Origin of the sequence: Candidatus Sysuiplasma jiujiangense (assembly GCA_019721075.1) — an archaeon.
GTDB classification, from domain to species: domain Archaea; phylum Thermoplasmatota; class Thermoplasmata; order Sysuiplasmatales; family Sysuiplasmataceae; genus Sysuiplasma; species Sysuiplasma jiujiangense.
The window spans coordinates 1-57,671 of record JAHEAD010000006.1 but is presented as its reverse complement, the minus strand read 5'-3'; the positions used below and the strand labels follow the sequence as shown (position 1 = coordinate 57,671).

Below are 57,671 nucleotides of genomic sequence, written 5' to 3'. Positions count from 1 at the left end.
AAACTCCAGGTAGGCGGCGCGTTGAGTATGAATGGCAGCATATAGCCACCGTTCAGTGTCTGCATCGACGACATGCTGCTACCGTATGCTATGTTGTAGAGACTTCCGTTGAAGTAGTAGTCATTGATTGGGTAGTTAGATGAAGGCTGGAATTCCAGCTGTGTGTATGTGGAATAGAAGTCTGTCCCGCTGTAGGCAATTGTTGCATTGAAATATTTAGTAACGCCCGATCCGAAATAGATTATCTGGAATGAGAGCGTGCTGTTCTGGTTGATGATTATACTGAGCGAGAGGGTGGAGTTCGGCTGTGCCTCGAAACCGTACTGGGGTGCCGGGTTGTTGGAGGAAAGGAAGTAGTGTGCTATACAGTTTGTGCCTTCAACGTACCACGGGGCGATGTGCATGTTCTGGTTGATATCAACTCCCAGCTGGAAGAAGCCGACACAGGATGATGTTGTTGTACCGTAGTAATTCATCGCATTTATCTGGAAACTCAATATATTATTTTCTGGAACATTCCAGCTGTTCAGTGTCATATTCGCATGGAGGATGGTAAATGCTGGCAGAAGACTTACGAGCAATCCGGAACCCTGTCCGTACCCTTCCATGGGATTGTACCCTGGCAGATATATCGGTATCTCATAAGTTGTGAAAACAATGTCGGTAAAATAAACGGCAGTATGTTTCTGATTGATGAGAGCGATTCCGGCATACTGGTAGGCGTTCGGCACAGAGAGATTCGCAAATACCGTATTTGAGCCGTCAACAAAGAGCTGCATTGTCCAGCTGAAGGTCTTCTGTGTGCTGCTGTTCATTACGTTCGCTGTTATGTACAGCCACCCGCCGGGATACACGGACTGCGACGGAGCGGTTCCCAGCAGTTTCAGATCCTGGGTGTTCGTGCCGCCGTAGACACTGCTGCCCATGACGCCCACTGTGGCAATGGGCTGGCTGTTGCCGTTCACAATAGCGAACATTGCCGTGCCTTTCCCGGCATTGACAGCAACCTGGAACGAAATGAACTGATCCCCCGTAATGACGCCGTTTGTGTTTATGAGTTCAGAATCGGAAACAGATAGTGACGGTTCGCCAAAATAGGCTGTACCCGCCGATATTGAGTCCCTTTTCCCGTTTCCGCTGTAGAGCTGCCATCCGTAACTGGCATAATTTCCGCCGGATGTGAAATATGAGGTAAGCGCGAAGGCACCCGTTGTCGATGATGCCGGTGCGTTCATTTCTTCCAATCGCTGCCCTGCTGCCTGGGTGGCACTAACATAGAGTGGAGCTACCGATAAAATCACAAAAACCACAACTGCGGCACTGAGAATCCCCCGAATTTTCTCCATGCTGGCTGATTCCGCTTTCTATATAATAACCATTACACCTTCCTGACCACGTAAATGCGCGTTAGGCCGTCATAACGCCGGTGACGCATGAAATACCTCCGAATAAAGAAACGGAACTCAATAAAACGCAATGCAACCTGCCTCCGCTCGCTGCAATTGACCGCCTGCGTCTGCCCAAAGGCACAATGGAAAGGCAAATCTTAGCATGATAACTTATGTGGAAGCAGAAAGATATGCTAACTGTTATTCGCAGACGATCATTTCCCTTTATGACTTTTCCTGCGCTTACCGGCGTGTTTTAAGACAGCAATATATTTAATTCAGTCCAATTTACTAATGTCAAAACATGGAGAATTTACTTGAGTATAAAAAGCAACAGGGAAAGGCAGCAGAGATTCGAAAGCAGGAGTGAAGCCATAGTCGAAGGGGAGGAAGGCACAGACAATTATATGCGCGTTCCTCTACCAAGAAAGAAGAATGGAGAGATGCTGGCGGTCGCGGATCAGCTGCTTGGCGGTTCCAGAATCAGGGTGCAGTGCGCCGACGGCAAGGCAAGGATGGGTAGGATTCCCGGCAAAATCAAAAAGAAGATGTGGATACGTGAGGGCGATCTCGTAATAGTCAAACCTTGGGATTTCCAGGAAGACAAGGCGGACATACTTTACAGGTACACGAAAACCCAGTCGTCATACCTCAGCAGAAGAAAGATGATTCCTTCAGGCATAAACATATTCACATGAATTTCAGCAGCGCCCTTAGGGTGCCGGAACAGTGCCAGTGCACGGGGGAATCCGCCCGGCGCCGGTATCCTGCCCATAAGCAGCCGATCGCTTCAGCAGTTTATCTTGCTGACCGAAATGTTCCTACCGGAGATGTATTATGACAGCTGGTTCATTGGCGTTTCAGGAGCATAAAAAGGAATGGCAGGAGTGAGGGAAGGGCATCTGGAGAGGCTCCTTGAGCCCTTCGAGAAGAGGATAAAGGGAGCGGAAGATCGAAAAGTATACGATCAGTTTTTTGACAACAGGACTCTTATGAATGTCTACGCGCTCATGAATTCAGGGGTTGTGGAAACAGTCGATTTTCCGGTCGCGACCGGAAAGGAGGGAGGCGTCTTCAAGTGCAGCTCTTCGGAAGGGGAGGCCGTAGCGATGAAAATATACAGAATATCCAATGCAACCTTCAAATCGCTCGCAAGATACACCGAAGGCGATATTCATTTCAGCGGCCTGAAAGGCAGCTTCTCGAAGACAATCTATGCGTGGGCCAAGAGGGAATTCCTGAATCTTGCCAGGCTCAGGGAGGCGGGCGCCTCTGTACCTTATCCCATTGCCTGCCGCGGAAACGTGATCGTAATGTCCTACCTCGGTACGGAGCGCGGGCCTGCACCGCTGATCAGGAATTGCGCACTCACCGAAAAGCAGGCGGAGGAGTACTACCGGCAGGTCATGCAATTTATAGACGTAGCATACAGAAAGGCAAATATTGTCCATGCCGATCTCAGCGAATACAACGTCATGGTCCATGAAAAGAAGGCTTATGTCATAGACTGCGGTCAGGCAGTTTCGTCCAGGCATCCCGGCGCTCAGGAGTATCTGCTGCGCGACCTGAGAAACGTCAGCCGATTCTTCAGATCCAGGGGTGCAACTGTGGACGAACCTTCTGCTGTGCTGAAAAAACTTACGGGAGAGAAAAAGCTTGCAGTATCTTAGAATACCCAGGGAGAGGATAGGCGTTATCCTGGGAAAGGACGGAACGCTTAAGAAGAAGGTCGAGGAGGAGACCGGCGTCTCGATTTCAGTCGACTCTTCCGAGGGATACGTGGAGGTGGACGGTAGGGTGTCACCTGACCCTGTCATGGAGCTGAAAGTGGCGTCTTATGTGAATGCCATTGCAAGAGGCTTTGCACCGGACAGGGCTGCCAGACTGCTGCGGGAAGACATTTTTCTTGAGGTGATAAACATCACCGATTATGTCGGGGGAAGGAAAAATCGTGTGCAGAGGATGCGCGGCAGGCTGATAGGAAGGCAGGGCAGGTCGAGGGAAACTATAGAGAATTTGACTGAAACGCTGATATCCATACAGGGAGACACAGTTGCTATAATAGGCGATCCCGTCGAGCTCGAACTTGCAAGGAGCGGAATCGACATGCTTCTCAGGGGGAGCGAGCATTCTGCCGTCTTCCACTTTCTTGAACGCAGGCAGAGGGAGCTGAAACTCCGCGAACTCGCCTATTACGGCCAGCCGGAATGGCGGGACAGTGATGTATGATGCCTGACGGAGGGCGTCCGGCATCGGCACCTCAGGCAGCGAAGACGGCGGGGATAGCGGCGGATTCGTATGCGGCTGCGGCAAGCCCTGCGATCTTATCAATATGCGAAAGGTGTTTTGACCGTCTCACAGGCGGCTCCGCCCTCCCGGGGCAGGCATTCAACAGGCTCAATATCATCGGGCGGGACAGTGGCGGATGTTACATATGCAGGGGCGTTTTCAATTCGCTTGACGCCGCCGCACTGCTCCCTGTGGAGGAACTGAAGAACTGGGAATACAGTACATTCTGGGCAGGCAGCAGACTTGAATTTGGAATGTTGGCAAGGGAGGAGGAAGTTGCGGCGCTCATGGATGTTGAAATCGGTCATTCAATAAAAGTGGAGATCAACAGGGAGCTCGGCCTCAGGATTGCATCGATTACCGGCAGGGAGGGCAAAATCAGTTCACCGGATATGCTGATAATAGTGGATTTGCCATTCATGACTTACCTCCTTGAGCCTTCTTCCATCTTCATCTACGGGCGATACAGGAAGTACGTCAGGGGAATACCGCAGACCAAATGGCCATGCAGAAAATGCCATGGCAAGGGCTGCAGCCACTGCGGCGGACTGGGGAAGATGTATGAAACGAGCGTTGAGGAGATCATCGCTGCACCGGTGATTAGGGAGACCGGCGGATCCTCTCACTATTTCCACGGCATGGGAAGAGAGGACATAGATGCAGTGATGCTCGGCGAAGGCCGCCCTTTCATACTCGAAATTTCAAGACCCAGAAGACGATACCTTGACCTTGAAGCACTGGAGGCGACAATCAATGCCGAATCGAAACCGCGCGTGGAGGTCAGTGCGCTCAGGTATTCATCCAAGACAGAGGTTGTTGGACTTAAGGCGGCAACACCGTCCAAGAGTTATGTTGTCCGTTTCCGGATTCTCGGCAAAATTAATAAAGAGAAACTTGTTGACCTCATCTCGGAATTCAGCGGAAAGATGATCGCACAGAGGACACCGCTGAGGGTTGTGCACAGAAGGGCCGATGTTGTCAGGGAAAGAAGGCTTATCGACTGCAGACTGCTTGAATTCGACGGCGATGAAGCTACTGTCCAGGTCACGGCCCAATCCGGCACATATATAAAGGAGTTTGTCACAGGGGATGAAGGCAGGACTGTGCCGAACATATCGGGTGCCCTCGGTCTGGAGTGCCGGATTGTTTCGCTCGATGTCCTGGAAGTTTCAACTGGAGCTGGTGAGCAATGGTAAAGGCATCTAAAGGACTTAGAAGACGTTCGAGAGGGATACTGAGCAAGAGCCCGAGAGAGAGGGGCATGCCGCCGGTCGCCAGGATTATACGCAGGTTCGAGGAAGGGGAAAGGGTATCCATCAAGATCGAGCCGAGCATTAGAGATGGGGCCCCGCATCTGCGATTCCAGGGAAGGACGGGTGTCGTCATAGGCATGCAGGGAAGAACTTACAGGGTAAGGATAGTCGACGGCGGAAAGGAGAAAGTTATATTATCGGATGCCGTTCACCTCATGAAAGCGAAGTGAGCCACGTGGCCGACACAAAGTACATCACGCTTGCAGAGGTAAAGCAACTTCTGACAAAGGAAGAGAAGCAGCGTGAGCTTTCATCCGAACATAAGGTCGCCCTGGAACACGCGCAGAAATTTGCAAAGCTGGATATTGAGAGCGTGAAGAAGCTTAGGAAAGAGCTGACTGAAATCGGCTTCGGCAGCGAACAGAATGCGGTCAAGATCATAGACCTGCTTCCGACGACGCCGGAAGATGTCAGGCTCATATTTTCCAAAGAACGCCTTACCCCTGAAAAGAAGCAGATTGAACAGATCATTGAGGCTGTTCGAAAATATATGTAGGCAGGTGTTTGCATTTGGAAGATTATGCCTACATACTTGATTACCTGCCACAGGGCTCCCCTTCTGAAAGGAGCTTCAAACATGAGCCCACGAGCTATGCCATAGGGTCTGAAGAGTTCAAGCTATTCGAACTTGTCCCCAGGCAGGGTGTGGTCATTTCGCCGGGCGAAAAGGTATACATAGGGAAGGAGATGAATCTCAGACAGCACATCATACATGTGAAGAGAAGGCTGTCGTATGACGAGCTCACATCCAACAGTCAGTCGGAACTGCCGCACACGCTCGAACAGATCGTGCTTGACAACGAAACAAGATTCGTCAGATTTTTCAACGAGGCACAGCCGATAACAACCCGTCTTCACACGCTTGAGCTTCTACCCGGCCTCGGTAACAAGACAATGTGGGCCATAATCGAAGAGAGAAAGAAGGAGAAATTCAGGAGCCTGGCAGATCTGGAAAAAAGGGTTCCCACACTGCACAATCCGGCCAAGCTTATTGCCAGGCGCATTGTGGAGGAACTGTCAAACAGAGACCAGAAATACAGGCTTTTTGTGGCCCGATGAACGGGGGATGTTCTGCTGTCGGTTAGGACTGTCAGGCAGCTCCTGATGGAACTGGGAATTTACCCTTCGAAACGCTTCGGCCAGACATTCCTCATTGACGAAAGCATAGCCGACAGGGAGATTGAAAGCGCGCGGATAAGGTCCAAGGACACGGTGCTTGAGATCGGGCCAGGACTCGGCGTGCTGACAGAACGGATAGTGCAGAAGGCACGCAGGGTTGTTGCAATCGAAAACGACCAGAGACTGGCAATATATCTCAGGGAGAAGTTCGGCGATGCTGTGGAAGTGGTTGAAGGAGATGCAATGGACGCTAAACTGCCGAAGTTTGACGTTGCGATAGGGAATCTGCCGTATTCCGTTTCATCGCAGCTGATATTCAGGCTGGTCAATTCTGGAATGAAGAGGGGACTCTTCATGATACAGAAGGAGATGGCTCTGAGAGTGGTCGCGCCGCCTTTTACAGCCGAATATTCAAGGATGGCTGCCGTCCTCCAGCGCTCAAATCATATAGAACTGCTGTTCGATGTCGGCCACACGCATTTCTATCCGCAGCCCGACGTCGATTCCTCGGTCCTGCGTTTCGCTGCGATCAGGGGGGTGAAAAGATGGCCCGAATACGAGAGGGCTGCTGCCTTACTTTTCTCCCAGAGGAGAAAGACGATAGCCTCCATACTAAGGAAGACAGTCAGGGGTGGAGTCGATCTGGACGGAATTCCGTTCGGCACGCGCAGGATAGAGGAGCTCGACGTGAAGCAGATCGGGGAACTTGTGAAGTGGATGTCGGGCAATGAGCGCCTTGCCCCCCTCCTGCGAAATGAATAAGTGTTGACTGCTCTTCCGGTAGATTGCCATGCAGATAGGCATCGTAGGCAAGCCGAACGTCGGCAAAAGCACATTCTTCTCAGCAGCCACAATGGCATCCGTGGACATAGCACCATATCCGTTTACAACGATAAAGGCAAACAGGGGAGTCGGCTTTGTCAGGAGGCCCTGCCCGGAAACATTTTTCGGCGTCAGATGCAATCCGAACAATGCAAGATGCATAGACGGCACACGGTTCATTCCTGTGGAACTTCTCGATGTTGCCGGCCTTGTGCCTGACGCATGGCAGGGCAAGGGCCTAGGCAACGCCTTTCTCGATGAGCTCAGGCAGGCTGACGCGCTCATCCATGTCGTCGATGCGAGCGGCGGGACAGACGCAGACGGGAACCAGGTTCCTGTCGGCACAAGGGATCCGGTTGAGGATGTGCGGTTCCTCGAGCGCGAACTGACGATGTGGATAAAGAGCATTCTGGACAAGAACTTCCAGAAGACGGCGAAGAAGATCCATCTGGAGGGGCTCAAGGTGGAGGCTATGCTCCAGGAGAGACTGAGCGGACTGGGTGTGAGGCAGAGCGACATATCGGCGGCGCTGAGAATGAGCGGACTTGCCCAGGACCCGTCACTTTGGTCAGACAGCGATCTCTATTCGCTTTCCGACGCGATCAGGAAAATAAGCAAACCCGTACTCATAGCAGCCAACAAGTGCGACATTGCACCGGAGGAAAACCTGAAGAAACTACGCAGCCTGCAGGGATATACTGTCATCATGTGCTCGGCAGAGTATGAGCTCGCGTTGAGAAGGGCCGACAGGAGCGGTGTCATCTCCTACGTGCCCGGGCAGAGGGACTTCAGGCTGATTTCACAGTCGCTGAATGAAAGGCAATCAAAGGCGCTTGATAGAATACACTCTTTCCTCTCGGCAGCGGACACGGGGGTGCAAAGGGCAATCGAGGAGACTGCATTCGCGCTGCTCTCGCTCATTTCTGTCTATCCGGTTGAGGATGAAAACAGGCTGACGAACAAGGACGGCATGGTGCTGCCGGACGCTCTTCTCGTGCGGAAGGGCAGCGGACCGCAGGATCTTGCGTTTATGATTCACACCGAAATAGGCAAAAATTACATAACCGCAATAAACGCAAAGACAAAGAAACCCGTGGGCCACGACTATTTGCTTGCCGACGGAGACGTGATAAAGATAGTCGCACGAAGGAGCTGAGCTGCGTAGGTCGCACATAGTGCGTTGTTAGCCGGTTCGCAGAGTAACTGATGATAGAGGCGGACCTCTAAAGACATCGACGTGTCAACCATGAAATGCAAGAGGGCGCAGATGCCGGTGCCTGCCATGCGACGCTAAATTTATCCGGCAGCTGGCAGGTCAAAGATTATATGATATCGCTGCCTTGGATGTGACGATGCAATCCGAAGATGAATGGGACATCAGACTTCTGACCGCGACCTACAGGAGAGACTCGGGTGACGGCGTCACTGTAGAGTTATACGGCAAGACCAGGGACGGAAGGTCAGCGGCCGTGAGGTATTCCGGATTCAGGCCGTATTTCCAGATTTTGGGTGACGTGTCCCGCGCGAGGGAGGCACTCGCAACGAGGGACGATGTCATAGGCATCGAGCAGAGGGAATTCATGCACAGGGGGGAAAAGACGGGTGGTGCGATAGTTACTGTGAAATTCCCCTGGACGGTACCGGAATTCAGGGAAAGGCTGAAGGGGGTTGTAGAGGTTGCAGCAGCGGACATACCGTTCGCACACAGATTCATCTACGACAAGGACATAGCGGCCTGCTGCCGCGTGCACGGAAAAATGGCTGACGGTGCAACGGCCAGGCGATACACCTGCGATATCGTGATTGAAGGCGACAGGTTCGAGGACACGGAAGACTTCATGCCTGCACTTCGTGTTCTGAGCTTTGATATCGAAACAAGCATCAAGGAAGGCAATATCTGGTGCATATGCCTTGCATACAGGAAAGACGGCAGCATAATCAGGGAGAAGATATACAACGATGATGAGAAGAAGATGCTTGCCGAATTTTTCAGCGCTGTTTCAAGGATAGACCCCGACGTCATTACAGGTTACAATATCGACGGTTTTGACATACCGAAGATAAACGAGCGGTGCAGGCACAGGGGGATCGAGCGGAAGGCATGGGGGAGGGACGGGGACGACGTCAGGCAGGTAAGCAACAGGTTCTGGAGATGCAACGGCAGAATCATAGCTGATGCATGGTGGCACATGAAGAAGCAGTTCCACCCCAAGCAGGAAACGCTTAACGCCGTTGCAAGGGAACTACTCAACGAAGAGAAGATGGATGTAAACAGGCTGAGAATAGACGAGGAATGGAAAGAGAACAGGGAAAGGGTTCTCGACTACTGTGCGAAGGATGCGGAACTGGCACTGCGTATACTGGAGAAGACAAGAACACTGACCAGGGGAATGGACATGGCCACTGTTTCCAAACTTCCTCTCGACGACTCACTCAACAGCGGAGCTTCTCAGCTCGTCGACTCGCTGCTTATCAGGGCCGCCGACAGGGAGGGTATTGCAACACCTATGACATCCAGGTACATGGATTCAGAGGAGGACAGGATCGAAGGTGGATATGTCCACAGCATAGCTCCGGGGCTTTATCACTGGGTGGGCGTACTCGATTTCAAGAGCATGTATCCCTCCCTCATAATAGCGAAAAATATCTGTTTCACAACACTGAACAGCAGCGGCAGCATTGTCAGCCCGACGGGTGTACGCTTCCTCACGCCGGACGAGCGCAGGGGCGTCATTCCCTCACTGCTCGCACAGCTCATGCAGCAGAGGGACAGCATCAAGGAGAAGATGAAGAGAGCCTCCGGAAAGGACGAATACGAATATCTTGACGGGCTTCAGCAGGCGGTGAAGATACTGATGAATTCATTCTATGGCGTCCTTGCCTCCTCTTTCTACAGGTTCACCAATGTTTCGATAGGCGGGAGCATCACCGCATTTGCGAGGGAAACCACAAAAGGCGTGATAGAGCAGCTGGAGAAGGAGGGGACCTCTGTCATATACAGCGACACAGATTCTGTCTTTTTCAAGAGTCCTGCCGAGAACCTGGAAGGGACCATTGAATTCGGCAGGAAGATAAGCGAACGCTTTTCCAGGCAGGGCGCCACGCTTGAATTCGAGGAAGTTATAGAACCGCTATTTTCCCACGGAAAGAAGAAGAGGTATGTGGGCAGGCAGGTATGGCCCGAGGAGGGACTGATTGTCAGGGGATATGAAATACGCCGGACAGATTCCTTTGACTATCAGAGCGAGTGTCTTTCTGCTGTTTTTGAGGAGATACTTGGAGGCAACACGGAAGGGGCAGTGAAGCTGTCAAGGAAACTCGTTAACGATGTGCTGAGCGGAAATGTCCCAAAGGAGAAGCTCGTTATTTCACGGACATGCAGGCCCTTTGCCGAGTACAAGGACGAAAGCACACAGGTGCCCGTGCAGACGGCAAAGAAGCTTATGGCAATGGGAGAGGAATTCATTCCGGGCATGAAGGTTTCATGGATTGTAGTCAACAGCAGGAGGTCTCCGCAGCAGGTGGAACCTTTCATAGTTGGGAGGGAATTCAGCTTTACCCCGGATTATGCTTATTATGCGTCAAGGGTCGCCCAGACACTTTCCAGGGTTACGGAAGTGTTCGGAATGGATGAAGACAGCCTCCTTAGCGGTTCGAAGCAGTCCACACTTTTTGACGAACTGAAGACGGAAAAGACAATAGCGGGCAACAGGACAGCATCAAAGGTCAGGCTGGAGGATTTCTTCTGATCCTGCAGAAGGCTGTCCCGCGCTGTGCACGCTTCAGGCGAAACATGCCTGCGGCGGAACGGCTGTTGCCAAGTTATTTATAATACGGGAAATTTCAAACAGCATTTACAAGTCTTAAATCAATTCGGTGTCACAAATGGCAGACGACAAACTGGAATCCAAAAAGCAGAAGAAGACAGCCGGAACACGACGTTCACACAAATCATCCCAAACGGAGGAACCTGCCGGAGAGGCGAAGTCGAAAACAGCGGCGGCAGAGAAGAAGTCCAGGAAGGCAAAGAAGCAGGCGGCTGAAAAGGAAATCACTGCAGCTAAAACGGATGAAGTTACAGCGCAGACGGAAGAAACTGTTTACAGGGCAAAGACTCCGAAAAGGATTGCAGAGCAGCGGCACGGCAGGGATTCAGGAACGGCTGCCGGTAAGGAAAGGGAGCTCCCGCCGATTGTGAAACTCGAGTCCGGCAGGGGGAGGAGCATGTACGCGCATATCGGCTCTTTCAGGAAGAAATCCCTTTCAAAGGCGCTGGGCGACACGGAGTGGGAGAGACTCATAAGCTGGAGGAAGGAGGAGAACTACAGGCGCATTGATCATCCGACGAGACTCGACAAGGCACGCTCCATGGGCTACAAGGCAAAACAGGGTGTCACCCTCGTCAGGGTGAGGGTCAGAAGGGGAGGACTCAGGAAGAGACGTATCGCAAAGGGAAGAAGGGCGAAGAGGAAGGGTATACTCCGGATAACCATGAAGAAAAATATACAGAGGATGGCCGAAGAGAGAGTCCAGCGCCGCTATCCGAATATGGAGGTGCTCAATTCATATCAGGTTGGACAGGACGGCATGCACAAGTGGTATGAGGTAATACTTGTCGATCCGTACAACCCGTCCGTTCTAAGCGACAAGAATCTCAACTGGATATCCAACCAGGCCCATTCAGGAAGGGCATTCCGCGGGCTGACTTCCGCCGGCACGATGGGACGTGGCCTCAGATGGAAGGGAAAGGGCGTCGAGAAAGTTCGCCCGTCTATAAGGGCGAACGACAGAAAGGGCAAGTGATCAGGCAATTTTGCCCATCAGTTTTTTTATTTCGGAGCTGCTGAGTCCTGCAAGCGGATAGAATACGGCAAAACCGTGTTTTCCGCCCATGCCCTCAGGATAACTGCTTCCGTTTCCGGGAAGTGCAATGCCGCTGCACCCCTTTCCAGCAGCAAGGGCAAGAATGTCGCCCGGTCTTTCGAGTGTTTCCGCATCAATATCTGCGGACCATTTTGCCAGAGACGCAAGATCGACCTTGCCGGTGAGGCCGATCACTACATCGCATCCCCTTCTCATCATAAGCCAGGGGAGCGGCAGCTCGTCGCTTGAGCTGACGAGGCAGGCTACCTTCCCCTGCGTTCCGAGAGGCAGTCCGCCCGGACCACTCTCGGATTTGGTGAAAAGATAAGCGGCCTTTTCCCTCGCCTCCACGAATATTTCGACGTCCGGGTGCTCAAGGTCAACGGTTATTCCGAGATTGCCATGATCCTTCAGTATCCTTGAACCGCATTCCCTTGCAATGTCTACGCTTGTGAACTTCTGGCCGCCCGATCGCCTCGCCCGTATAGCAAAGGAATTCCCGCTCCTCAGGACCAGGGAGGCGTGTTCCGAGACCTTTTCCGAAATCTTCCGAAGATCCAGGGGCAGCTCAGTGACTTCACTGAAAGACACGATGCCGAATGTGTGGCTTATGATGTCCCTGGCCACTGAACCTTCATCCGACATGACGAAGACCCTGCCCCTGTCCGAGGTGACTATGCATTCGATGCCAGCCCGGATAAAACGGGTTTCGATGTTGTCTATCAGTTTGTTCAGGAATCTTTTCCTTACCCTGTCACTTTTGAGTCCGAGTTCGGCGTACCTGAGAAGATATAACGGCATCGGAAGGTGTATCTGTCGTGCAGTTATAAGTTTGGCATGGAAACGGAACGTGCGCCGGGCCGAAATTCGATTGCGCGACGCTTCCCCAAAGGACATGCTCCGCCACCGGATACGGCTGTCCGCAGCGCCTAACTGTGAGCCGGTGGAGGGCAACAAGAAATAAATAAAGGTGCATCCGTCACAGGACGCGGGATGGGTGCATGGACTCCATGTCACGGCAGTTCAGGTGGTTTTATTCATTTTTCATTACAAATATACCGAACGGCGGGACAGCTCCGCTGATTCCTCTGTTTGTCGTGATTGCATTCTACGGCAATGTTGTCCAGGTCGGACTTGTGACGGCCGCGACTTCAATTGCATCGATACCCGCTTACATCATATGGGGGAATCTATCGGATCACCTGCACCTCAGAAAGCTCTTCGTGATAGAGGGTTTTGCGGGCCTGGCAATTTCGCTGTTCGTCATGGCAATGAGCCTGAACTTTGCCACCTTCTTCGCCGCAAATTTCATACTCGGACTCCTGTACACTGCAAGCGCACCGGCAGGTACTGCGCTTCTCATAGAGCAGACGCCCAGGGGGATGTGGCCTTCCCTGATAGGAAAATTCAGCAAGCTTGGTGGTGCAGGATATCTGTCAGGACTGCTGCTGGGCGCGATCTGGTTCGATCTCCTTCCTCCAGGCGCCATGTACATGCGCATATTCTTCGCACTGGTCGGCGTGATGGCTTTTGCCGGGACAGTGCTTGCATCCTTCCTTATCAGGGAGGATGGAGCCAGGGAAAGGAAAAATCATGCGCATCAGCACAGGAATGCCATTGCGGACATACCGCTGCGTGCCAATGAGAGGGCGAAATACCTGCCCGCCAGGGTGAGTTCATTCGTCAGGCTCTCCACCCCCTCGCATGAGGAAAGGCTTGAGCTGGGAAGGAGGATGTGGTTCTATTTTCTGGTAACCATCCTCATAACGACTGGCTTCACCAGCTTCTATGTTGTCTTTCCAAACTATCTTGTGGATTTTCTTGGAAAACGCTTCCACATGACAGAGTCATACGTGTTCATCATATACATTGCAAGTTCGTTATCCTCAACGCTCACCTACGGCAGCGTCTCAAGGCTTTCCTGCAGGATAGGCGAAAAATGGCTGCAGGCGCTTGCCTGCTCCTCAAGAGTGGTGCTCATACCGCTTTTCTTCCTGATTCCTCTTTTCCTCTCAAATGGCATTGAAGTCCTGGCGGCGATGATAATACTGAACTCAATGATGGGTTTCTGCTGGGCAATAATCAGTGTCACAGGCCAGGCAATAGTCGCCGGGATGGCCGACCCGCATACAAGAGGGGAGGCCATCGGGCTCTACAATTCGTCGATGGGAGTAGGTTCGATACTTGGCTCGCTGCTTGCCGGACTGGTAACGGAAATATCCGGGTACATGAGTGATTTTCTCTTTTCATCGATATGGATCGTTTCCGGGATCCTTTTCCTGTCCGCGCTACACATAGAGGGCGCCAGGGTCAAAGAGGAGAGGTCGTCAGGCATGAGGAAAGGCAGGACTGCGGGCATATTCAGGTCCCTGCTCAAAATAGATTAGTCCGGGTCAGAATTTCCTGAAAATCCTTTCAAGACGTCCGTTCAGTACATCGAGCGACCACGAATCTTCGCTTATGCCGAGATCGGACAGAGCCTCCCTTAGCTCGTCCACGCTTTGATTCAAATCCTGTTCGGCTGATTTGAGGGCTGCCAGGTTCTTTTCGATCTCCTGCCCCAGGCTGGACTCCTCGTACAGCTGCTCTTCCCTCCCGTCAAGTTTTATCCTCATTTCCCTCAGCCTGTAGAGACTTTCGTTGAGTTCCTCCCTGCTTTCCCTTATCCTCAGAACCCTGTTGTAGTCCGTTATCGCTTCATTGTGCCTTATTATATAGTCAAGTGCTTCCTGCACCCTGTCAAAACCGATTGTCTTCAGCGGATCTTCCGTTTCAATGTTCTTGAAAAACCTGGGCAGGTTCTTAAGAGCGACCTCGACGTCCCAGGAGGTTATATCGCTCCCTCCCGACTTGACTACGTCGCTTGTCAAAGATCTGATACGCGGCAGTATCCTTACGATAGGATCGAGCAGCGTTCCGGCAGAATGCAGGAAGAGCTTCAGGTTGTTCATGGCCTCCAGCTCTTCTGCTTCCAGCTCATCAAGCCGTCTTTCCCTCTCGGCTATTTCACCGTCAAGCTCCCTCCGCCTTTCCATGATGCGCTGTTCGATGACCTTCACAACATCGAGTTCCCCTTCGGGTGAAGGGACCTTTGAAATCAGGCGTTTTCTTTTTTCCTCGAGATCGCCTATTTTCTTTGCAAGCTGCATTACTTCATCAATCCCTTTGTCAATTTCTTCCAGCTCCTCAAGCTGTTCAAGTTCCTTCTTCGAAAATTTCGACGAATTGAATATCTCTGCATCAAGCTCATTGACGGTCTCCTCAATCCTGTCGACAAGCGCAGTCAGCTGCTTTTTTCTCGACGCTTCACAGTCCAGGTGCTCAACCGGGCTTTTCAGCTTTTCAGCTATCTTCGCGGGCTTTATTCTGAGCGCATCCCTCAGCTCCGGAAAGCCGTTTGTCTTCAGAAAGGCGTGCATCTCCTTGAACTGCGTCGGTGAAAAGTCGCTCAGAAGATATTTGTAAAGCTGCTGCAATTGCATTACAGCTCTCTTTTGTAGCGTTGCAATATTGTCCCCGGATGAAACGCTGCCCTTTGTTTCACGAAGCTTGACCTCTATTCTCTTCTTCAGTTTTTCAAGTTCGCTGAGGCTTGAAGGCGGATTTACCTGCTGCATTGCGCATAAATATGATCTCATATGAAATTAAACTTTTGACCGTTTCCAGGCGCGATCCGGAAACGTCGATTCCACAATGCACTGCGGTTAAATCCCAGCTCAGGAGTAACCGTCAGTTTTTTAAGTGCATTCCTGTTTGGCAAACCGTTCCGAGCAGGGATAACCAAGCCTGGTCAAAGGTGCCAGATTCAGGGTCTGGTTGCGTAGGCATTCGGGGGTTCAAATCCTCCTCCCTGCATATCTCGTGGCTTTTTTCAGATGTGCCCTTTCCCTGTTATTGATTCCTGGTCGCAAAGGGATGTTTGCCACTGATACTGCAACGGATGGCAGGGCTTCCGAAGAAGGCGCCTGAAGCGGCATCACTAAAGAGACTGGAAGACTATTTGTGACCGCATGGCAATCCGCGGAAAATCAGATGTGCAAACATGAGAAGACGTTCAGATGGAAAACTGCTCCGGACGCTTGCGCGTTGCAGGAGACTGACTGAAAGGGACAATGCTGTTTCCATGAATGAGTGGATTGTAGAAAATAGCGGTAATCCGCGTCGCGGTGACTATCTGACATTCGTGAAAGGGAAAAGATCACATTTCGTATTGCTGCAAAACGGCAATATCGATACCGCCCCTTCGGGCAGGTTCAGGACGGGCATATGGTTCGGGGGCGAGCAGCATGTTTCATCCTTCAAATTCACAATCGGTGGGAAAAGGAGTTCCGACGTTTTCAAAAAACAGGTCAGAGCGCCCGGCTACACCTACAGGCAGTACCTGAATGTGGAACGCGTAGATTATGCGCCATTAAACAGGCCATGCATTGCGATTGTGTTCAAATGCACGAAACCGGAATCAGTCGTGATCAGGATGAAAATCAACCACTGCACGATGTGGCCCGAAAACAGGATTACAGATGCATACAGTCTGATACCGTTCGGAAGAAATGCTTTCGCTGTTCGCAGCTCACTTGCTGAAACATTCATAAAAGTGCGCGGAGCCGCCTGTACTTTCACCCTTGAGGGGAACGAACTCACGGTAGCCGTGCATGATCGAAGACCTTCACTCAGACCATTCCTGCTTTCGGTCGGAAAGGACAGATGCTACGCAAGTTTTTCCGATCTGTATGAAAATGAGCGGTACCATTCATGGGCTTCAAAAAACTGCGTGCTGCAGACACCCTCATTTGAAATGAACAAATGCTTTCTATGGGCCAAACACGATCTGCTTGATTTCTATTCGGAAAGCGACCAGGGAAGTGGATTTTATGCAGGGATGCCCGAATTTTCATGGTTTTTCGGCCGCGACGGCGAATGGATGAGCATGGCTGCAATTGAATGCGGCCTCTGGAAACTTGCGGACGCACATCTGAAAATGCTCCACTCCCATTCGGAGAACGGGCGCATCCCGCATGAAATACCGCTTGTATCCCCTAGCGGCAACCAGCGGCACAGCGTGGGCATGGATGACGTTCCGACAAGATTCATGTCCATTGACAGCACTCCGCTCTGGATTCTTACGGAGATGAAACTGAGGAGATGGCACAGTGCAGGGGCAGGAGATGGAATGCTGAAGGAGGCAATCCGTTTCTGTGCCTCTTGCGATACCGACGGGGACGGCCTCATAGAAAACAGTTTCAAAAAAGGCCTTATCGGCTGGCCGGAATCCTGGGCTTCGGGCAGGGACGGTGCCTGTATCGAAATCAATGCATGGTGGCTGAAGGCGCTGGAAGAGTACGCTGGAATTGAGCACTCTTTCAAGGAATTCGCCGAACGTGGGCTGAGAAACTTCTTTTCCACATTCTTCAGCCGTAACGATACAGGCGTCGCGGCTTTCGACTCTATTCACAACGGCACCCGCAGGAGTATAAGGACTCCTCTCGAAGCAGTCCCTGCGATGTACTGGTCCGGCGAACTCATGGAACTTCTTGTTGACTCGCTTGCCGCCGACGATCTTATTACACCCTGGGGTGTGCGCTCAATGTCGCTGGATGATCCGATGTATGACCGCGGATATCACACCGGCGAAGTCTGGCCGCTGATGTCAGGTTGGTTTTCTATTGCTGCATTCAGGAATGGTCGTCATGATGTTGCTTTAGATTTGCTGAAATCATTTCCAATGCTTGCATTTTCCAGCCCGGAGCCAGGAAGGATTAATGAGGTTTACAATCCAGAATATCTCCAGCCCATGGGTCAATTTGCACAGGGATGGTCCTCCTCCCTTTACATCCAATCGGTCATAGAGGGACTTTTCGGGATGGATCCTGACGGCCGCCCGGGCATCAGGGGAATAGCGGAAACGACACATCCGCATCTGCCCGATGAATGGCACCATATGAAGCTCAGCAGGGTTCTGTACAGAGGGGCATATTACGACATATCGGTTAACAGAAAAGGTTTCAGTGTGTTTCCGTCCCACAGCTCCGTCGACTGTGAAAGTTAATGAAATGCCCTGTGAGTTTCAGGGTTTATAATCTGTAGGGGGCAGGCTGTGTATTCCATATAAATTCAGACTGGAAAGGGTAGAAGGATCTGTATGAACTGGTCGTGACGAGCGTCTCCTTCAAGGGAATCCCCTGAAATTTCGCAGGAATCGCTGCACCCACAGGCATGAGCAGTATCTGAATCCTTGGGTATTTCGGCGGGTAGATTGCCTCTGTGTCGGTGTGGAAATAATACAAGTAAGGGCAGAGCCAGGACGCATACTTCCGCTTTTTCCTTGCGTTAATTCGGGATTTGTTCTCAAACATGTTAACGTTTTCATAGCATGAATGGAGGGCAGACTGCAATTCAACTGCATTCAGAGGTACTCCATCCACTTCGGCATGTATGTTGAATTGCGGGTCGAAGATGGCCCACTTCCCGAAACTTCTTAGAAAGCATTCAACTACGACATGGCCAGCCCCGAAGGGTCTTGTTTCAACGCCATGCGTCCTCAGGTAGAGAACGCGCGATTTGATATCACAGGAGTTGAGTGCGGCGTGCAGGACAATGCTGTATTCCACGCATCTGAATCTTTTGCCCAGTCTTGCCTCCCTGATTATCTCAATGGGATCCGCGACTGCGGTCTCATTCCGTCCACTGTGTCTCCACTGGCTGTGAACCCAATAGGTGATTGCACTGGCCATTTCATAGTCGGTGCCTGATTCCGGAAGTAAACAGCCTATATTCGTGAATTCCCTGAACATGTCAGCATAATCAGCACCGTATGCAAAGCAATTGAAAGCAGGTATGTGGCTGTCCTCTTTCTCCGTAAATTCTATTCTGCTGCATTCCTCTACCCCTTTCATGCACCTTCGATTTGTTTGAAACGAATATTTAGTATTTGCGTTGCCGCAGGATTCTCTCTCAGTTACGCCCACTTCATCTTAATGCAATTCGTCACCTCAGCGGATCTTTCACTCTTTGCTCCCCCTTTCCCCGTGAAGTATGGATTACAACGTTTTTAGGGAACAATCAGACAATGGCTTCAATCAGTTTTCTATCAGAAACATAGTGGAAACTGGAAACCTGTCAAGAGATGTGTTCCGAAACGAAGCTGAAAATCTCTGAACGCCGAACGGAATTATCAGACAGCTCGGCCGATCCTGCCTCTGGCTGCGGAATGCTTTTAGGAAAAGGTCGACCGTTTCCGTTAGATTCTTCCGGCGTGTCTTTCTCCAGTCTTGCCATGAGCAATGATGACATGTCTGGGGCAGTTGAACTGAAGGCATACAAGTGCCTGTGAATGGACTGTGCATTCTGTGGTATAATCATCCCTTGCGGCGGACTTGGCACTGATAAGCGTTTCCGGTGGATCGTGCATCTTCTTAGCCAGAAACAGACAGTTGCGAGCAGCACTGCGCATTGCAATCAAAACACGGTTAAAGCTACACAAATGCTATTAGACTGTCTTCCTATACATTTTCAGAAAGGAAGTTTCTATTTTAGGGATGCACCTTCAATTCGGGAAGAACCAAAATGGAAATCGAGATTATCACAACCTCTTTGGAGGCTGTTAAACGGTTGACCGTCAGCAAACAGTTTCTCGCAGGCAGAACACCTGAGGGTTCATTCAGCAATAAACTGAAAACAGTCGTCAGGAACATAGGTTACATTCAGTGGGATCCGGTTACTGTTGTTGCGCCATCGCATCTAATCTCCATCTGGAGCAGAATTGGCAAATTTGACTGGTCTGATTTGGACAAGATTATGTGGGAGAACAGGGAAGTTTTGTTCCTCTGGGTGCCAATCGCATGGATTGTGATTGCAGAGGACTACCCCATATTCAACAGCTTGATGAAACGTTATCCGGATTCTATGAGAAAGGGATGGGCTTCTCACGCCGAATTTGCAGGAAAATTTTTGCGATCCCATAATGAGCTGAAACAGAGATTAATAAAGAGGCTGAAAGAAGGCCCTGCGGAAACAGGAGAATTCAGGGATTATGGCAGAAGGATGAAAAGTCCCGATGGCTGGAGCTCAGGAAATGAAGCGGCACAGTTGCTTTTCCATCTTCAGATGTCCGGAGAAGTCATGGTTGCGGGTCATTCTGCAAACCAGAATATCTGGAGCCTGACCGAAGATTTTCTTCCTCAATTTGTTGAAAGGACAATTTTTCCTGCAGAGGAACTGGAAAGATACATGGCAGTTAGGGCAATGAGAGCACTTGGAGCCGCCACCGAGTACGACATTTACCGCTATTTTGTCAGAGGAAGATACGCAGATGTAAGGGGAAGCCTCAAGAGACTGGTCGAAGATGGAAAGGTGGTGAAAGTCGCAATCGAAGAGCTGCCCAAAGCAAAGCCATTTTACCTGTTGTCCGAAGACAGGAGAATGCTTGATTCCATCATGTCTGACAAGTGGGAACCCAGGCTGAACCTGATTTCCCCATTCGACAATATGATTACACTGAGAGACAGGGTTCAAAAAATCTTCCATTTTGATTACATTCTCGAACAGTTTGTTCCAAAGGAGAAGAGGAAATTTGGAACCTACGTGCTTCCCATTCTTTGGGACAGCAACCTTGTCGGGAGGATAGATGCAAGATTTGACAAAAACAAGAAGATCCTCCATATCAACGGTATGTTTGCAGAATCCGAATACGGGAAGGATGCGGCCATTGGAAGCAGACTCGGGGAAAGGGTGGAAGAATTCGCAGAATTTTTAGACGCAGAGAAAGTCATGTATGGTAAAATGAAGCCGGAAAAGTGGGCAAAATATCTAAGTTAAAACATTCAATCTGTATAAATGTAACAAAAGTCAAGGTAAACGTGTTATAATTGACTATCGGTTTATATATTGAGCCTGAGTTCTTTTCTGCAAATCAGTAACGTCTAATTACAAATGCAAGTGCGATGTATTATTTTGAGCATCAAAGCTAAGCTCTTACAACTTAAAGTGACAAAGTAAATTTTTACCTGATTGATTTTCAAATTGCAGACACATTTCGTCCCTGGCAAAGAGATGTGATCAGCAATCCTTTTCAAAGAAATCCCTGCGAAAGATATGAGGTGAGAATACTAATCATATGCCGAAACTGTTGACTCTGTCATATAGCAGTCTAAGCCCGTCTTCCACAAGGAACCATACGAAAGCATATGCTATAACCAGAAGAGCTATCAGATTTCCAATGGGCACAACTAAGAGTCCGTATGCAGTTATAAAGTAACCGACCACCATTGTAGAGATGAGTGCAATGAAGAGCGTGATACTTGGCTTGACTTTCCAGAAAGCTTTCTCGGATCTTGTGACAAACATTGTGAGGTGACCCGAAACAACCAGTTTCAGAAATACCAGTGAAAGAATCTCTGGAATTCCCATGTGCAAAATAGAAAGACCAATATATATCAGAAGAAGGGTTTCAAGTGCCCCCACACCGCCCAGAAGCGCAGGCAGGCCTCCTATATACTTCATTCGCCAGCGCTCTGGCGTGTTGTGAAAAAGCACGTTATCGGTTGATACAGCTATTATCGGAAGATCATTTAGGAGAGCCAAAACTATCAGCAGGAGTGCAGAAATAGGGTAGAAGTGCCAGATCACTATGGCGACTGTGACAAAAACAAGAATCCTCAAGGTCTCAGTGACCCTGTAAAGCACATAACTCTGCATTCTCTGGAATATCCTTCTGCCCTCTTCAACCGCAGTTATTATTGTCGACAACCCGGAATCTGTCAATACTATATCTGCGGCCGCTCGGGCTGCATCTGTAGCTCCCTGGACAGCTATTCCAACCTGTGCTTCCTTGAGCGCCGGGGCATCATTGACGCCGTCTCCAGTCATCCCGATTGTATGCCCCTTCATTTCCATGCCCTTCACTACGAGGTATTTGTCTTCGGGATATACTCCCGCAAAGGTTCCTGCTTCTTCTATTTCCTCCCATTTTCCGCTCTCCACGGCGTCCTTGATGTCCTTGCAGGTCAGAACCTTCGATTTAAGCCCAAGCTCCCTGCCTATTTCAGAAGCTATGGCTTCATTGTCTCCGGTTATCATTTTGACTTCCACGCCCATCTGCTCTGCCCTGAGGATTGTTTCCTTTGAGTCCTCCCTCAAGGGATCGAATAGCGGTATGAGACCTGCAAACTGCCATGCATCACCGGAATTTTTGGCAACAGCAATGACACGATATCCCTTCTCAGCATATTCCCTGACTTTTGCCGTGATCAAATCGTTCTGATCTGTCTTGCACAAGGAGAGGATAGTATTCGGTTCACCCTTCATCACCATGAAGTTTTCGCCGTTTCCTGAAACGGTTGCTTCAGTTCTCTTTATAGCTGGATCAAAAGGAACGAATTCCTTCCTTACATATCCCTCGTCAGATTTTCCTTTCAGAGCTGCAAACACGGCCTGATCTATGGCATCGGCATCCTCACGCAAGGATGCCAGCGCTGCATACAGCATAACATCATCCAGGCTGAACTTCCCAAAGGTTGTCACACTCCCCACTGTTAGGCTGTTCTTTGTGAGAGTGCCTGTCTTGTCGGAGCATAGAACATCCATGCTTGCCAGTTCCTCGATGGATACCAGCCTGGTCACTATGGCTTTCTTTTCGGCAAGGGAGAGCGCCCCAAGGGCCATTGTGACGGTGAGAACAACCGGCAGTGCGATGGGAATGGATGCAACCAGAAGTATAAGGAAGAAAAGCAGATCGCTTAGTACTGGAAACCCCAAATATATACCATAGTAAAATACGAATCCCCCAAGAATAAGGGCAATTCCCACAAGAAAATAAACAATCTTTGAGATTATCTTTGACAGCCCTGTAACGTTTGACGCTGTAGCCACCAGATGAGTTGTACGTCCAAAGAACGTATTTTCCCCGGTTCCCGTGACAACCGCACTCATTTCGCCCTGTTTTACTACTGATGCGGAGAATACACTATCTCCAAGATGGGCTTCCTTTGGGAGGGATTCTCCGGTAAGCGCGGACTGATCTACCGAGAGGAACGCACCGTCCACCAGTTTTCCATCGGCAGGAATGACATCACCCATCCTAAGCCTGATTATATCTCCAGGAACAAGATTTATGGCATCCGTCGTCTGCCATTTGCCGTCTCTTAGAACCCTCGTTCTGAGCGCCAGTTTCCCCATCAATTGTTTGATTGCATTTCCCGCACTCCGTTCCTGCCAGAACGTGACGAGGACGTTTGTCAGGAGAAGGAGAACGATCAGCGCAAAGTCGTCCCAGTGATTTATGATTGCTGAAACTATAGCGGCAGCCTCTATTGCAATGGGCATCGGACCATAGAAATAGAGGAGGAATTTCTTTATGGGATTTTCCTTCTTTTCCTTTATTTCATTATAATGATATGTCTCTAACCTTTTGTTTACCTCTACGGTTGACAGTCCGCCAAAGTTGGATCCGAGGTCCTTCAGTGCGTCCTCAATGCTCAATTTACTATAATCTATACCCTTTGCACTCATGCGTCCTGTCCAGCATGGTAAACACTCTTGGTATTAGATACTTCCATACTATAATCTCAATGAAAGACCTCGGCGTGTTTGAGAACATGCATTATTTGAAGGGTATTCGCCGAATTTTTTTCCCGTTATCATTTTATTCATTTATGGTATGCTTCAAACAGGCCTTCCATGAATAGTTTTTCACTTCTGGAATTATATTATCACTGATTGAAATAGTCCAAAACTTCAGATCTCGTCACATAAAGAACCAGAATTATTTCTGTCATCATATCCATGATGATAGAGAGAAAGAGCACTGCTAGAATGAAGATACCAAGCATGGCCAGGAATACTCCCGGCCAGTAGACCTCAAACAGTAAGATTCCTGTTATGATATTTAACAGTGAAAAACCGATGACCAGATAGCTCGGGTACCTGATCGTGACTGTAATGGCAATTATTCCCACCAGGATCTCAAAAGCCGCAAGAAGAACAACGCACCGGGGATGGGTATTTTACGGGCAAATGATGAGTTGAAATTAATTGTTTCTCCACAATAGGGGCAGTAATTGAAGTCTGCGTTAACCGGGGAACCGCAGACTTCACAGCGAGAGTCCTCTTCCGGTCTCACCCAGAACTATCTCGCTTCCATATAAATGTATTTTCAGGGCCTGAAAGAGAGATTTCCATCTTCACAACTGGTTTTAACTGATAAATGAGATGAGAGAATACATTCCGCATTTCGGATTGGCGTTTCCCATTACAAGAAATAATGAGACTTTTTACAATAATCAAATCGGGATATCTGGTCATCTGCTCTTGTTTTTTCTTCATTGGTGAATTACGTTAATAAGTATTATTGCAATAACCACAATTATCAGTCCCGATATGACACTCAGGTCGAGATAAGACCCTGGAACCATAGGACACTGAATCTGTAGGACCATCACAAAGCATACATGAAAAGAACAGGAATGCGGTAAACCGGATTACCGGAAATCTGCTATATTATCATACTATAACTCATATTTAAACTGAATATTAAGGGTCGTAATAACACACAAATGTGAGTGCGGAGGGCCGGATTCGAACCGGCGGACTCCTGCGAGACGAGACCCTCATTCTCGCGCCGTTGACCGTGCTTGGCTACCTCCGCGCCGTCCAGCAAACAGACAAATGTGGTTCATACTGAACATTTATTTAAGTTAGTGCTGTAAAATCAGAACGGTGCGTTCCTCTGCCTTAACCCGACGACCAGGTTTTTCACCATGTCGTCAACCATCTGTCTGAAGTTGAATTTTGCCTCAAATCCCCATTCGCTTGCCGCTGCCTGTGAATCTACAGAGTGTGGCCAGCTGTCGGCAATTTTCTGCCTTTCGTCGGGCCTGTAAGCTACCTCGATATCCGGGAAATAAGACTTCAGCTCTGTTTCCAGCTCTTCCGGTGTGAACTCGAATGCAGACACATTGAAATCTGTCCTGTGAATAAGCGATGAAGCAGGGGATTCAGCCAGCTTGATCATCGATGAAATCGCATCCGGAATATACATCATCGGAAGGCGTGTATCCTTCCTGAGGAAGCAGACATACCGCTCCCGTCTGACGGCGGAAACTATCATTTCGACTGCATAATCCGTCGTTCCACCGCCGGGTGGTGACCTGTAGCTTATGATGCCCGGGAGTCTCAGTCCGCGTACATCCATTCCGTATTTCCTCGAATAATAATCTCCGAGCTGTTCACAGAAGAGTTTAGTGATGCCGTATATCGTGGTCGGTCTTGTCACGGTCTCGATTGCAACATTGTCCTTCGGGGTGGTTGGACCGAACACGCCTATTGTGCTGGGAATGATGACCCTTTCCACTCCGTTCCTGAGCGAGGCGTCGAGGACATTCTTCGTTCCATTGATGTTGACATTAAATGCCAGATCCGGATTCACCTCTCCTTTTGCCGAAAGGATTGCAGCGAGGTGATAGACCGCATCGAACCTTTCCTCTGAAAATTTCCGTTCAACGGCACTACTGTCCGTCACATCCATTTTCGTGAAGCGGCATGGGAAGTCCTGAACAGGTCTGCTGTCTGTCGCCAGTACGTTCCCGCTGCCATGTCTGGAACACAGGCTTTCAATCAGCTCTGTGCCGATCTGCCCGCCCGCACCAGTTACAAGTATCTTTTTCATGAATGTCACTTCTAAAATAAAAATCGTACGTGGAGGTGAAGAACTGAAAAGTTATTTAAGCCTGCTTCAGTTTGTTTGAAGGAGCAATGAGAAAACAGGAATGGATCGGAAAAGAGCTTACAGCCTTAAAGGAGGCCGGACGGTATATACCCATACGCACGCTTCAGTCTCCCCAGGGAGCCTGGGTGCTTATAGAGGGGAAAAGGTTCCTCAACCTCTGTTCCAACAACTATCTCGGCTATGCGAACCATCCCGACGTGAAACGCGCTGCCATCGAAGCCATTGAAAAATACGGCGTTGGGGCAGGTGCGGTAAGGAGCATAGCCGGTACCTCTGAACTGCATGCAGAACTGGAGGAGGAGATTGCATCATTCAAACACATGGAGGCTGCGCTTGCCTACCAGGGAGGACTGCTGGCAAACTCGGGCACCATTCCGGTCCTCGTTGGAAAGGAGGATGTTGTATTCAGCGAGGAACTGAACCATGCGAGCATCATAGACGGTGTGAGGCTGAGTTCGGCAGGGCGCGTTGTGTTCAGACACAGCGACATGGCTGACCTGAGGCAGCAGCTGAAGGAGCACAGGTCGGACGGAAGGCGCTCTCTCGTCATCACCGACGGCGTGTTCAGCATGGACGGCGAGATTGCGCCGCTCGACGAAATAGCGGAAATTGCAGAGAATTCCGATTCCATGACATATGTCGACGATGCACACGGCGAGGGTGTTCTGGGAGATCACGGCAGGGGCATTGTAGACCACTTCGGACTCCAGGGCAGGATCGACGTTGAAATGGGCACCTTTTCAAAGGCGCTCGGTGCTGTCGGGGGATTTGTTGCAGGCTCCTCTGAACTGATTGAACTGCTGAGGCAGAGGGCAAGGCCGTTTCTGTTCAGCAGCGCGCTGAATCCCGGCGATGCAGCTGCCGTCCTCTGCTCAATCAGGCTTATGAAATCGGACGACACGCCTCTCCGGAGGCTTCGTGAGAACGCCGAAAAACTCAAATCAGGACTGAAGGCCGGCGGATTCGACACAGGAAGGAGCCGGACACCAATAACACCCGTTATCCTGCGTGACGAAAAAAAGACCGTGGAATTCAGCAAAAGGCTGTATGAGGAGGAGTCGGTGTTTGCCTCCCCCATCGTATATCCGACGGTGGCACAGGGTACCGCGAGGATAAGGTTGATGCCCTCTGCGGTGCACAGCCTGGAGGATATCAAATTCGCCGTCGATGCATTTATTCAAGTCGGAACCAAAATGGACATGGTCTGAAGACTGCGCTCGTATCTCTGGGATGACACAGTCATCTATGCCTGAACCGCCATTGAACGGATACGGACGCCTTTGCGGGTCGGTTGCACAATGATTATTAGCAGGGACTGTGTAAGTGCAGGTGCCAGGAGAAGGAGGGCAGCCGACGGTAGCCGCAGACGCGGCAGCTGAGGAAAGTCCCCTCTCCAGAGAAAGGTGGTCTGTTTAAACGCAGAGGGGCGAGAGCCCCGGCAAGGGCGCAGAAACGACACAGCCATGGAGCAGCATGATTCGCGCGGCGATGACATTCCCATGGAAGTGATGAAACGGCGACACCCCATCGGAGCAAGTCCAAAAAGGCCGGCAATTCTCAATTCCGGCAGGTAGGACGCATCAGTCGAATGCTGCCTGAAACAGAAAGGGGCTTACTACCTTCACCTGGCAACCAGACATGTAGCAACATTTATTAAGTATTGATTATTTATTAGACTGAAATTATATTGTCTGAGGTGAAAAAGATGGGGAAATGCGACTTATGCAAAAAGAATTTTGATACACCGCTGAAGCTCTACGTTCATCTTGTGGAAAAGCACGGTTTTTCAGAGAATGACGCCAGGCTCGCGGCGTGGCCGAAGGGCGCACAGCTGTGATATTCAGGATATCAGCCTGAAGCTCAGGCCGCCTTTCCTGAATGATTCCACAAGCTTGTCGAGATGCTGCTCGTCTTCCACCTCGATGACGACCCTCGCATAAAACCTGTTCAGTGCCTCCGATGAGCTTCCCGGGCTTTCCTGGAGGCTCATAACGCTCGCACCGCCCCCGGCTATCATGTTCAGTATGTCCTTCATTGAGCCTGGCCTGTCGGGCGTATCGAACTCCACGACTGCAATACGCCTGTGCATCATCATACCCCTCATTATTATCTTGCGCACAAGCGTCAAATCTACGTTCCCGCCGCTCAAAACCAGACCGACCTTCCTGTCCTTTACGTTCAGTTTTCCGGAAAGGAGAAGTGCAAGCGGCGATGCTCCCGCGCCCTCCACAAGCAGCTTTGAGCGCTCCAGCAGAAGAAACATCGCCTCCGTTATTTCATCCTCCGTGACGGTGAATATGCCGTCAACGAGTCTCGACACTATGGAAAATGGTATCTCTCCCGGGTGTTTGATTGCAATGCCGTCGGCAATTGTATCTCCCCCGTCTGTTTCCACGATCTTGTTCAGCCTGTAGGATTCGGCAAACGACGGCATGGCCGCGCTCTGCACGCCTATTATCCTTGTCCTCGGACTCAATTCCTTCATCGCGACCGCGATGCCGGATATCAGTCCGCCGCCTCCGACCGGAACCACCAGATAGTCGAGATCTGCCTTCTCCCTCGCTATCTCAATCCCCAGGGTGCCCTGCCCGGCAATAACCAGCGGATCATTGTAACCGTGTATGAGTGTCAGGCCTTTTTCTTTCTGCAGTTCGGCGCATTTTCTGAATGCATCGTCGAATGAGGATCCGTGAAGTATAACTTCTGCCCCGTAGCTTTTGGTTGCGGCAACCTTTGCGAGAGACGCATACTGTGGCATCACGACGACACTTCTGATCCCGCTTAGCGCGGCGGAAAGGGCCACGCCCTGTGCGTGATTCCCCGCCGAGGCGGCGATAACGCCCCTCGCCCGCTGTTCAGGATCCAGATGGCTGATTTTGTTGTAGGAGCCTCGCATCTTGAACGAGCCGGTTCTCTGCAGATTTTCCATTTTGAGATAAACCGTGCCGCTGAATCTCTTCGAATACGAGGAGGATATCTCAAAAGGCGTCCTGTTTACGACCTTCCTGACAACAGCCTCCGCGTTTTCGACATCAGCGAAGGTGACATGCTCTTTCCGGTTCAGTTGCATCAGCCCGTTTAAACGGTATGTGCAATTTAAACTTGATTGCGCACCGTGCTGAGACCGTCAGACCAGGTGTCGAAATGCCGTCTGCCGAGTGGAGCGGACAGGCAACCTATATTCCTATTGTGCGCCTGCTATTCCTCAGGTGTCTCTTTTTGCGCCTGTATCCTCTTCCCCCTCCCTCACCGATGGGATCATTATTATACCAATGACAATTTAGCAGGCTTCAGCCTGAAAAACGGCCACCGCAGGCCAGTCATCAGGGATAGAGTTGAGTGCATGCCCACCATTCAAAAATATCTTGTCGGGATTCAGCCGAGGACTGAAGAATTGATTTCCGGTACAAGGGACTGGGACAGGAAACGAATAACAGAAGAGGAGCTGGAGGAACTCAGGATGGCAGCCGCTGCCAGGGATTTTTCTATCCAGGTACAGGAGGGCTATACATACATTTCAGATCCTATGTTTTACTGGCAGGATCTGATAAGGCCGTTTGTCGATGCGCTTGAGGGCCTTGACAGCGGTCCTCAGCTGACAAGATGGTTCGACAACAACACATTCTACAGGAAGCCGATTATCAACGCATATCCAAGCATCTCACACAGGAAGCTTGCGAAATACTACTTCGAGCGGACGTGGGAATTCGGCAGGAGAGCAAAACTCGTGATTCCGGCGCCATATGCGCTATACATGGCTTCAGACGACAGATATTTCCCTGACAGGAGATCGGGTGTTTTCTCGTTCGCGCAGGAAATGGAGAGGGTAGCTCTCTTCCTTGAGGAGAAGGGAGTGGGACAGATAGAATTTGTCGAACCGTTTCTTTTCTTCAGAAAACCTGCGCAGGAGGACATAGAGATGGCGATTGATGCGTTCAACCTCACCACCCAGAGGCTCAAGTGCGAGGTGATGCTCAATTTCCCCTTCGGAAACCTTGAAGGGCATTTCAGGGAACTGATCGACTTCAATGCTTCAGTGATAGGCGTCGACTTTTTTTCAACAGCACTGTCATCAGTGACTGACTTTGACACGAAGAAGGGAATTGCCGTCGGATGCATAGATGCCCGGAACAGCCTGCTGGAGAGCGTCGACTGGGTTGTGAACTTTGTGAAGTCTGTCATAGAAAAACTGGGCGACATAAAACAGGTTGCCGTCATTCCCAATGCAGATCTTGAATTTCTTCCGCGGTTTACCGCCGAGGACAAGATGAAAGTCATAAGCGAGGCAGCGAGGAGGCTGGAAAATGGCTCCTGAACTCTTCCCCGCCCAGGAGATTGGCAGCCTTTCGAAACCCAACTGGCGGGTTCTCGGTTACAGGGGCGTGCCGATATCAGACAGCGACTTCAGCGAGGCGAAGTACTGGGGGAAGAAGCTCAAAATTGAAGAATACGAGAAACTGCTTGAGTACCTGAAGTCTGATGATTCTCCAGAAGTGCGTGAAAAAATAAGGGAGTGGTCTGCAATTTATGCCATTCGTTATCTCGAGTCGGCAGGTCTCGACATTGTCTATGACGGCGAGCAGTGGAGAACTGAGATGTATGAAGCGCTTGTCAGGGAGGTTGAGGGTTTCAAATTCATCGGGCATGTCAGATCCTGGGACAACAAGTATTACAGGAAGGCGGCGGTCATCGGCGAGATCAGGTGGAAGTCTCCAGTCTATCTCGATGAGTACCTGTTCACACGGGCGCACACCAGCAGGATTGTAAAACTTCCTTTCACCGGCCCATACACGGTTACAGACTGGTCGTTCAACGAATACTACCAGAAGAGGCTCGAAAGCAGTTATCCCGATCCGCGCGAGCTGAAGAAGAAAGCATACACTGAACTGCTCTTCGCTGTTTCGAAGAATCTCATAAGACCGGAAATCAGTTCGCTTGTTTCGCAGGGTGTAAAATGGATACAGATAGACGAGCCGGCTCTGAGCACTCAGCCCGGAAAGGAGCAGATATCAAACTTCGTCCAGGCGGTAAACGAGGCAACACAGGGATTTGACTGCAAATTTTCGCTGCATGTTTGCTATTCAACGGACTACACGGCCATGTTCCCCGAGCTGCTCGAGGCGAAGAAGATAAGCCAGTATGCGCTTGAGTTCGCGAACAGGGACAGTAACAGGATTGGCATGAAAAAGCGCATAGGATACGATGTGGTGAAATTACTTGGAGAATATAAGGCCGGGAAGGAGATAGGCCTGGGTGTGGTCGATGTGCACGACGACAGCGTCGAGTCGCCAAATCTCGTCAGGGAAAGAATACTGCACGCGTCAGAGCTGATCGGTGATCCGCGCCTTGTTTATGTGAACCCTGACTGCGGACTGCGCACAAGGACATGGAAAGTTGCATACAGCAAGCTGCAGAATATGGTCAGAGGGGCCGAACTTGCAAGAAAGGATCTGTCCTGAGATGCCGTCATTTGCGGGCCACGCCCAGTTTCTCGGCCAGTTTGAGATGGTCTGAGTCGTTCACCCAGTCTACGGCAAGATAATCGAACAGTTCGCTGTCCGCCATGCCCAGCTTTTTCCCCTCGGCAACGGCAGCTTCATATGCCTCCAGTTCAGTTGGTCTGTCGATGTAGCGGTATTTCTTGTCGAAGAGGTCCATTCCTAAGCTGAGCTGGAATATGTGCACTGTTTCGTGGATGATATCAAGAAATACCGTTTTCAGATCTGAATTCAACAGATGGTCTCTGCATACGATCACCTGTCCGCTTTTATCGTTGACATACATGTAGAAGTCGTTTTCATCATCAATCATGACTGTTATCCTGCGGATGAAGTCAAGGTCGAGTGAATAACGGTTCAGGATACGTCTTATTTCACCCACCTGCTCTATGCCTTCTGCAATTTCCCGCAGGAGATGAGGGCCGGGCGCAGGATCTCTCCATATATTCACAGCCACTCCTTCCGGGTTGCGCACCGTCTCATATCTCGCCATTGCCTTCAGTCCCTCCTTTCAGCACAACCTGCAGGCTGCTGCCGATTGGAAGAGCGGTTGTCACGTGTAAAGCAAAAAAAGTTTCATATATTATCTTTCTGTTGAATAAGCGGACAAATGGAGAAAGTGAATAAATGAGCGGTCATCCGGCAGGCCCTCCGATGGCTGAATGCGCTGTTCCGCAGATGCTGGGCAGCAAAGTGATCAGACCGCCGGATCTTGTTCTGGTTGCCGGCGCCGAAGGCATAATAGGCGGCAGGCTGTTCTACGAGCTTCTGAAGGCGGAGTTCAACGTCCGTTGTCTTCTCAGGATGGAAGACGAGGGCAGGATAGACAGGAAGCCCGGCGTTGAGTTTTTCTATTGCGATCCATGGTCCGGCGACATTCCGGACGCTGCATTCGAAGGTGTGAAGTACGTTGTGAACGCTGCTTCCCCCCTGAACACGGGGAGCATACCCCTTGACAGCGTGGAATCCTTCGAGCGCCTTGCAAACACGCTAATAACAAGGAGTGCCATGAAGAAGATGGCCAGGTACGCCGGCCTGAGTTCCGTGTTTCTTGCCGAATCGGAGGACGGCGGATGGGCATACTCCAACTACAGAATGGAACTGTCCGCAAGAAACAGCGGTGCCAGCTACACGATCCTCAGGACAGGTCTTATCGTGGATGAGAGCAATTCGGCGGTTCTCAGAAGATTGGGCTCACGCGGCGCCATATCCTCCATTTTCGGAAAAAAGGCAGCAGGCAAACTGTATGTTTCAACTTCCGCCCTCATAGCTGAGGCGTTTGCAAGAGTGCTCAGGACAGATCAGGCAATTAACCGGACCTACGAAGTTCTGCTCGGGAGACAGCTGACAAGGAAGGAAGCGGGAAGGCTCGCCGCTTCCGGCTCGGATGGAAAGGGATACTGGGAAGCCGAGGAGCAGATGCACCTCTCATCCGGACGTTATGGTGGTGCCGTCCAGACCGCGGAGGATCTGGAAATCAGCACGCATGAATTCGAGCCGCCCCTGATGCAGACCATGCATGTCTAGGCAACAGTGTTGTTTTCCAGAACATCGGTGATGAACGGCAGTGCTATCCGGGCAAACTCATTACGCCTGTATTCAACGGAGATCGTATGCCTGGTAACGGATGCTCTGATGCCTGAGCCTGACAGGCCGGCTGACAACCTCTTCACTGCTGCTGTTTCGAATTCCCTGTCATGCAGCGTCAGTAGCAGCCTTCCATCCTCGGAAGGTTCGAGTCCGTCTATCTTTAGCAGCACCGATTCCGCAAACCCGAGCACGCAGATCTGCCCGTCCACTGTGCCTTGAAACCTGGAAGCAGGCGAGTTCGACTTTGTGGACAGCCTGATCTTGGGGTCCCTGAAGAATGAACGCTCCTCCTCGAATACCGGAATCATATTCTCTACCTTTACCTCTGTGCCACCGGGCCTGTCTTTCAAATCTATTGTCAGTTCCTTCAGCACATTCCTTCCCATCCTTCTTATTCTGCTTTCCCTGTATCCTTCCGGTCTGTAATAGGCGCTCAGCACCATATCCCCCTGGATTCTGTATATAGGATCGAATCTGCCTGAATAATAAAGGGTGTCGTAGACTTCCAGCGGCACCTCGCCTGCCTTCCGGACCCTGAGATAGACAGACAGCTCTGATGTCAGCGTGTTTCTGGCCATTGTGTAACGGCTGATCCCGCGTGGCATAATAATAATTGCACAGGACGGGCGATAATTATAATTCCGCCGGGAGTATGGTAGTCCGTTGAACAAGGCTACGTTGGGCAGACAGGGCAAATTCACGATCAGGGATATCGAGCGGCTCTGCAGACTCACAGGCGCGAAGAAAAGGAGTGTCGTCCTGGGGCCGCGTTACGGCGCTGATTTCGGCGTCATATCGCTGACCAAGGACATGGCAATGGTTGTCAGCACCGATCCGCTCTATATCAATCCAGGAATGCGCGTCAGTGAGGCGGCCTGGTTTGCCTTCCAGATTATGGTTGCAGATACCGCCCTTTCAGGCCTGATGCCGGAGTACATAGCGGTTGACTGGAACCTTCCGGAGGATTATCCGAAGAAACGCATTTTTTCAATAAGCGAAACATTCAACAGGGAGGCAGGAAATATCGGCGCTTCTATTGTAACGGGCCACACCGGGAAGTATGAAGGGTGTGCCCCGCCAGTACTCGGTGCCGGAACAGTAATTGCCACCGGCCATCCGGACAGCCTCATATTGCCCGTCAATGCCGGACCGGGAGATCTGCTCATCGGCGCAGGCACGCCCGCACTGGAGAGCAGCATTCTCCTTTCATACGAACTGGAGGAGATACTGACGCAGAACTTCGGGAGGGGATTCATTGGAAGGCTGCGGAGGCGCCTCAGTGAGCTTTCCATCCTGGAAAAGACCACTGTCCTGGCCGGCATGCACGGCATAACATCAATGCATGATGCAAGTGAAAGGGGGCTATTCGGTGCAATCCATGAGATTGCGCACTCATCGAACGTCGGCTTTACAGTTGAACTGCCGGCATCGACATATGACAGCGAAATCGCGGCACTGTCTGATTTCCTTGGTTTCAATCCGTACAAGAGCAGCAGCGAAGGGATGCTGCTTGTGACAGTGAAAGAGCGATACGCCGGCGATATACTGGATAAGCTCCGCAGCAGCGGAATACAGTCTCACGTTATCGGAACCACAGCACCGCAGCGGCAGGGGGTTGTGCTGAAGCGCGGGAAGAACAGATCCGTTCATCTGGAAGATCCTGCCGCGGACGGTTTCGTTCTTGCACTCGAGAAGGGGAGAAGGATGCAGACCCGCAGGGTGAGGAACGACGGCAGCATGTTGCGGTAAGAGCCAGATCTTTCACAGCCCGCCGTGCGATCATTCGCAGGGCTGACGGCGAAATTGTTTTCCGTTTCCTGTCTCGATCGTCGCCACATGCGCCTGTCGTTCCGCCGGATGAGAGGGCCATCACAATTTTTATAAGCACCTTCAGGGGTGAGGCAGACCCATAAAAACGGGATGCATCGAATGAGAAATGAAGTCGTCCTTTCGATAAGGACGCTCGTCATATCGCTGGGCGCCACGGCTGCGTCCATGTTTGTCGGCGCTTACGGCGTCCTCATAGGTGCCTCCGCTTCAGATATGGGATGGCTCCAGTCGTCGGCAAATTCCCTTGCAAACGGCGGGCAGCTGCTCTGGGGAAGACTGAGCGACAGGTTCGGAAGAAGGAGACCCTTTCTTGTTGTCGGAAGCATCTGCCTTGCCCTGCTGTGGTTCATGATGTCCGTGGTCGTGACACCTGATGAACTCATTGTCACATATGCTGTTCTCTCCCTCATCTCCGCGATGATTACGGTGAACTGGTTCTCGCTGATAGCGGACATTACGGATTCGGGCAACAGGGGCCATTTCCTCTCGGTGATAAACAATATCGGCTCTGTCGGCACCCTGGTTGCAGTGGGAAGCATGATCTTCCTGCTTCACGGAACAGTGAGAAGGGACATACAGATACCTTTCCTTGCCGCAGTAGCTTCCTATGTTGCATCAGCAGTACTTGTTACTCAGATAAGGGAAAAGGAGCACAGGACAAAGATTACAGGCAGCATGCGAAAGACACTTTCCAGAATAAAACAGCACGGCGATTTCTACAGGTATTTCGTGGCAATGAATGCCCAGGGATACTTCTGGTCCATGGCATGGCCCCTTTTCCCTATAACAATCGTATCACTGATGCACTTCAGCCTGTCGACGATAGCAGTGCTCACGGTTGTCTCTCTGACTGCCACAATTATCGGCCAGTTCCTGATCGGACGAATTGTTGACAGAATAGACAGGACACCCCTCATTTTCGGCAACAGGCTTATGCTTACCGCCATACCATTTTTCTATGCGTTTTTCAGCACCTACGGTGAATTTCTCATCCTCGAGGTATACAGCGGTATTGCGGGTGCGATTCAGAATGTCGTCATGAACTCATATCTCATGGACATAGTTCCCGGAGGTAACAAGGCCGAATACATCTCGATCATGAACGGTTTCAACGGCATCGTTTATTTCGGAGGAGCGCTTACCGGCGGCTATCTCCTCCAGTTCCTCCTGGGCTTCTACCATTTGAGGTACGCGCTGCTTGTGGCTTACATGGTTGTGGTGGCCGGCAGATTTTCCACTTCACTCCTCTTCCTGAGGCTGAAGGAGCCGGAAAAGAGGGGGGGAGGCCAGTTCACGCTCTACTCACTGCTCTTCCGGCTCAAACAGCCGGGAGTCCCTTCAGGCGCAACCGTCAAGCCAAGGTGATCCTCCCTGAGCGGAATAGAAGCGGCGGATTGTTATTCCAATCATCATTGTCAAAGAAACAATTATAAGGCTGCCCCGGGAATTCATTCGGAAAGCTGGAAATGTGACATGGAAAATATCGGCGTTGTCGTCGTCAGCGAGGGTGAAGACAGGCACAGGGAAGATGCATCATATCTCTCTTCACTCCCCGGTTTCCAGGTTACTGAAACGACCCCCGTATCATTCCTCATTTCAATGAACACCCAGGCCTACGGCACAGTCGCACTCCTCGAACTTCCATTTCTTCAGGAGAACGAGGAGGAATTTCTGCGCATACATCTCCAGTCCAATACAATGCCCACGGTGCTCCTGACGGACGAGCCTGTCAGATATCTCCGATACCTGGGGAAGGGAACGGTGCAGCTTGTCCTTCGTGAACCAGGCTACCGCGACTCGCTCCCGAGGGCGATAAAGGATGCCAGCGAGGGGGCACGCATCATAATGGAACGTTATACACTGGAAAAGAGACTCGCGGAATATACACAGTATCTCGAAAGCATCAACAAGATCATGGAGCATGATATCGGAGATCTCAACCAGGCAATACTCACATTCTCCGAACTGCTCAACAGGACAGAGAACAGCGTGGGAAAAAAGCTCACAGACAATATCATAGCACAGTCAAAAACGGTGGGCAATCTGATTAACACCTTCTCCAAACTGACCAAGCTTGCAAAAGGGAATATGGAGGACGTCACATTCAGGCCCAGATCTCTCGCGGAAGCGATTTCGGAAGGCTCGAAACGGTTCAGAGAGAGTTTCGGGCACGATTACAGTGTCACGATTGAGTGCCCGGATAATTTCACCGTAAGCGGAGACGTGCACCTGTCCGATCTGTTCGAACACTCTCTTTCGCTTCTGAACAACCTCCAGAAGGGATGCAGGCGCTTCGATATTGCGGCAAAGGAGGAACTTTCACTGATGCGGTCTACACTTGTGACGATCACGCCTGAGGGGTTTCCCAGAAACAGGGTTCCCAAGGTCATATCCGATGTTGGCGATATTGACACGCTCCTGCGTGGCAACGTGGATGTCATGGCGGTAATGATACTCAGCCGGAGGTACGGCGGGAACGTCACAATAGGAACAGTGGAGGATGGCGGGGCATATTCCAATTTCCTCAGCCTGCTGATGCCGCTGAGCTACTAATTATGCCCGTCGTTCTCTTCAAGGTATTTCTGCGCGTCAAGTGCTGAAACACATCCCATTCCGGCCGCCGTGACGGCCTGCCTGTATCTGTGATCGTGTACATCTCCGGAAGCGAAGACGCCCTCAACGCCTGTTTTGCTTCCGTCCCTGACGATTATATACCCTTTATCGTCAAGCGGCAGCTGTCCCCTGAATATGTCCGTATTGGGCTTGTGCCCGATGGCAACGAAAACGCCGCCGACAGCCATAGTCTCCTCCATGTCTGTTTCGACATTTTTAAGGACCAGACCCCTGACGGTCTTTTCGCCAACTATCTTAGAGACAACTGAATTCCATTTGAATGAGATCTTTTCGTTGCTCTCCGCCCTCTTCTGCATGTACGGGGAGGCCCGTAGCCTGTCACGCCTGTGCACAATGGTTACATGTGATGCATACCTCGTGAGGAATAGCGCTTCCTCAAGCGCGGAGTCGCCCCCGCCGATCACTGCCACATGGGCGTTCTTGAAGAATGCGCCGTCGCATGTTGCGCATCCCGAAACACCCTTTCCCATGAATCTTTTCTCGGATTCCAGCCCCAGCCACAGAGCGCTGGCTCCCGTAGCCACGATTACGGCCCTGGCGGTGAATGTTTCCCTGTCAACCATCACTTTCAGAGGTCTGGTGCTGAAATCAACCGCCGTCACGTCGTCGTCTATGAAGTCCGACCCGAAACGGGATGCCTGTTCCCTCATCTTCACCATAAGGTCCGGTCCGAGAATTGCCTCCGGGAAACCCGGAAAATTTTCGACTTCGCTTGTGATCATGAGCTGCCCGCCGGGCGTCCTGCCTGCTATTACGAGAGGCTTGAGAAGCGCTCTCGATGCGTAAATCGCCGCAGTCAGTCCTGCGGGTCCCGAACCGATTATGATCAGATTCCTTGTGCTGTTTTCCATCGGTTGAGCAATTTGCAGGTCCCTAAATAACGTTTTCTTTCCCGCTGAACAGTTTCAACTCAGGTGCGGCTGTATGAAGGGCTGAGATGCCTGTGGTTCTGCGCCCTTCTTTTCGGAACGCTGTTCTTCAGTATCTCATCCATGGGATAATCCAGGAAAGTGCTTAGAATGGCAAGCCTTTCCATAGTGAATGGCTGAGCTCCGTTGAGCAGCTGCCTGACGCTCCAGCCGGGGTGAACCCTCGACCGGTAACCGAGAATACGGCCGAGCTGATTGACGCTGCCTGCCTTTTCGATAGCCCGGCGGATGAGCATTGTCCTGAAATCGGCGGCAAGCCATATCTTCTCCTCATGCATCCCGTCCGAATACTTCCTGTATTCAGCAATTCCCTCTGTCATAGCTGAAGTGAGACGCATGAATCTTATAAGCGGATTTTGGTTCAAGCGTTTTACCACAGCACGAAATACGAACAGATGTGCGCATTATTGCCATGCACCGAGGCTGGCGCAAAGATAATAGATTTCACTGCATTCACTCTCCGTGGCGTGAGAACCGTATGCAGAATGACGGAATGAAAGGGATGGCTTTCAGCAAGCATGGCGCGTCGGACGTGCTCAGAATGATGTCGTTCGGCATCCCCGTGCCTCACGACGGGGAAGCGCTCATACGCGTGGAAGCTGCGTCTGTCAACAGACTTGACATAACCGTGAGAAATGGCTTTCCGGGACTGAAAGTGGAAATGCCGCACATTCCCGGCGCAGATGCCGCGGGCAGGGTCGTTGAGGTGTCCGGAGGAAACGGCAGTTTTTCTGAAGGCGACAGGATCGTGTTTAACCCTGGCATAAGCTGCGGGATCTGCCGGGAATGCATCTCCGGAAGGGCCTCGCTGTGCAGAGATTACAGGATACTGGGCGAGCATCTCAACGGCACCTATGCGCAGTTTGTAGCCGTGCCCCAGAGAAATCTGAAGAAAGTGCCGGCAGACTACCCTTCCGTAAAGGCAGCGGCCGCGCCGCTGGTTTATCTGACGGCATGGCATGCGCTTGCAGGCAGGGCGAAAGTACGGTTTGGGGAAAGGCTACTCGTTACTGGCGGCAGCGGAGGTGTTTCCTCTGCTGCCGTCCAGATCGGAAAACTGTTCAACTGCCATGTCGCTGTAACGACCAGGTATGCGGCAAAGGAGGAGGCACTTCTCAGGGCCGGAGCGGATGAGGTGATCGTAACGGGGGAAGGTGAAGGCTGGGCAAAAAGGCACATTGGAAGAGGAGGGAAACTGTTCGATATCGTTCTCGATTCTGTCGGCAGCGCAGTGTGGAAGGACAGTTTCCGCCTTTTGGAGAAGGGGGGGAGGTTTGTCAATTACGGCAGAACGTCGGGAGGGCAGATATCAACAGATCTGAGTTTTGTCTTCTGGAAGCAGCTTGGCATACTCGGTTCGACAATGGGCGATCCCGAAGAATTCCATACGGTGATGGACCTTGTCTTCTCCGGCCGGCTGAATCCCATAGTGGACAGGGTATTTACGCTGGAGGAAGCGCCGCAGGCGCAGGATTATATGGAGAGTGGCGCACATGTCGGGAAAATAGTGCTCACCGTCTAAGGCTTAATGACCCGCACCTGCCTGGACGCGCCACGCGCCAGTACCTCTGCATGATCTTAGCGGGAGGAGCTAATAAATGTTTATATATCAAATTGTACAATAAAATACCGGGACGGAAAAAATGTTTGACATAATATTCACGGAGAAGGCCATCAGCAAGGTAAAGACGCTTTTGCCGCAGGGAGGGAAATCTGCTTATCTCAGGGTTTACGTGGCAGGAGGAGGTTGCGGCGGTTTCAAGTACGGCATGAGCTTTGACGAGAAGGTTGACGCGCTGAACGATTTCCAGATTGAGAAAGGCGGTGTGAAAATCGTCGTTGACAGGGAAAGCGCGGCATATATCGAGGGGACCGAAGTTGACTATGTAGACAGCCTCCAGGGTTCGGGTTTCACATTCAGCAATCCCAATGCAAAGAGCACCTGCAGCTGCGGTCAGTCCTTCACTGCCTGAATTGTGGAGGACAGCCCGAGCTTCCTGAAGAGGAGATTCTTACCTTCCTCGATATCGCTGAGGCCCAGAACAATTTCGACCTTCCCGTTCCTCTTGTTCAGCATGTAGGTTGAATTTACCTCCACGTTGGAACGATGAAGTTTTTTCAGCAGTTTTGCGAGAGAACCAGGCTTGTCTTCAACTACAACGGTGACAATTTCATTTTCGGTATATCGCAATTTTAATTTTTCCAGCATATCCCTGCATGTCTTCTCATCCGACGTGATCAGCCTCACCGTTCTTGCGCCGTTTCCATCTACCATACTCAGCGTTATGATGTTCACGCCGCTGTTTCCCAGCTGATCAGTCAGTTCCGCGAGCCCACCGTTTTTCCTGTCCAGTGTGACAGCGTATTCCTTCGTTGACTCCCCGCATGTGTGATCGGGCATCACCTATATTTCAGTCACGGTCCGAGGTATTCCTCCCTCCTGTCCATCTCTTCCCCATTTCTATCCGCTCCAGCGTGGACGGGTGTGTTGCAAAGAGTATACGCCTCAAGTATGACGGTTCTTCATCCATGAGATTGATGTCACACAGTCTTTTTTCGCCGGATATGAATGCCTCCGGGTTTCCCGATACCCTCAGCGAGAATTCATCCGCCTTCTTCTCTCTGAGTCTTGAATAATAGTTGGCCAGCGGTGACAGGAGGAGGGAAAGCATGCCGGCGGTCAGGGACATGATGAGGAGAGACAGCGGATCGGTGCGGGAATACAGGAGCCTGGAGGTCAGGGAAAGGCTGTAAACCAGATAGATGACACCTGCATACAGGAACGCGGCTGCAGACTGGATTGCCATGCTTCGAGAACTGTCTCCGGCGAGGTAATGGCCTAGTTCGTGTGCAGCTATGCACTTTACCTCCTCAGGATCGAATGTGTTGACCAGGTTGTCAAAGAGCACAACCCTCTTTGCCCTTCCCAGCCCTGTTACGAATGCGTTGGCGCTTCTCGATCTGGCGCTTTCATCCAGCATTGAAATCTTCAGGTTCTGAAGCCCCAGCGCGTTAAGCAGTTCCAGGACGCCGTCCCTTGCCCGTCCCTCTGGCAACTCCCTGAATGTGTAGAAAAACCTTGCCGCAAGCAGGGGGAAGAAACGGGAATAGAGCAGGATGAACAGGACATATATTGCAGCCGCATAGATCCACCACAGACCGGATATTGAGATGAGCAGCAGGACGAGGACCGAAGCTGCTGCGGCAATGACCAGGGAAAGCACGTAGAATTTGATCTCGTCCTTAAGCCATTTCAGCGGCGGTAAAACGGCAATTCCGAATCGCTGTTTCTGCCTGAATGACGTCCATGCGAAGGGCAGTCCCGCGGCAAACATAAGGGTGAAAATGATCGAAATGAAAAGCGGCGCCGCGAAATAAAAAGGATAATGCATTAAGCGCAGAGCAAGTGCCTCCCCGCCGCCGGAGAATATGATCGCCGAAAGGAGCAGGAATTCAAGCGCAGATGCTGCAACAGAGAGCCTGAATGAAGCTGAAGAGAAGCTTTTCGCTCTGCGCCTTATGCTGCAATCGAATTCATAGGGATAGACTATACTTTCCTTCCCCTCGGCCCTTGAGTCCTGTAACGGAGTCACTGCGCCTTCCTGCTCCATGCGGGACGGCATATGCATTCCGGACTGAAAAGCCTGATCTCCCCGTCAGGTGTCATGTTCGCATGTTCGCTGCCGTCAGGAGCTTTTCTCCTTTTCTTCTCTCTGCCTGACCATTCTTTCCATGACATGCGAAAGGTTCACGCCGGCATTCTCCTTTACCGTCGAAAGGGCAATTATCGACTTTGTCCTGCTGAACTGTCCTGATTTCGATAGCCTGAAAATTATTTCTTCGAGTGTGACCATATTCTTTGTCTTGACCTTTACAATAAGATCCTCGTCACCTGCAAGATGGAAGCACTCCTGGATGTCCGATATGCTGTTTATAAGTTCCACGACCTTCTCGTCTCCGAGCGAGCCGCCTGTCTTGAAATATAGCATGATGAATGCCGTGATGTCCAGATCGAGTTTTTTAGGATCCACGACCATTGTGAATCCTCTGATGACGCCGTTCCGGAGCATTGTCTGTATCCGTTCGTGGACAGTGGGAGCTGCAAGTCTGACGTGCTCGCCGATTTCCTTGAGCGGAGTCCTTGAATCCTTCTGTAGAATATCAAGAATCATGATGTCTTTTTCATCCATGTTTGATGTGTAACTTACTTTATTCGGTTAAAGCTTTCTATCTTCGTATTAATTTCGATGTTCAAAGGTCGAAATGAATAATTTTCGGAGATATTGTTATATACTAAATAATTTTCATAATAATCAGACAAAAGTAAAGGAAGTGATTAGAAATGTGGGACATGTTGATATTAAATTCGAATGTTCAGAACAGCAGGAAGGAAAGGAACTACCTGGATCTCCTTGCCATAGAGGAAACACGTAAGGAGAGCAGAACCGCAAGGATTGGCAGAAAGCCGGCGGGAATCCTCGGTAGAATTTCGAGGAAGATGCACTTCTAGGTGTAAGCCGGCCCAGGCCTGTATGGTCCCGACTGTGCCTCAAACATTTTAACCCGTTTTTTGCGCTGTGGCGTCTGCCTCTGTTTTAACCCGGTGCAATTCTTTTATCTGCAGACACAATACGTACTACCGAGGAAAAATGTCGGCAAAGGAAGTTTCAACTAGCGGAGCGCCAGCGGCAATAGGGCCATATTCCCAGGGTGTCCAGATTGGCAGAATGCTATTCTGCTCCGGTCAGCTCGGGCTTGACCCGGCAAACGCGACCCTTGTTTCTGATGATGTGGGAAAACAGGCTGACAGATGCCTCAGGAACCTTTCTGCAGTTCTGGCGTCTGCGGGTTTCGCCATGACGGATGTGGTCAAGACGACTGTATTTCTTACGGAGATTGGCAACTTCGAAGCTGTGAACAGAGCATACTCCGCCCATTTTGCATCGCACAGACCTGCAAGATCCACCGTAGCAGTGAAAGCACTGCCACGTGGAGCGCTGGTCGAAATCGAGGCGATAGCCTCCAAAGAATGAGCTCCCCGGAAGCTGCAGAGAGAATGCGGGTGCAAATCAATCGGTGTTATTTTATTTATGTAACCCGATGCAGTGTCAATGACTTTGCGGAGGGAGAACAGGCAGGACAGCGGACAGGTAGACGCAAGACCTGTGATTTCAATTCTCACCGACTTCGGATCAAAGGGAGGATATACAGGATCCGTCAAGGCGGTCATACTGTCCAGGGTTTCTGCGGACCTGGTTGACATATCAAACGATGTTTCCCCCCAGTCCGTGCTGGAGGGAGCCTTTGTACTCAGAAGTGTTTTCCGCTACTTTCCGCCAGGCACGATCCACCTGGTTGTAGTGGATCCGGGTGTGGGCGGACAAAGGCGTGCGCTCGCCATAAAGTCCGGCAATTATTATTTCGTGGGACCCGACAACGGAATTCTCATTCCAGCAGCAAAAAGTTCGGGAAGGATGGAGATAAGGGAAATCAGCACTGAAAAGCTGAACGTCGATTCAGTCTCGTACACTTTTCACGGGAGGGATATCTTTGCCCCGGCTGCTGCATTCTTAGCGCAGGGGCACGATTTCAGCAGGATCGGCAGATTGCGCAAAAACTGCAGCGAACTTGACTTCGGCCCAATCAGAAATATTCCCGGCGGCATTGAAGGCATATGCCTCTATTCAGACACGTTCGGCAATGTGATCACCAACATATCCAGCAACGTATTTTCGAAAATATTCAGGATAGGGGACAAGCTGGCTGTCACCTGCAGGGATTCGCAGCACGTTGCTGAATACTGCACGACCTATTCGGGCATGATCGCTGAAAAGATCATCGTCCTGGCAGGTTCACATGGGAATATCGAAATTGCGATTCCAGGAGGCAATGCTGCTGCTTTTCTGAATTCCAGACAATTCAGCGAGATTTCTATCAGGAAACTCCGGTTCTGAGGCATGATAAGGATCGGATATCATAATGATTATCAATATGATATCACTTCTGTATACAGAACTGAATATCAATATATATTCGATGTTGATAATCATCACTCTGGCAACCGAATCCACATTGAGTTCAAAAAACATATTATATTCCAGCGAGACTCAGGGCAACCTCACCCATAAAAAAAGGGATGCACAGTTACCCCGCAACTTAAGTAAGCTATGGGGGCGTGCTTTGGTTTGTCGTGGTATCGGAAATAACTCGTGAGCGTTTACGCTCCACGAGAAACAACTTTCGACATGGCGGTGGCAAAGTTAAAGACACCAGGATGTGTAATAATGAATACAAGGAGCGCCGTTAAACAGGCCAGATCGGGCGACCGGGAACGTGTTCCCGCGGGCAGAGCAGCAAAGACGGCTCAGAAGAATGGTGATGAAGGAATGATAGAGATTGGGAAAGATGCCGGGACGGATGAAAAACTTCCGGGCTGCATGCGATTCGATCGCAGACTGACGGCACCAGGTGAAGATCCGTATTCTACAGTGAAGTGGACAGTCAGGACATCGAAGATAACTGAACCTGACGGGAGTGTTATCTTTCAGATGGATGACGTAGAGGCTCCGGAAGACTGGAGCCAGCTTGCGGTGGACATCGCCGCCTCGAAGTATTTCAGAAAGGCCGGCGCGCCCGGAGGCAGCGAAAAGAGTGTCAGGCAGCTCGTGCACAGGGTGTCCCACACGCTGAGGATGGCTGGTGAGCAGTACGGCTATATTCAGGGGACGGATGCGGATAATTTTGAGGCGGAACTCTCCTACATACTCCTGCACCAGATGGCAGCATTCAACTCGCCTGTCTGGTTCAATGTCGGCCTCTTCCACGAATACGGGATCACCGGAAGCGGCGGCAGCTGGGCGTGGGACTTTGATAAGAAAGATGCCGTCATGACAAAGGATGCTTATTCCCGGCCGCAGTGTTCCGCCTGTTTCATACAGTCGGTAGATGACGATCTGATGTCCATATTCGAGCTTGTCAGGAATGAAGCGAGGCTCTTCAAATACGGTTCAGGCACAGGGACAAACTTTTCCAAAATAAGAGCCGGGGATGAGAAACTTTCAGGTGGAGGCACCTCATCGGGCCTCATGTCGTTTCTCAAGGTTTTAGATGCCGGGGCAGGTGCTACGAAGTCGGGAGGGACAACGAGGCGTGCCGCCAAGATGGTTATTCTGAACATAGATCACCCCGAAATAATGTCTTTCATAAATTGGAAGGCAAAGGAAGAGGAAAAGGTCAGGGCACTAATAAGGGAGGGATACCCTTCGGATTTCAACGGCGAGGCATACCAGACCGTCTCCGGGCAGAATTCCAACAACTCCGTTCGGGTTACGGATGAATTCATGAACGCGTTCCTGAGCGGCGGCGAGTGGAAAACCACCTACCGGACGACAGGCGAAGTCGCCCGGACATACAGGGCAGCCGAACTGATGGAGGCAATATCCAGGGCGGCGTGGGCATCCGCAGATCCGGGACTGCAGTTTGACACGACAATAAACAGGTGGCACACATGTCCCAATTCCGGCAGAATAAACGCGTCCAACCCGTGTTCTGAATACATGTTCCTGGACAACACGGCGTGCAATCTTGCTTCAATAAATATAGCGAAGTTTATCGACGAAAAGGGCAATTTCGACATCGATTCATTCAGGCATGTCATACGCATCTTTACCACAGCGATGGAGATAATAGTCGATTTTGCGTCTTATCCCACGGAGCTTATAGCGAAAAACAGTCACATTTACAGAACGCTCGGACTTGGATTCGCAAACATCGGAACGGCCATTATGCTGATGGGTTATCCGTACGACAGCGGCGAGGGACGTGCATTCGCCGCCACGATAGCCGCTGTCGTGACCGGGCACTGCTACCGCACCTCCGCCGAAATTGCTTCAGTGAAAGGACCGTTTGCGGCCTTCCCTGAAAACAGGAAGGAGATGCTTAGCGTGATGGCAATGCACCGCGACGCTCTCTACAGGATTGAGCAGTCTGACGTCAGCGCACCGCTGCTCAGGGCGGCATTCGACGACTGGAACGAGTGCATCAAACTCGGCGAGAAATACGGATTCAGAAATGCACAGGCTTCAAACATAGCACCAACCGGCACAATAGGTCTCCTGATGGACTGCGACACCACCGGGATCGAGCCGGATTTTGCCATCGTCAAGTGGAAAAAGCTCGCCGGCGGCGGTTATTTCAAAATTGTTAACAGATCCGTCGAGATCGCGCTCGGCAGACTGGGCTACAGCAGCGATAAGGTCAGCAGGATAATAACCGAGCTTACAGGCAGGGGAACGCTGAATGGCGCGCCGTTCATAAACGCGGAGAGTCTCTCATCGAGGGGGCTGACACCCGCAGAAATCGCCGGGGCAACGGATTATGTCGATCGTACCAAATCTCTTGATGACTTTACGCCGCATCTTTCCGAAAAAGAGCTGCGCGCGCTTGGTTTTGACGAGGAGCAGATACAGGCTGCAAGGGACTATGTCAACGGCGTCCAGGCCATGGAACTTGTGCCAGAGCTGAAGCGGGAGCATGTACCTATTTTCGACTGCGCAAACAACAGCGGCAGGGGAAGGAGGTTCATTGCGCCGATGGGGCATGTCAAGATGATGGCGGCCGTCCAGCCGTTCATTTCCGGGGCAATATCGAAGACGGTAAATATGCCCGCGGAAACGACCTGGCAGGACATACAGCAGATATATCTCGATTCGTGGAGGATGGGACTGAAGGCCATTGCAGTCTACCGGGACGGTTCAAAAGCCTCACAGCCTCTAAGCTCCGCAAAGGAAATCAGGAGCCGGCAGGAAACTATCGGTCGTGGTGTGAAGAAGGAACTGCCGAAGAAACGTGGCGGCTTCACACTTGAAGCCACAATCGGGGGCCACAAACTCTTCCTCCGCACAGGGGAATATGAGGACGGGACGCCGGGCGAGATATTCATAGACATGTACAAGGAAGGGTCATCCTACAGGAGCATACTCAACGGCTTTGCAATTGCTGTTTCCATAGGGCTGCAGTACGGCGTTCCGCTGGAGAAATACGTCAATGCATTCACATTCACCAGGTTTGAGCCGCAGGGATTCACAGACCATCCGAACGTAAGGACATGCACATCCCCCCTCGACTTTATATTCAGGATCCTTGGAATGGAATATCTCGGCAGAACAGACTTTGTGCAGATCAAACCGGCAGTGGACGACAGGGGCAATAACCATGAAGTGCCTAAGCCTTCATTCGTGCATCCGGCAACCAAGTCGCTTGACGAATTCACAGAAGAGGAAAAACGGGCCGACATGATGGACAGGAGCCTTTTGTTCGATTCCGACGCCCCGCTGTGCTCCGTCTGCGGCCATGTGACGGTAAGGAACGGCAGCTGCTATAAATGCCTCAACTGCGGCAGCACTACCGGCTGTTCCTGAGCGGCAGATTCATGCTGCCGCTCCTGAAGCCCTCAAGGTCAAGAACCACGTAGCCGAAACCCAGCGCCTTAAGCCTGGAGACAATGCCTTCCCTGATTGCCGGAGAAGCAGCGCGTTCCATGTCGCCGGCATCGATCTCGACCCTTGCTATTCTGTCATGCACCCTGACCCTGACATTTCTGAAACCCAGGCCCCGTATGTACCGCTCCGCCTCCTCCACCGACCTGAGGACTGACATGTCGAGCCGCTGGCCGTACTGTATACGAGAAGAAAGGCATGCGTTGGACGGACGCGAATGCACGCTAAGCCCGAGCAACCCGGCAATCCTCCTGACATCATCCTTTTCGATGCCGCACATTGCCAGCGGAAACAGCAGACCCTCCTCTTCCGCGGCCCTGATGCCCGGCCTGAAATCACCGAAGTCGGATTTATTGACGCCGAGCAGGACGCTACGGGCCCCTTCTCTCTCCGCCACCTTCTTCAGGACGGATGCAAGTTCCTTCTTGCAGTGGAAGCAGCGCATTGAATCGTTGCGGAGGTATGCTTCCATTTCCGTCTCCCCGGTGGCCACTGTCAGGTGCCTTATGCCTATTTCGGACGCAACATTCACAGCCGACTCCAGCTCTTCGGATGAAAGCGAGGGCGATATGGCCGTAACAGCAACTGCCCTGTCGCCGAGCTGTTCCCTTGCTATGAATGCGACAAGTGCACTATCCACGCCGCCGGAAAGGCCGATTACCGCGGATTCAAGCGAAAGGACAGTACTGCGCAGGCGCGCAATCGCGTTCTCCAGCCTGTTTTCAGTCCCTGTATCCAATGCTGCCACGATCCTGCCAATGCCTCCTTCATATTAAACAATTGAGAAGGCCTGCCTGGCGGCTATTGCGAAATTGAAGCATCTATATATCGGCATTGAGGCTTAGCCGTTAACGATAAGATGGCAACTTTCCCTGAAGTGAGAATGAGAAGGCTGCGCAGGGCAGGCATAAGACAGATGCTGTCCACGGTGCATGTGCTTCCAGCATCGCTCATCTATCCCCTTTTTGTCGATGCAAATCTGAAGAAGAAAGAGCCCGTTCCATCAATGCCGGGTCAGTTCAGGCATCCGCTGAGTGGCCTGCCAGATCTATGTTCAGAGATGGAAGACTCTGGTGTCATGGCAGTGATGCTGTTCGGCATCCCTTCAGGAAAAGACGGGAACGGAAGCGGCGCTTTCGACAGAAACGGCATCATACAGAAAGCAATAAGGAAGGTGAAGGAGAACAGCAGTCTTGTCGTTGTTGCCGATCTCTGCCTGTGCGAATACACTGATCATGGCCACTGCGGTATTGTCAGAAACGGAAAGGTCCTGAATGACGAAACACTGAAGGTATATGCCAGAATTGCAGCATCGCAGGCATACGCCGGTGCTGACATGATAGCTCCGAGCGGAATGATGGACGGACAGGTCCGCGTCATAAGAAAAGAGCTTGACAGCAAAGGCTTTGGAGAAACAGCCATAATGGCTTATTCCTCAAAGGCTGCATCCTCGTTCTATGATCCTTTCAGGGTTGCGGCGGAAAGCACCCCTTCATTCGGAGACAGGAGGGAATATCAGCTCAACTTTGCGAGCAGGACCGAACACATAAGGGAGATGGAGACGGACATTGAGGAGGGAGCTGATATCGTGATGGTGAAGCCGGCGCTCACCGGTCTCGACATCATAGCCAGGGCAAGGGATAAGTTCAGTGTCCCGATTGCGGCATACAACGTAAGCGGCGAGTACGCCATGATCAGCGCGTGTGCCGGTAACGGCTGGATGAATTACAGGGGAGCGGTGCATGAGCTGCTCACCGCAATTTTCCGGGCAGGCGCCGACCTTGTGGTAACATACCATGCCGTGGAGTACGCGCACTGGCAGAAAGAGGGTGTGATCTGAATCATCAGAGTCGGTGCCAGGGGAAGCGAACTGGCGATGACCCAGACCAGGATCGCGCTCGAATGCCTCGCATCAGCAGGCATTGACGAAAAGTTTCAGCTGAATGCCGTAAGAACAAGCGGGGACGAGAAGAAGAAACGTTTCAACCCGGCTGAAGGGTCCTTTGCCGACAGGATAAACAGCATGATAATTAATGGCGAAATAGATATCGGTGTTCACAGCCTCAAGGATTTACCTGCCGACATTTCGCAGGAGCTCGAGATAGCTGTTGTCCCCAGGAGGGGCAGCAGGCTCGACTGCCTGCTCGGCCCGGGCCCGTTCTTCAGGCTCCCCACAGGTTCAAGGATAGGGACATCGAGTCAGAGGCGTGCGGCACAGGCACTCAGGTTAAGGCGCGATATCATGATCCGGCCGCTGAGGGGCAACGTAGGCACAAGGACAGATGCGGTGGTCCAAGGAAGGGTAGACGCAGCGCTGCTCGCTATGGCAGGACTGGAAAGGCTGAAGTTTGTTCCGCCGGACGGCATACGCATGTATCCGCTTTCCCTGGATTACTTCGTCCCCGCCGCAGGACAGGGGGCGATTGCGGTTGTCTGCAGAAGAGGCTATCTGGAAAGGAGTGTAAGGGAGAGGGCAACGGACAGGCAGTGCATCGGCGAGATTGAGATAGAGCGTGCGCTTCTCCGCGCGCTGAGCGCCGGCTGCAACTCGCCGCTGGGCATAAGTGCAGTCTCCTTCGGACGCGGATACACGGTAAGGATCCAGATGCTGTCCCCGGACGGCTCCTCCGAAGCAAGGCTCACAAGAACTGTGAGAACGGGTGACGGCACGGGCTCGATCCTTTCCGATTTCAGGCCGATTGCAAGGGAGAAGCTGGGGGATCTGTTTCATGTCTGAACGGGAAGGGAAGGGGAAGGTCTACATTGTCGGCGCAGGGCCGGGAGATCCCGAGCTGCTGACAGTGAGGGCGAAGAGACTCATTGAGGGGGCATCATATATTGTCCATGATGCACTGGTCGGAGAAGAGACACTGTCTTTCGCACGGGTGGATGCGAAACTGATCAATGCCGGAAAGAGAAGGGGAAAGCACAGGATGGAGCAGGATGAAATAAACAATCTTCTGGCAGAGCTCGCGGCATCGGGAAAGGAGGTTGTGAGACTGAAGGGAGGGGACCCGTTCATCTTCGGACGCGGAGCGGAAGAAGCACTTTTTCTTAAATCACATGGAATAGATTTCGAGGTCGTGCCTGGTCTGAGTTCCGCGCTTGCCGGCCCATGTCTTTCGAACCTGCCGCTTACCCTGAGGGGTGTCTCCGATCGCGTCCTTATCCTTTCGGCCAGGGGGCCCGGAGGAGGGGATATCAACTGGGACTGCATAAACGTCGCAGGTCAGACAACAGTATTCATGATGGGGCTGTCCGGAGCCGGGTACATAGCGGAAAAACTCAGGGAACACGGTTTTCCGGGACGCACGCCGGTTGCGGTCATTTTCAACGCCTCGCTCAAATCGCAGCATGTGGTCGTCACCGACCTGGAAGGGCTTCCCTCTTCCTTCTCGCCTGGGGAATCGGATTCGCCGGGGCTGATTGTTGTCGGGGAGTCGGTAAAATATGTCAGGGAACTGGGTTGACTGTACATGCGTGTATTAATCCTGAGACCGGAGGAGGAGACCGCGGCATCCGCCGAAATAGCGCTGAGACTCGGTTTTGAGCCGGTGACTGCGCCCGCAATTTCCATCATTCGCCTCGAAGCAGATGTTACGGCAATAAGGGCAGCTGTGGAGGATTCGTGCGCCACGGTGTTCATGAGCAGGCGTTCGGTCCTCCTGCTCCGCGAGCTATGCTCATTCAGCGGGCGTCTGGCACATATGCCCGTGATTGCCGTCGGCGATACGACAGCCGCCGAACTCCGCAGGATGAGCGTTGAACCTGAGGTGCCTGCAAGGCATTCCTCCGAGGGGGTTGCGTCCCACATTCTTTCAGTCCACAGGGAATGCAGAGCAGTCACGGTGTTCAGGAGTTCGTCGGGAAACGGCCTGCTGCGCAAAAGGCTGGGGGAGGAGGGGATTGCGGTGCACGAGATACCCCTCTACAGAATAGTGCCTGTCCGCAGGAGCCCGGCACTGGAGTGTGCAATCAGGGCGATTGTGGCCGGCGAAAAGTTTGTAGTGCCGTTCACGAGCAGCATGGTTGTCAGGAGCGTATTTTACGCTGCCGCTTCCGTTGGAGTGGAAGATCGGTTCAGGTCCGGACTGGAGGGATGTACCGTCATATCCATAGGTGAGGAAACATCGAAGGAACTGGGCAGAAGGGGCGTTAAATTCACAGAATCCACGGTGACGGACTTCGAATGGATGCTTCGCGAGGCATCCGGGAGGTTATGAATTCAGTCTTTCCTTCTTCTGCCTGAGTTCCTTGATCCTGGATACGAGCCTGTCAACCCTCATCTGGGTAAGACCGCGGAGGTGTTCATATTTCTCCCTGCTTATCTTGTCGTCCCTGAGTCTCTTCTTCAGGTCGGCAAGGTCGGCTTCATATTCGGCCCTTATTGCATTAAGCCTCTTGATCTTCCTTTCTATCCTGTCAGCATCCGAACCGAACATTTTACATTTTCACGCCCAGGCAATGTATGCCGTTCCATTATAATAGGAGATGCATATAAAAAGATCAGAATCATATTATTCCGCATATCCCGCTGTCCCTTACCTGCCGAATGCAATTACCGCATGGTCTTTTTCAAATGCAGAGATATCAACGATCTCCGGCCTGCAGCCGAATTCCGCCGTCAGCCGTTCCGCCGATGATTTGAATATCAGGACAGGGTCCGCCGATGAGTCTACCGATCTGCTCTTTACCACAACGAAGAAGTGCCTGAGAGACGGAAAATGGCGTGCATTCCTGATAAATATTTCAATCAGGTTCTTCTGCGCTATATCCTGGTAGAGTATCTGCGGATTTTCGACAAGCATTTCATAACTCTCCGGACGGTTTGCATCGCACATCACGGGCACCATATTATCGTGGAGAGAGCACACGCCTGCAAGCTTCGAATACGGCCCGAACGCCTTTTCGATGCAGTAGACTTTTCCAGAAGGCGATATGTCGGCAACATGGCTTGCAGTCGTGCCTGCCGCTGCACCGAGATAGAGCGTCCTGCTGAACTCGTCGAACGGAAAGTGCTTTCCGCCGCATTCGAGATAGGCCGAAAGTTTGCTTCTGTAAGGATCCCACTCCCTGTACTCGTTTCCACCGAGCATCTCGAGCCGTTCTCTGCCGAGCGACCAGCCAGGCCTGCTGTTCTTAGTGTAAAGCCTGCCGCCTATCCTTGCAATACTGCCGTTCGCCTGCATGCCTCTGGTCGATTGTCATTTCACATTAATGAAGATGCCTTCCAAAGAAGGCGGATGGGCGGAAGAAATATCCGTGCAAAGGATTTAACCAGTGAAGCGGATATGAGAGCGTGAAAAATGAACTCAGGGAAATCGCCGAAAGCGTGAAAGATGCGGTAAGGGCGATCGCGGACAAGGACGGAACCGGAGAGGTCGCAGGAAAGGGCGCCGACGGCCAGCCGAGCTATGCGGCGGATGTCGCGGCAGAGGCGGCAGCTTTCAGGAAGGCGGAGGGACTGGGCCTGAACATAAACATACTCAGCGAAGAATCGCCCTTCGTTGACAGGAAATCAGAGCAGACGCTTGTGCTCGATCCTATCGACGGAAGCCTAAATCTGATTCATGGAGTTCCATTCTATTCCGTGTCGCTTGCAGTCGGCACCGGTTCGCTTTCCTCAGTCAAGTACGGCCTGGTAATGAATCTTGTGACGGGGGACACCTTCTATGCCGAGAAGGGGAAGGGCGCATTCAGGAACGATGAACTCATCCACGTGAGGAAGTTCAACGAAAAGGACTCCATGTTTTTCGTCTACATGGGAGCGAATGCGTCAAGCAACGCGTATGATATTTCAAGAAAAAGCGGAATGGTCAGATCTCTCGGCTCCGCATCCCTTGAAATGTGCCTGGTTGCGTTTGGAAAGGCGGATGTTTTCTATATGAGGGCTGTTGACAGCCATCATGCACTCAGGATAGTCGACATAGCAGCCTCATCGCTCATACTCAGGGAAGCAGGAGGGGAAGTATACGACCTGACGGGAAACATACTGGATATGCGCTTTGACATAACGGACAGGAAGTCCCTGATAGCAGTGGGTGACAGATCACTGCGGAGGTTTGCCCTTTGAACATCGCCCTGTATGCCAATTCCTCCATTCCCGATGCACGCGCTGTCGCAGCGGAGATATACAGGCTGCTTGACGGAAAGGTTGAGCTCGAAGCGGAAACAGCCCGCCAGTTTAGAAAGAAGGGCAGGAAACTCGAGGACATCAGGGCGGAGATACTCATCGTAGTAGGTGGCGACGGGACGATGCTGAAATCCCTCATGCGGTATGATGGACCCGTGCTCGGTATAAATGCCGGCGACGTCGGTTTCCTTACAGAAGTGGGAAAGGGGGAAGTGAAAAAAGCGGTAAATCTGCTGATGAAGGGGAAGTACCGGATAGAGGAGAAACTGAAGCTGAAAACGATTGTCGACGGTGCCAGATTGGAGGATGCGGTCAACGAGGCGGTGGTAACAGGCGCCGATCCCGGCAATGTGAGACATTTCAATCTTAAGATAGACGGAAGCAGTGTCGGCCTGGTGAAATCGGACGGCATCATCATCTCGACTCCGACCGGCTCGACATCCTATTCCCTTGCTGCCGGCGGACCGATTGTTGACCCTTCCGCATCGGTCCTTGTTCTTTCTCCCATCGCGCCATATGGCATATCATCAAGACCGATTGTAGCAGGCGACACATCCACAATCCACCTTTCCGTCGAAGGCGGAAGGCGCTGTGTCCTTGTCATAGACGGGCATGTGAGGCGTTTTCTCAGGGGAGAGGAAAAGATTGATTTTTCTGTATCGGAAAAAAAGGCGAAATTTGTCAGTTTTGACCGCGATTTCTATCACCGCATACACACAAAGCTGACGGGCTGAAAGGCGATGCCGGTGTTCAGCAGGAGACGTGTTGCGCGCAGGGCGTCCGCCACGGTGAAGAGCATAAACGGCGAACTCCTCGAATCCATCATGGAGGCGTCCAGGCATTCCCTGCCCAACGAATTTGCGGCAGGCCTTGCCGCCAGGGGGGACATCATAAGCGAACTCATACTCATCCCTTCTACAAAGAGCAATTTTCACTCTGCCTCCTTCAATTACCATTCGATACTGGGCAGTTTCTCCTCCGTAGGGACTGTTCATTCGCATCCCTCGGGTCACATAATGCCGAGCCTACCGGACCTGCGTCTTTTCAGTTCAGTCGGAAGGATACACATCATTGTCGGTTATCCGTTCGAGAGAGACAGCTGGGCGGCATTCGGCAAGGACGGTTCAAGGATCGAGCTGGCCGTTGTTTGACGCCAGCAGTCCGCGGTATATGGCCAGAAGCCTGTCAGTGATGGAACTGCTCGAAAATTCTCTCGACCTGGCGATACCCCGGCGACCCATCTCATCCCTGCCTGCCCTGTCGGAAGTTATTTCCCTGATCTTCAGCGCGATGTCCTTCGGATTCATCGGTTCGGCGCGCAGGCCCTGGATCCCGTCCGAGATGATTTCCCTGACGCCGGGTATGTCGCTTACAACGACAGGCGTGCCGCTTGCCATTGCCTCAATGGCAGATATGCCGAAAGCCTCCAGCCTGGAGGTGGAAGGGACAACGAGGACATCGGACGCCCTGTAAACAGACGGAAGAACAGAGTCAGGGATGTCGCCCAGCATCTTCACCTTCGAATCAAGGGAATGTATGCGTATGTACCGCTTTATGGAGGCTGCATATTCACCGTCGCCCACTACCAGCAGCCTGTAGTCCTCAGGCAGAAATCTCATAGCGCCGGCCAGATACTGAACTCCCTTGTGCCTTACAAGTCTTCCTACAAAAAGGACAACTTTGTATCTGTCGATGGAGAGTCTGCGCCTGGTCCTTATCCTGTCTTCCGGGTCCGGAAAGAATCTCCTCGTATTCGCGCTGACAGGCACAATTTCAGGCGTGATGTTCCATGTGTTCAGGGAAGTTGACGCATATGTTTCGGTTGTGACGATGACGCAGTCGGCGCTTCTTATTATCCTCCCGCTCATCCTCCTGTCCACCATCCTTATGAAGGGAGACAGAAGTCTCGAAGGTATATCCGAATCGCAATGATACGTCACGACCCTGACGCCTTTTCCGTCGTACCTGCGCGAGGAGGTCGTGTAGGCAAAGCTGGGAGGAGGGGTATGGGAATGGATAATGTCGAAATCACCTTCAAGATAACGGGCCAGCCTTCTCGGAAACGGTGTTCTGAAGAATGTCCCCCTGAGCGGCACCCTCACAACCCGCATATTACGAAAATTCTCTTCGGCAGGAAGCGTCCTGTCGAACCGCGATGTCAGAACTGTGACCTCATTGCCCCGCTTTGTCATCTCTTCAGATATGTCCCTCACAAACGATTCCACTCCACCGTGATGAGGGGAATAGTATGGCGACACCTGCACTATCTTCAAATCAGCGGAACCTCCCCGATGACATCATTCCATCAGTCCTCAAACATGAAACAGATATTTCAGTTAAGAATGCACTTCAACTGCATACAGATTGGCCTTACTGACATCCTCCCACGAATAAATTCGTGGGGTTCCCGTTAAGTCCATCCTCCACGGATATCACACCGCCGGGTTCATGGACTGTGTCGAGTCAGCCCCGTTCCAGCCGACCAGCCGCTGTAACCTCTCCCAACGCTGCCCTATGTTGAGAGCGCCGTTCATATCGGCATTTCCGCGCCATCCGCACGCAGAGCATTCGAAGGATGACCGTGTCCTTCTCCTTCCCATGGCATGGCAGACATGGCATTCCTGCGAGGTGTATGCCTCGCCCACATAGACAACGGGCACATCCTGCCACATCGCCTTGTACTCTATCATGGACATCAGGCTGTGGAAGGGCATGGAGTTGACCATACGGTTGAACCTCCTGCCCCTGCCAGTATCACGGTGCCCGCCGGTGAAATCGCCTATGACGATTGTTGCCGACGTCTCCTTCGCAACCGCAACGATATCCTTCGCCGCATTATGCAGCAGTGCCGCGACTCTGCGCGCTTCCCTGTCTTTCACCTTCTTCACCGTGCGGAACGCACGTTTCTCCTGCAGTGCTGTCCGCAGCCATGCATGATGGCGTCTTATCCCCCTCACCTTCCTGCCATAAAATACAGGCCTCACCGATGAACCCGGGGCCATCAGCACGGCAGTGGCCGGATTCATCTCACCCATGTCTATGGCAAGTATGTTGGGATAAGCGTCAATGTCCGGTGCCTGTACATCCTTCTGCAGCACGACATGCACGGACCAGTGATTCCTCTTTCTGATGAGCTTTGCCTCGCGTATCTTGATTGAAGCATCGGCGAGCAGTTCCTCATGTGCCGGGGCCATCGTCACGGGACACCACAGTCCGCCCCTGATGGCCTTCACGGGCACTCTGAACCACCACCTGCTCCATTCCGCGTTCCTCGCCTTCTCCAGCTTTATGACATCGTTCCTGAGGACCATCGGATAGTTCCTGGTCATGCTGAACCGCTTCTTCAGTCTGTGCCGGAGTATCGTCGCCTGCTGTTTCGTCGCCGAATAGAGTGGCACATCGGCGCTGTCCCCATAACGCAGGCATGCGAGCCATGCATCGTATTCCTGCCCGAGCATGGCTTCTTTGGTCTTTGTCAGTCCATTGGGCGTGAGCTTAATCGTTTTTCGGAGTTCCATGTTCCCACTGCTGTTCTATGTATTTCTGTATCGTTTCGGACAATGCGTTTCCTGCCGAAGCCACAAAATAAGAGCGTGTCCATAATGTGTTCATCCTGCGCAATTCCGGGAATTCCGTGCGCAGCACCCTTGAACTGCGTCCCTTGAACGCCTTCACCGCGCGGTGCGGTGATATCAGCGGGTCCACGGAAACAAAGAGATGGACGTGGTCCGGCATGATTTCCATCGCGATGATTTCCCATGCATGCCAGGCGGCGACGTCTTTAATAACTTTCTCAAGGCGTTCCCTGATTTTGCCCGTGAGCAGATGCCTCCTGTACTTCGGGCATCATACAAAATGGAGATTGAGAAGGGATATAGATGTCCTCTTATGCCGATATTCCATAATGTATCGGATATTATCGATACCTATAAAGTTATCGGGCGCTTCTATGGCGGCCATAAAGGGTTAGGAAAATAAGCGTTTTTGATTCGATTTTTGAATTGCCAGTGTGCTCGGACCGAAGAGTCTAAATAGTTAGTAGTATA

55 protein-coding genes, 2 tRNA genes, 1 other RNA gene and 1 pseudogene (1 of these 59 running past the window's edge) are annotated in these 57,671 nt (G+C 51.6%); 37 read left to right on the top strand and 22 right to left on the bottom strand.

The genetic code is table 11. The features are described 5' to 3' along the window. On the bottom strand, window positions 1-1,346 hold the 5' portion of the coding sequence (locus KIS29_05020) for a hypothetical protein (GenBank protein MBX8639682.1). It extends 46 nt beyond the left edge of the window; the window shows 1,346 of its 1,392 coding nt (coding positions 1-1,346); it begins with the start codon at window positions 1,344-1,346; its stop codon lies off the left edge, out of view. 416 nt (window positions 1,347-1,762) lie between these two features. On the opposite strand from KIS29_05020, the gene eif1A reads away from it, so the two are divergent. From eif1A to KIS29_04965, 11 genes are all read left to right on the top strand, one after another. Continuing rightward, window positions 1,763-2,086 carry a translation initiation factor eIF-1A gene (gene eif1A / locus KIS29_05015; protein ID MBX8639681.1) on the top strand — a complete coding sequence of 108 codons (324 nt, stop codon included), beginning with the start codon at window positions 1,763-1,765 and terminating at the stop codon, window positions 2,084-2,086. A 180-nt stretch (window positions 2,087-2,266) separates the two neighbouring features. After that, window positions 2,267-3,058 (top strand): serine protein kinase RIO, encoded by a 792-nt coding sequence (locus tag KIS29_05010; GenBank protein ID MBX8639680.1) that lies wholly within the window; start codon window positions 2,267-2,269, stop codon window positions 3,056-3,058. Beyond that, complete coding sequence (locus KIS29_05005; GenBank protein MBX8639679.1) at window positions 3,045-3,617, top strand: KH domain-containing protein; 573 nt, start codon at window positions 3,045-3,047, stop codon at window positions 3,615-3,617. The genes KIS29_05010 and KIS29_05005 overlap by 14 nt, the downstream gene beginning before the upstream one ends. Continuing rightward, window positions 3,614-4,873, top strand: coding sequence for a tRNA pseudouridine(54/55) synthase Pus10 (locus KIS29_05000; GenBank protein ID MBX8639678.1), 1,260 nt, complete (start codon window positions 3,614-3,616; stop codon window positions 4,871-4,873). The genes KIS29_05005 and KIS29_05000 overlap by 4 nt, the downstream gene beginning before the upstream one ends. Then, window positions 4,867-5,160 (top strand): 50S ribosomal protein L21e, encoded by a 294-nt coding sequence (locus KIS29_04995; GenBank protein MBX8639677.1) that lies wholly within the window; start codon window positions 4,867-4,869, stop codon window positions 5,158-5,160. Before KIS29_05000 ends, KIS29_04995 begins: the two co-directional genes overlap by 7 nt. A 5-nt stretch (window positions 5,161-5,165) precedes the next feature. Further along, window positions 5,166-5,486 carry an RNA polymerase Rpb4 family protein gene (locus KIS29_04990; GenBank protein ID MBX8639676.1) on the top strand — a complete coding sequence of 107 codons (321 nt, stop codon included), beginning with the start codon at window positions 5,166-5,168 and terminating at the stop codon, window positions 5,484-5,486. A gap of 14 nt (window positions 5,487-5,500) precedes the next feature. Beyond that, window positions 5,501-6,049, top strand: a complete 549-nt coding sequence (locus KIS29_04985; GenBank protein ID MBX8639675.1) for a DUF655 domain-containing protein — start codon at window positions 5,501-5,503, stop codon at window positions 6,047-6,049. Between the two features lie 45 nt (window positions 6,050-6,094). Beyond that, complete coding sequence (gene rsmA / locus KIS29_04980; GenBank protein ID MBX8639674.1) at window positions 6,095-6,871, top strand: ribosomal RNA small subunit methyltransferase A; 777 nt, start codon at window positions 6,095-6,097, stop codon at window positions 6,869-6,871. A gap of 22 nt (window positions 6,872-6,893) precedes the next feature. Beyond that, window positions 6,894-8,087 carry a redox-regulated ATPase YchF gene (locus KIS29_04975; protein MBX8639673.1) on the top strand — a complete coding sequence of 398 codons (1,194 nt, stop codon included), beginning with the start codon at window positions 6,894-6,896 and terminating at the stop codon, window positions 8,085-8,087. Between the two features lie 196 nt (window positions 8,088-8,283). Continuing rightward, the gene (locus tag KIS29_04970) at window positions 8,284-10,680 is read left to right on the top strand and encodes a ribonuclease H-like domain-containing protein (GenBank protein ID MBX8639672.1); all 2,397 of its coding nucleotides are present in this window, start codon (window positions 8,284-8,286) and stop codon (window positions 10,678-10,680) included. A gap of 475 nt (window positions 10,681-11,155) precedes the next feature. Continuing rightward, window positions 11,156-11,734 carry a 50S ribosomal protein L15e gene (locus KIS29_04965; protein ID MBX8639671.1) on the top strand — a complete coding sequence of 193 codons (579 nt, stop codon included), beginning with the start codon at window positions 11,156-11,158 and terminating at the stop codon, window positions 11,732-11,734. On the opposite strand, the gene KIS29_04960 is transcribed toward KIS29_04965, so the two are convergent. After that, window positions 11,735-12,595 (bottom strand): hypothetical protein, encoded by an 861-nt coding sequence (locus KIS29_04960; GenBank protein ID MBX8639670.1) that lies wholly within the window; start codon window positions 12,593-12,595, stop codon window positions 11,735-11,737. 200 nt (window positions 12,596-12,795) lie between these two features. Between KIS29_04960 and KIS29_04955 the strand changes: the two genes are divergently transcribed. Further along, window positions 12,796-14,181: an MFS transporter gene (locus KIS29_04955; protein MBX8639669.1), complete on the top strand. Its 1,386-nt coding sequence runs from the start codon at window positions 12,796-12,798 to the stop codon at window positions 14,179-14,181. A 6-nt stretch (window positions 14,182-14,187) separates the two neighbouring features. On the opposite strand, the gene KIS29_04950 is transcribed toward KIS29_04955, so the two are convergent. Continuing rightward, window positions 14,188-15,411, bottom strand: a complete 1,224-nt coding sequence (locus KIS29_04950; GenBank protein MBX8639668.1) for a hypothetical protein — start codon at window positions 15,409-15,411, stop codon at window positions 14,188-14,190. Window positions 15,412-15,564: 153 nt separating this feature from the next. Between KIS29_04950 and KIS29_04945 the strand changes: the two genes are divergently transcribed. After that, window positions 15,565-15,649, top strand: a tRNA-Leu gene (locus KIS29_04945). Between the two features lie 187 nt (window positions 15,650-15,836). Beyond that, window positions 15,837-17,840 (top strand): hypothetical protein, encoded by a 2,004-nt coding sequence (locus tag KIS29_04940; protein MBX8639667.1) that lies wholly within the window; start codon window positions 15,837-15,839, stop codon window positions 17,838-17,840. A gap of 25 nt (window positions 17,841-17,865) precedes the next feature. Here KIS29_04940 and KIS29_04935 read toward each other — a convergent pair whose 3' ends face one another. Further along, window positions 17,866-18,687 (bottom strand): transglutaminase-like domain-containing protein, encoded by an 822-nt coding sequence (locus tag KIS29_04935; protein ID MBX8639666.1) that lies wholly within the window; start codon window positions 18,685-18,687, stop codon window positions 17,866-17,868. A 670-nt stretch (window positions 18,688-19,357) separates the two neighbouring features. Between KIS29_04935 and KIS29_04930 the strand changes: the two genes are divergently transcribed. Continuing rightward, window positions 19,358-20,608, top strand: a complete 1,251-nt coding sequence (locus KIS29_04930; protein ID MBX8639665.1) for a winged helix DNA-binding domain-containing protein — start codon at window positions 19,358-19,360, stop codon at window positions 20,606-20,608. Window positions 20,609-20,902: 294 nt separating this feature from the next. Here the strand turns inward: KIS29_04930 and KIS29_04925 are convergent, their stop codons facing one another. The 4 genes from KIS29_04925 to KIS29_04910 form a co-directional block, all read right to left on the bottom strand. Next, on the bottom strand, window positions 20,903-23,299 hold the full coding sequence (locus KIS29_04925; GenBank protein ID MBX8639664.1) for a plasma-membrane proton-efflux P-type ATPase: 2,397 nt from the start codon (window positions 23,297-23,299) through the stop codon (window positions 20,903-20,905). A gap of 200 nt (window positions 23,300-23,499) precedes the next feature. Beyond that, the gene (locus KIS29_04920) at window positions 23,500-23,745 is read right to left on the bottom strand and encodes a hypothetical protein (protein MBX8639663.1); all 246 of its coding nucleotides are present in this window, start codon (window positions 23,743-23,745) and stop codon (window positions 23,500-23,502) included. Window positions 23,746-24,349: 604 nt separating this feature from the next. Beyond that, window positions 24,350-24,434 (bottom strand) — tRNA-Leu (locus KIS29_04915). 63 nt (window positions 24,435-24,497) lie between these two features. Beyond that, window positions 24,498-25,454 carry an NAD-dependent epimerase/dehydratase family protein gene (locus KIS29_04910; GenBank protein MBX8639662.1) on the bottom strand — a complete coding sequence of 319 codons (957 nt, stop codon included), beginning with the start codon at window positions 25,452-25,454 and terminating at the stop codon, window positions 24,498-24,500. Window positions 25,455-25,540: 86 nt separating this feature from the next. On the opposite strand from KIS29_04910, the gene KIS29_04905 reads away from it, so the two are divergent. The 3 genes from KIS29_04905 to KIS29_04895 all read left to right on the top strand — a co-directional run bounded on the left by KIS29_04905 (window position 25,541) and on the right by KIS29_04895 (window position 27,351). Beyond that, on the top strand, window positions 25,541-26,722 hold the full coding sequence (locus KIS29_04905; GenBank protein MBX8639661.1) for a glycine C-acetyltransferase: 1,182 nt from the start codon (window positions 25,541-25,543) through the stop codon (window positions 26,720-26,722). A 126-nt stretch (window positions 26,723-26,848) separates the two neighbouring features. After that, window positions 26,849-27,141, top strand: an RNA gene (gene rnpB, locus KIS29_04900) — RNase P RNA component. A 69-nt stretch (window positions 27,142-27,210) separates the two neighbouring features. Next, entirely contained in the window at window positions 27,211-27,351 is a 141-nt protein-coding gene (locus KIS29_04895; GenBank protein MBX8639660.1) for a hypothetical protein, read from the top strand. Between the two features lie 3 nt (window positions 27,352-27,354). Here KIS29_04895 and KIS29_04890 read toward each other — a convergent pair whose 3' ends face one another. Further along, on the bottom strand, window positions 27,355-28,584 hold the full coding sequence (locus KIS29_04890) for a threonine ammonia-lyase (protein MBX8639659.1): 1,230 nt from the start codon (window positions 28,582-28,584) through the stop codon (window positions 27,355-27,357). Between the two features lie 324 nt (window positions 28,585-28,908). On the opposite strand from KIS29_04890, the gene KIS29_04885 reads away from it, so the two are divergent. Further along, window positions 28,909-29,829 (top strand): hypothetical protein, encoded by a 921-nt coding sequence (locus tag KIS29_04885; GenBank protein MBX8639658.1) that lies wholly within the window; start codon window positions 28,909-28,911, stop codon window positions 29,827-29,829. Then, window positions 29,819-30,973, top strand: a complete 1,155-nt coding sequence (locus KIS29_04880; protein MBX8639657.1) for a hypothetical protein — start codon at window positions 29,819-29,821, stop codon at window positions 30,971-30,973. Before KIS29_04885 ends, KIS29_04880 begins: the two co-directional genes overlap by 11 nt. A gap of 7 nt (window positions 30,974-30,980) precedes the next feature. Here the strand turns inward: KIS29_04880 and KIS29_04875 are convergent, their stop codons facing one another. After that, window positions 30,981-31,505, bottom strand: coding sequence for a hypothetical protein (locus tag KIS29_04875; protein MBX8639656.1), 525 nt, complete (start codon window positions 31,503-31,505; stop codon window positions 30,981-30,983). Between the two features lie 161 nt (window positions 31,506-31,666). Here KIS29_04875 and KIS29_04870 point away from each other — a divergent pair, with 161 nt between their 5' ends. Beyond that, window positions 31,667-32,539 (top strand): NAD(P)H-binding protein, encoded by an 873-nt coding sequence (locus KIS29_04870; protein ID MBX8639655.1) that lies wholly within the window; start codon window positions 31,667-31,669, stop codon window positions 32,537-32,539. On the opposite strand, the gene KIS29_04865 is transcribed toward KIS29_04870, so the two are convergent. Beyond that, window positions 32,536-33,207 carry a hypothetical protein gene (locus tag KIS29_04865; GenBank protein MBX8639654.1) on the bottom strand — a complete coding sequence of 224 codons (672 nt, stop codon included), beginning with the start codon at window positions 33,205-33,207 and terminating at the stop codon, window positions 32,536-32,538. The two genes, KIS29_04870 and KIS29_04865, sit on opposite strands and share 4 nt — an antisense overlap. Window positions 33,208-33,265: 58 nt before the next feature. On the opposite strand from KIS29_04865, the gene KIS29_04860 reads away from it, so the two are divergent. From KIS29_04860 to KIS29_04850, 3 genes are all read left to right on the top strand, one after another. Then, a complete protein-coding gene (locus KIS29_04860) occupies window positions 33,266-34,351 on the top strand; it encodes a hypothetical protein (GenBank protein ID MBX8639653.1) in 1,086 nt (361 codons plus the stop codon). A gap of 180 nt (window positions 34,352-34,531) precedes the next feature. Then, window positions 34,532-35,797: an MFS transporter gene (locus tag KIS29_04855; protein MBX8639652.1), complete on the top strand. Its 1,266-nt coding sequence runs from the start codon at window positions 34,532-34,534 to the stop codon at window positions 35,795-35,797. 108 nt (window positions 35,798-35,905) lie between these two features. Continuing rightward, entirely contained in the window at window positions 35,906-36,985 is a 1,080-nt protein-coding gene (locus KIS29_04850; GenBank protein MBX8639651.1) for a hypothetical protein, read from the top strand. Here KIS29_04850 and trxB read toward each other — a convergent pair. Then, window positions 36,982-37,917, bottom strand: coding sequence for a thioredoxin-disulfide reductase (gene trxB, locus KIS29_04845; GenBank protein ID MBX8639650.1), 936 nt, complete (start codon window positions 37,915-37,917; stop codon window positions 36,982-36,984). The genes KIS29_04850 and trxB overlap by 4 nt on opposite strands. A 59-nt stretch (window positions 37,918-37,976) precedes the next feature. Beyond that, window positions 37,977-38,315, bottom strand: coding sequence for a hypothetical protein (locus KIS29_04840; protein MBX8639649.1), 339 nt, complete (start codon window positions 38,313-38,315; stop codon window positions 37,977-37,979). 158 nt (window positions 38,316-38,473) lie between these two features. Here KIS29_04840 and KIS29_04835 point away from each other — a divergent pair, with 158 nt between their 5' ends. Continuing rightward, window positions 38,474-39,517 (top strand): alcohol dehydrogenase catalytic domain-containing protein, encoded by a 1,044-nt coding sequence (locus KIS29_04835; GenBank protein ID MBX8639648.1) that lies wholly within the window; start codon window positions 38,474-38,476, stop codon window positions 39,515-39,517. Window positions 39,518-39,638: 121 nt separating this feature from the next. Continuing rightward, a complete protein-coding gene (gene erpA / locus KIS29_04830) occupies window positions 39,639-39,968 on the top strand; it encodes an iron-sulfur cluster insertion protein ErpA (protein ID MBX8639647.1) in 330 nt (109 codons plus the stop codon). Here erpA and KIS29_04825 read toward each other — a convergent pair. The 3 genes from KIS29_04825 to KIS29_04815 form a co-directional block, all read right to left on the bottom strand. Then, window positions 39,950-40,396 (bottom strand): hypothetical protein, encoded by a 447-nt coding sequence (locus KIS29_04825; protein MBX8639646.1) that lies wholly within the window; start codon window positions 40,394-40,396, stop codon window positions 39,950-39,952. The genes erpA and KIS29_04825 overlap by 19 nt on opposite strands. A 10-nt stretch (window positions 40,397-40,406) precedes the next feature. Continuing rightward, window positions 40,407-41,618, bottom strand: coding sequence for a M48 family metalloprotease (locus tag KIS29_04820; protein ID MBX8639645.1), 1,212 nt, complete (start codon window positions 41,616-41,618; stop codon window positions 40,407-40,409). Window positions 41,619-41,681: 63 nt separating this feature from the next. Then, a complete protein-coding gene (locus tag KIS29_04815) occupies window positions 41,682-42,185 on the bottom strand; it encodes an Lrp/AsnC family transcriptional regulator (protein ID MBX8639644.1) in 504 nt (167 codons plus the stop codon). A 161-nt stretch (window positions 42,186-42,346) separates the two neighbouring features. On the opposite strand from KIS29_04815, the gene KIS29_04810 reads away from it, so the two are divergent. The 4 genes from KIS29_04810 to KIS29_04795 all read left to right on the top strand — a co-directional run bounded on the left by KIS29_04810 (window position 42,347) and on the right by KIS29_04795 (window position 47,414). After that, on the top strand, window positions 42,347-42,505 hold the full coding sequence (locus tag KIS29_04810; GenBank protein MBX8639643.1) for a hypothetical protein: 159 nt from the start codon (window positions 42,347-42,349) through the stop codon (window positions 42,503-42,505). 139 nt (window positions 42,506-42,644) lie between these two features. After that, window positions 42,645-43,028 (top strand): RidA family protein, encoded by a 384-nt coding sequence (locus KIS29_04805; GenBank protein ID MBX8639642.1) that lies wholly within the window; start codon window positions 42,645-42,647, stop codon window positions 43,026-43,028. A 78-nt stretch (window positions 43,029-43,106) separates the two neighbouring features. Further along, the gene (locus KIS29_04800) at window positions 43,107-43,949 is read left to right on the top strand and encodes an SAM-dependent chlorinase/fluorinase (GenBank protein ID MBX8639641.1); all 843 of its coding nucleotides are present in this window, start codon (window positions 43,107-43,109) and stop codon (window positions 43,947-43,949) included. 330 nt (window positions 43,950-44,279) lie between these two features. Continuing rightward, on the top strand, window positions 44,280-47,414 hold the full coding sequence (locus tag KIS29_04795) for a vitamin B12-dependent ribonucleotide reductase (GenBank protein ID MBX8639640.1): 3,135 nt from the start codon (window positions 44,280-44,282) through the stop codon (window positions 47,412-47,414). On the opposite strand, the gene larE is transcribed toward KIS29_04795, so the two are convergent. Further along, window positions 47,398-48,240, bottom strand: a complete 843-nt coding sequence (larE, locus tag KIS29_04790; protein ID MBX8639639.1) for an ATP-dependent sacrificial sulfur transferase LarE — start codon at window positions 48,238-48,240, stop codon at window positions 47,398-47,400. The two genes, KIS29_04795 and larE, sit on opposite strands and share 17 nt — an antisense overlap. A gap of 111 nt (window positions 48,241-48,351) precedes the next feature. Here larE and hemB point away from each other — a divergent pair, with 111 nt between their 5' ends. From hemB to KIS29_04770, 4 genes are read left to right on the top strand one after another with little or no spacing between them, the layout of a single operon-like run. Beyond that, a complete protein-coding gene (hemB, locus tag KIS29_04785) occupies window positions 48,352-49,332 on the top strand; it encodes a porphobilinogen synthase (GenBank protein MBX8639638.1) in 981 nt (326 codons plus the stop codon). Window positions 49,333-49,368: 36 nt separating this feature from the next. Next, entirely contained in the window at window positions 49,369-50,229 is an 861-nt protein-coding gene (hemC, locus tag KIS29_04780) for a hydroxymethylbilane synthase (protein MBX8639637.1), read from the top strand. Beyond that, on the top strand, window positions 50,222-50,962 hold the full coding sequence (gene cobA / locus KIS29_04775) for a uroporphyrinogen-III C-methyltransferase (GenBank protein MBX8639636.1): 741 nt from the start codon (window positions 50,222-50,224) through the stop codon (window positions 50,960-50,962). The genes hemC and cobA overlap by 8 nt, the downstream gene beginning before the upstream one ends. A gap of 6 nt (window positions 50,963-50,968) precedes the next feature. Beyond that, window positions 50,969-51,715 carry a uroporphyrinogen-III synthase gene (locus tag KIS29_04770; GenBank protein ID MBX8639635.1) on the top strand — a complete coding sequence of 249 codons (747 nt, stop codon included), beginning with the start codon at window positions 50,969-50,971 and terminating at the stop codon, window positions 51,713-51,715. Here KIS29_04770 and KIS29_04765 read toward each other — a convergent pair. Next, a complete protein-coding gene (locus tag KIS29_04765; protein MBX8639634.1) occupies window positions 51,710-51,934 on the bottom strand; it encodes a hypothetical protein in 225 nt (74 codons plus the stop codon). The two genes, KIS29_04770 and KIS29_04765, sit on opposite strands and share 6 nt — an antisense overlap. Before the next feature lie 99 nt (window positions 51,935-52,033). Further along, window positions 52,034-52,681 carry a fibrillarin-like rRNA/tRNA 2'-O-methyltransferase gene (locus KIS29_04760; protein MBX8639633.1) on the bottom strand — a complete coding sequence of 216 codons (648 nt, stop codon included), beginning with the start codon at window positions 52,679-52,681 and terminating at the stop codon, window positions 52,034-52,036. A gap of 110 nt (window positions 52,682-52,791) precedes the next feature. On the opposite strand from KIS29_04760, the gene KIS29_04755 reads away from it, so the two are divergent. From KIS29_04755 to KIS29_04745, 3 genes are read left to right on the top strand one after another with little or no spacing between them, the layout of a single operon-like run. Further along, window positions 52,792-53,565 (top strand): inositol monophosphatase, encoded by a 774-nt coding sequence (locus KIS29_04755; protein MBX8639632.1) that lies wholly within the window; start codon window positions 52,792-52,794, stop codon window positions 53,563-53,565. Next, the gene (locus KIS29_04750; GenBank protein ID MBX8639631.1) at window positions 53,562-54,359 is read left to right on the top strand and encodes an NAD(+)/NADH kinase; all 798 of its coding nucleotides are present in this window, start codon (window positions 53,562-53,564) and stop codon (window positions 54,357-54,359) included. Before KIS29_04755 ends, KIS29_04750 begins: the two co-directional genes overlap by 4 nt. Before the next feature lie 6 nt (window positions 54,360-54,365). Next, the gene (locus tag KIS29_04745; protein MBX8639630.1) at window positions 54,366-54,776 is read left to right on the top strand and encodes a Mov34/MPN/PAD-1 family protein; all 411 of its coding nucleotides are present in this window, start codon (window positions 54,366-54,368) and stop codon (window positions 54,774-54,776) included. Here the strand turns inward: KIS29_04745 and KIS29_04740 are convergent. From KIS29_04740 to tnpA, 3 genes and pseudogenes are all read right to left on the bottom strand, one after another. Next, window positions 54,750-55,898: a glycosyltransferase family 4 protein gene (locus tag KIS29_04740; GenBank protein ID MBX8639629.1), complete on the bottom strand. Its 1,149-nt coding sequence runs from the start codon at window positions 55,896-55,898 to the stop codon at window positions 54,750-54,752. The genes KIS29_04745 and KIS29_04740 overlap by 27 nt on opposite strands. Before the next feature lie 159 nt (window positions 55,899-56,057). Beyond that, the gene (locus KIS29_04735; GenBank protein MBX8639628.1) at window positions 56,058-57,143 is read right to left on the bottom strand and encodes a transposase; all 1,086 of its coding nucleotides are present in this window, start codon (window positions 57,141-57,143) and stop codon (window positions 56,058-56,060) included. Beyond that, a pseudogene (gene tnpA / locus KIS29_04730) lies at window positions 57,121-57,528 on the bottom strand (IS200/IS605 family transposase). The gene KIS29_04735 and the pseudogene tnpA overlap by 23 nt, the downstream one beginning before the upstream one ends. Window positions 57,529-57,671 lie beyond the last annotated feature (143 nt).

Bases quoted from the DNA above. Each gene is read 5' to 3' on its own strand.
- KIS29_05010 (MBX8639680.1), top strand. From the start codon at position 2,267: ATGGCAGGAGTGAGGGAAGGGCATCTGGAGAGGCTCCTTGAGCCCTTC.
- KIS29_05000 (MBX8639678.1), top strand. From the start codon at position 3,614: ATGATGCCTGACGGAGGGCGTCCGGCATCGGCACCTCAGGCAGCGAAG.
- KIS29_04995 (MBX8639677.1), top strand. From the start codon at position 4,867: ATGGTAAAGGCATCTAAAGGACTTAGAAGACGTTCGAGAGGGATACTG.
- rsmA (MBX8639674.1), top strand. From the start codon at position 6,095: ATGGAACTGGGAATTTACCCTTCGAAACGCTTCGGCCAGACATTCCTC.
- KIS29_04970 (MBX8639672.1), top strand. From the start codon at position 8,284: ATGCAATCCGAAGATGAATGGGACATCAGACTTCTGACCGCGACCTAC.
- KIS29_04965 (MBX8639671.1), top strand. From the start codon at position 11,156: ATGTACGCGCATATCGGCTCTTTCAGGAAGAAATCCCTTTCAAAGGCG.
- KIS29_04960 (MBX8639670.1), bottom strand. From the start codon at position 12,595: ATGCCGTTATATCTTCTCAGGTACGCCGAACTCGGACTCAAAAGTGAC.
- KIS29_04955 (MBX8639669.1), top strand. From the start codon at position 12,796: ATGGACTCCATGTCACGGCAGTTCAGGTGGTTTTATTCATTTTTCATT.
- KIS29_04950 (MBX8639668.1), bottom strand. From the start codon at position 15,411: ATGCAGCAGGTAAATCCGCCTTCAAGCCTCAGCGAACTTGAAAAACTG.
- KIS29_04940 (MBX8639667.1), top strand. From the start codon at position 15,837: ATGAGAAGACGTTCAGATGGAAAACTGCTCCGGACGCTTGCGCGTTGC.
- KIS29_04935 (MBX8639666.1), bottom strand. From the start codon at position 18,687: ATGAAAGGGGTAGAGGAATGCAGCAGAATAGAATTTACGGAGAAAGAG.
- KIS29_04930 (MBX8639665.1), top strand. From the start codon at position 19,358: ATGGAAATCGAGATTATCACAACCTCTTTGGAGGCTGTTAAACGGTTG.
- KIS29_04925 (MBX8639664.1), bottom strand. From the start codon at position 23,299: ATGAGTGCAAAGGGTATAGATTATAGTAAATTGAGCATTGAGGACGCA.
- KIS29_04910 (MBX8639662.1), bottom strand. From the start codon at position 25,454: ATGAAAAAGATACTTGTAACTGGTGCGGGCGGGCAGATCGGCACAGAG.
- KIS29_04905 (MBX8639661.1), top strand. From the start codon at position 25,541: ATGAGAAAACAGGAATGGATCGGAAAAGAGCTTACAGCCTTAAAGGAG.
- KIS29_04890 (MBX8639659.1), bottom strand. From the start codon at position 28,584: ATGCAACTGAACCGGAAAGAGCATGTCACCTTCGCTGATGTCGAAAAC.
- KIS29_04880 (MBX8639657.1), top strand. From the start codon at position 29,819: ATGGCTCCTGAACTCTTCCCCGCCCAGGAGATTGGCAGCCTTTCGAAA.
- KIS29_04875 (MBX8639656.1), bottom strand. From the start codon at position 31,505: ATGGCGAGATATGAGACGGTGCGCAACCCGGAAGGAGTGGCTGTGAAT.
- KIS29_04870 (MBX8639655.1), top strand. From the start codon at position 31,667: ATGGCTGAATGCGCTGTTCCGCAGATGCTGGGCAGCAAAGTGATCAGA.
- KIS29_04865 (MBX8639654.1), bottom strand. From the start codon at position 33,207: ATGCCACGCGGGATCAGCCGTTACACAATGGCCAGAAACACGCTGACA.
- KIS29_04855 (MBX8639652.1), top strand. From the start codon at position 34,532: ATGAGAAATGAAGTCGTCCTTTCGATAAGGACGCTCGTCATATCGCTG.
- KIS29_04850 (MBX8639651.1), top strand. From the start codon at position 35,906: ATGGAAAATATCGGCGTTGTCGTCGTCAGCGAGGGTGAAGACAGGCAC.
- trxB (MBX8639650.1), bottom strand. From the start codon at position 37,917: ATGGAAAACAGCACAAGGAATCTGATCATAATCGGTTCGGGACCCGCA.
- KIS29_04840 (MBX8639649.1), bottom strand. From the start codon at position 38,315: ATGACAGAGGGAATTGCTGAATACAGGAAGTATTCGGACGGGATGCAT.
- KIS29_04835 (MBX8639648.1), top strand. From the start codon at position 38,474: ATGCAGAATGACGGAATGAAAGGGATGGCTTTCAGCAAGCATGGCGCG.
- erpA (MBX8639647.1), top strand. From the start codon at position 39,639: ATGTTTGACATAATATTCACGGAGAAGGCCATCAGCAAGGTAAAGACG.
- KIS29_04825 (MBX8639646.1), bottom strand. From the start codon at position 40,396: ATGCCCGATCACACATGCGGGGAGTCAACGAAGGAATACGCTGTCACA.
- KIS29_04820 (MBX8639645.1), bottom strand. From the start codon at position 41,618: ATGCCGTCCCGCATGGAGCAGGAAGGCGCAGTGACTCCGTTACAGGAC.
- KIS29_04815 (MBX8639644.1), bottom strand. From the start codon at position 42,185: ATGGATGAAAAAGACATCATGATTCTTGATATTCTACAGAAGGATTCA.
- KIS29_04810 (MBX8639643.1), top strand. From the start codon at position 42,347: ATGTTGATATTAAATTCGAATGTTCAGAACAGCAGGAAGGAAAGGAAC.
- KIS29_04805 (MBX8639642.1), top strand. From the start codon at position 42,645: ATGTCGGCAAAGGAAGTTTCAACTAGCGGAGCGCCAGCGGCAATAGGG.
- KIS29_04800 (MBX8639641.1), top strand. From the start codon at position 43,107: ATGACTTTGCGGAGGGAGAACAGGCAGGACAGCGGACAGGTAGACGCA.
- KIS29_04795 (MBX8639640.1), top strand. From the start codon at position 44,280: ATGAATACAAGGAGCGCCGTTAAACAGGCCAGATCGGGCGACCGGGAA.
- hemB (MBX8639638.1), top strand. From the start codon at position 48,352: ATGGCAACTTTCCCTGAAGTGAGAATGAGAAGGCTGCGCAGGGCAGGC.
- hemC (MBX8639637.1), top strand. From the start codon at position 49,369: ATGACCCAGACCAGGATCGCGCTCGAATGCCTCGCATCAGCAGGCATT.
- cobA (MBX8639636.1), top strand. From the start codon at position 50,222: ATGTCTGAACGGGAAGGGAAGGGGAAGGTCTACATTGTCGGCGCAGGG.
- KIS29_04770 (MBX8639635.1), top strand. From the start codon at position 50,969: ATGCGTGTATTAATCCTGAGACCGGAGGAGGAGACCGCGGCATCCGCC.
- KIS29_04765 (MBX8639634.1), bottom strand. From the start codon at position 51,934: ATGTTCGGTTCGGATGCTGACAGGATAGAAAGGAAGATCAAGAGGCTT.
- KIS29_04760 (MBX8639633.1), bottom strand. From the start codon at position 52,681: ATGCAGGCGAACGGCAGTATTGCAAGGATAGGCGGCAGGCTTTACACT.
- KIS29_04745 (MBX8639630.1), top strand. From the start codon at position 54,366: ATGCCGGTGTTCAGCAGGAGACGTGTTGCGCGCAGGGCGTCCGCCACG.
- KIS29_04735 (MBX8639628.1), bottom strand. From the start codon at position 57,143: ATGGAACTCCGAAAAACGATTAAGCTCACGCCCAATGGACTGACAAAG.